Genomic DNA, 55,238 nt, shown 5'->3' on the forward strand with positions numbered 1-55,238 from the left:
GCGGGGCGTCGTTTCGTCGTCGCCCGGGGCAGTGACGCGCGAGAGTTGCGCGCCGACCGCCGCGTCGCCCGGCTTGCGTTCGGCGAGCAGGAACAGCGGGCCTTCGAGCGCGCCGAGTTCCGCGAGCGCGCGTCGCCGCGTGGCTAGCCACGTCGCGGCCGGCCGCACCCACGACGGTTCGTAGTGGATCAGGCCGAGCTCCTGCGAGATCGCGCCGTGACGGGCGAACGCGTCGGCGGCCAGCGCGCGCCGTTCGGCCGGCTGCGCGATCTGCGTCACGCGCCGCCACTGGTCGAGCAGCGCCGCGAGCGCCGTGTCGATCTGCTTGCCGATGCTGACCGGCCAGATGCGCGTGAACACGAGATACACGACCACGTTGCCGAGCAGGATGCCGATCGTGCGATCGCGCGCGAGCGTCAGGTCGAAGCCGGGGCCCGCGCCCTGGATCACGCACAGGAAGAACGCGAACGCGACCTGGAAGCCCGCGTACGCGATGCGCGGCGATCCGAACGCGACCCACGCGGACAGCCACGCGCCGACGAAGACGAGCGCCATCAGTTCGCCGATCGACGACAGCGACGGGACGACGAACACGAGCGCGGCGGTGCCGATCAGCGCGCCGACGATGCAGCCGGCGATGCGCAGCGTGAGCTTCTCGACCGTTTCGGCCGTCGAGCCGAGCGACACCATGTAGCAGGTGATGAAGCAGGTATGGATGCCCGACCAGTCGAGTTGCGAGTACAGCAGGTAGCAGAACATCGCCGCGACCGTCGTCTTCAGCGCATAGCGGATATGGTCGGGATTGGTGCGTGCGTCCGGCAGGAAGAAGCCGCCGCGCGGCGCGGGCGGTGCCGCGGGTGCGGCCGGTTGGCCGGCGGCGCGCGCGTCGGCGGTATCGGCCGGCGCGGCCGCCGTGTCGATCGCGGGCGGTTCCGCGAACCGCGTGATCGCGGCGTGTAGGTCCGTCGCGACGACGCGTGCGAGCGGCGGCAGCGCATCGGCGGCTGGCAGCGCGAGCGTCACGTCGACCGGATAGCCGCCCCGTTCGAGGATCGCGGCCATCTCGTCGAGCGTCGTTGCGATCGGCGTGGCGAACGCGTCGGGCAGCCGCGCCTGCGGTTCGCGATCCGCGAGCGCCACCGCCACGAGCAGTGCGGTGCTCGACGCGACGGCCTGCCGCAACGCGACGACATCCGCGCCCGACGACGAGCCTTCGAGCTTCGACAGCTTGAGCCACGTGAGCAATGGCTTGTCGCCTTCGCGCAGGCTGGCATCGAACCCGGCGCGCGCGTCGTCGTCGCCGCGCAGCCGCCGCGCGGCGAGCCGCAGCCGCTTCGCGAGCTGCGCGTGCGCGAGCTTGCGCGGCGACGGCGCGATCAGCAGGTTGACGATGATCGCGACGCCGACCGGGATCGCGACCATCAGCCAGGCATAGAGCAGCGCGCGCGTCGCGGCTTCGCCGACCGGCGCGAGGCCCAGCTGGTCGAGCCCGAAACCGACGATCATCGCGAGGATCGCGCCGACGGGGCGCAGCTTGCTGGCGGACGTCAGGTAGAGCAGCCCGACCGACAGCACGGCCATGCACGCGACGCGCAGCACCGAATACTCGATGCTGAAGATCGCGACGCCGATCACGAGCGCGATCACGATCGTGACGAGCAACAGCATCGCGACCGCGAGCACGGCGCTCGTCACGCGATCGGCGCGGTTCAGGAAGAACACGACGTACGCGGAAATCGCGGCTTCGGGCGTGCCGTACCCGCTCGTCACGAGCACGACGAGCGCGCAGATCAGCGCGACGCGCACGGCCATGGCCGCGCGTCCCGGAAACGGCGCGAGCAGCCGCAGGACTTCGCGCGGGCCCGGCGAGCGGACGTCAGCGGCAGGCCGAGCCATGCCGGACCTCGACGATCGCGCTCGCGCCGACACGCACGAGCTTGCCGTCGGGTTCGTCGAGCTTCACGCGCACCGGGAAGCGCTGCGCGACGTGCACCCAGTTCACCGAGCGCTGCACGATCGGCAGCGAGCGCGGCAGGTTGATGCGGTCGCTGTCCGCAATGCCGGCGCCGATGCCGACGACCTTGCCGGTCATCGGGCGGTCGCGGTCGATCATCGAATAGACGGTCGCGCAGTCGCCGACCGCGATGCGGTTCAGCGACGTCTCGCGGAAATTGCCGACCGCGAACCATTCGCTCGCGTCGATCAGCGTGAAGATCGACTGGTTCGGCGCGAGGGTTTCGCCGGGAAGCACGCTCAGGCCCGTCACGAGCCCGTCGTGCGGCGCGCGTACGACCGTATCGTCGAGCGCATGCTGCGCGCGGGCCAGCGCGGCTTCGCGCGCATGCAGCGTCGCGATCGCGTCGGCGTCGTCGCCGATCGTCTGCGCGGACGCGCGCTGCTGCTCCTGCGCCTGCGCGAGCGACACGGCCGCGTCGCGCTGGCGCACCTTCGCCTGATCGAACTGCTGCGCGCTGACGTAGCCCTGCGCGGCGAGCGGCGCGAGCCGGTTCACGTCGCGCGTCGCGAGATCGTGGTTCTGCGTCGCGCGCTTGACCTGCTCGGCGGCGACGGACGCATTCGAGCGCTCGCCGATCAGCGAACGGCGGCGCGTGTCGAGCGACGCGCGCGCGAGTTCGAGATCGGCCTGCGCCTGCGCGACGGTCAGCCGGTACGGCACGGGATCGATCACGTACAGCAGGTCGCCTTTCGCGACGCGCTGGTTTTCATGCACGGCGAGCTGCACGATGCGACCGCCGACCGGCGACGCGACGTGCACGACGTCCGCGTCGATCGACGCGTCGTCGGTGGACGGGTAGGCCGTCGTGCGGTGGTACGCGTACGCGAGCGCCGCGATGCCGAGCGCGACGATCGCGAGCGCGATCACGCGGCCTTTGACGGAGGGGCGGGCGATGCCGGCGGCCTTCATGCGAACGGCCCCGTGCCGGTGAGCCAGACGATCACGGCGACCACGAGCCCGATCGCGGTGCAGACGGCGAGCTGGTAAGGCACCGTCGCGGCCCAGCCGGTCGCGACGAACACGCGGTGCGCGACGATCGCGCCGACGATGCCGACGATCGCGCTGACGAGCCACAGCGGGAAGTACGCGCCGAACAGCACGTAGGACGGTGCGCCGCGCGATGCGCAGCCTGCGAGTGGCAGGGCGGGCGCCAGGACGGCGGCGATGCGCAGGGGCGCGCGCGGCGTTGTTTTTCTCATGGGGTGACGAGCTCGACGTTGGGGGTGGATGCCGGGCGCGGCGCAATGCGGATCGTCGCGACCGGCCGGGCCGGGACGACGATTCCAGGATACGGAGCCGATCATAAATCAGCGCGATGCGGACCGCCAGCGATCCGGCACGCGTTTGCGGCATGGGCCGAGGCCGGCGGTGGCCGCGCCGTCGGTCATGCCGGACGGTCCGGCCGCGCGTGTCGGCAGCGACGGCCGGAACGCCGCGATTTTGCCAGCCCAAGCTCGCGTAGGGTTGCTAACGGACTGTAAAGGATCGTCAGACGACATCACGCAGCGGAATTTGCGATGCCGACGCAGCGGAATCGGCGCGTAACACGCCGATTGCCCGTCGAACGCATGCGAATCCGCTCAGTCGGGCTGACCGCGCGCGTCCTCGACGAGCAGGTCGACGAGATCGCGCGCGAAGCGCGGCAGCGCATCGAGATCGGCGACGCAGATCTGCAACTGGCGCTCGGCCCAGTCGTCTTCGAGCGCGACGAGACGCAGCGCCATCGTCTTCGCATGACGGCGCGCGGTGCCTTCGGGCAGCACGCCGACGCCGACGTTCGCCTCGATCATCCGGCACGCGGTCTCGAAGTTGCTGACCTGGATGCGCCAGCGCAGCGTGCGCTGCACGTCGGCGGCCGCGCGTTTCAGGAACGCGTGGATCGCGCTCGCTTCGGGCAGGCCGATGAAGTCGTGGTCGAGCGTCGCGACGAACGGCGTCGATGCCAGGCCGGCGAGCGGATGCCCGAGCGCGGTCGCGAGCACGAGGCGGTCGCGCCGGTACGGCATCGCCTGCAGCCCGTCGGTGCGCACGTCGCCGGCGACGATGCCGATGTCGATCATGCCTTCCTGCACCGCGCGCACGATGTCGGGACTCAGCCGCTCCTGCATGTCGATCGTCACGTCCGGATGGTCGACGAGATAGTGGCGCAGCACGCCCGGCAGGAACTCGCTCATCGCCGTGGTGTTCGCGAACACGCGCACGTGGCCTTTCACGCCCGATGCATATTCCTGCAGGTCGCCGGTCAACTGCTCGAGCTGGCGCAGCACGCGGCGCGCATGCGCGAGCAGCGTCTCGCCCGGCGCGGTCAGCGTGACGCCCTGGCTCGTGCGGCTCAGCAGCTTCACGCCGACCTGTTCCTCGAGGTGCTTGATGCGCGTGCTGGCGGCCGGCACCGACAGGTGCGCGCGTTCGGCGCCGCGCGTCAGGCTGTTCGCTTCCGCGATGTGCGTGAAAAGTTTGAGGTCGACGAGATCGAAGCGCATGGATCTGGCAGCGGGAGGATGGCCGATTATCGCGCGAAGCCGCACGGCGCGGCACCGTGAGGCGCGACCCGTCGTCGCGACCGGGATCTGTGTACCATCGTGCGTAGGGCGCGACGCGCCGCACCGGGCATCGCGGCCCGTGCGACGCAGGTCGTGGAAGCGGTCGTGCAACGAAGGTGAACGTTTCATGCGAAGTTTCTTTGTCCGGTTCATTGCAATCGGCGTGCTGTTCCATCTGTATGTCGGGATGCGCATCATTCCCGATGCGTTCGCGTCGCCGCTCGCACGGACGATCGCGGCGCTCGTGCTGGCGAGTTTCGTCGTGTTGATCCCGGTCGGCATGTTCTCGCGCCGCTTCGACGAAGGCTGGGCCGCGACGCTGGTCGGCTGGGCCGGCGCGCTCGCGATGGGCTTCTTCTCGTCGCTGCTGGTGCTGACGTTCGTGCGCGACATCGTGCTGCTCGGCGTGCTCGCGTGGCGCCATCTCGGACATGACGGCGCATGGAGCGGCGCCGCGCCCGACACGGCGCTCGGCGTGCTGGCGGCCGCGGTGCTCGTGACCGCGATCGGGTTCGTCGGCGCGCGCCGCACGGCGGCGGTCAAGCGCGTGTCGATTCCGATTGCCGGGCTGCCGGCCGCGCTGGACGGGCTGACGATCGTGCAACTGTCCGACATTCACGTCGGGCCGACGATCAAGCGGCCTTATATCGAACGGATCGTGCGCGCGGTCAATGCGCTCGACGCCGACCTGGTGGCCGTGACGGGCGATGTGGTGGACGGCTCCGTCAAGCGCCTGCGCGAACACACGGCGCCGCTCGGCCAGATGCGCTCGCGGCACGGCACCTTCCTCGTGACGGGCAACCACGAGTACTACGCAGGCGCGCATGCGTGGATCGACGAATTTCGCCGTATCGGGCTGACGGTGCTGCTGAACGAACACGTGCTGATCGAGCGCGGCGGCGCGCGCGCGGTGCTGGCGGGCGTGACCGACTTCACGGCGGGGGGCTTCGATCCCGCGCATCGCAGCGACCCCGCGCAGGCGCTGGCGGGTGCGCCGCGCGACGTCGGCACGAAGATCCTGCTCGCGCACCAGCCGCGCAGCGCGGAGGCGGCGAACCGCGCGGGCTTTACCGTGCAGTTGTCGGGGCACACGCATGGCGGCCAGTTCCTGCCGTGGCCGCCGTTCGTACGGTTGCAGCAGCCGGTGATCGGCGGGCTGAACCGCTTCGGCGACATGTGGCTGTATACGAGCCGCGGCACTGGCTACTGGGGGCCGCCGAACCGCTTCGGCGTGCCGTCCGAGATCACGCTGATCCGGCTGACGCGCGGCTAGCGGAGGGCCGCGAGGCGAGACGCGTGCACCGCGGGGCGCGGCCGCGTTCTTTTCTTTCCACGTCGAATGACGGCGCATGGCGGCGCGCGGCGCCGTTGGCTAGTATGCAGGCATGCCTCGTTCGTTCCTCGCCCGTTCCTGCCGACATGTCGACGCCCGATCTTTTCGCTGATACGCCCGCGCCAGACGTGGACTGGTACCCGGACTGGCTTGCGCCGCCCGAAGCCGACCGCGCGTTGGCCACGCTGATCGACGAGGTCGCGTGGCGGCAGGACACGATCCGCACGCCGCGCGGACGCATTCCGTTGCCGCGGCTCACCGCGTGGCAGGGCGAACCGGATGCCGTGTACGTCTATTCGGGCATCCGCAACGTGCCGCAGCCATGGACGCCGGGCGTGCTTGCGCTCAAGCATGCAGTCGAGGCGACGTGCGGCGTGCGTTTCAACAGCGTGCTGCTCAATCGCTATCGCAACGGGCTGGACAGCCTCGGCTGGCACGCGGACAACGAACCCGAACTCGGCGACGCGCCGGTGATCGCGTCCGTGAGCCTCGGCGCGATGCGGATGTTCGATCTTCGCCATCGCGCGACTGGCGCCACGCACGCGTACCGCCTCGTGCATGGCAGCCTGCTCGTGATGCGCGGCCGCACGCAGGCCGAATGGCAGCACCGCGTGCCGAAGGCGCCGGGCGTGCAGGGCGAACGCATCAACCTGACGTTCCGGCGCGTGTCGATGGCGGCCGAATAGATCGCGCCCCGTTTCGGTGATCCACGAAAGGCCGATGCAAGCAATTGGCCGCGCGTGCGGCACGTTGCCGCACGAACGCAAGGCGGGGCGGCCGGACGTGGCCCTCAGGCCCGTCCCGCAAGGCTTACAGATGGATTCGATCGACCGCCCGGTTCCGATAGGTGAGTGAAACCTCTGATGGTGCGTCGCAACAATTATTGACTAGACTGTGGAATGGCAGAAACGCGTCGGCAGACCGGCGCGCCCCTTTCGACATGTCTCCGTGCGCTGCCGATGCAGCGCGCAACGGGGCAGGAGCAAAACGCGTGACCGTACTCGACCCTTCCTTCGAACCCTCGCTGCACGTCTTCGAGCAAGACGGCGGATGGCAATGGGCGCTGACGGTGAAGCGGGCGACCGGCGTCGGCGTGAAAGTCGTGGCGTTCAGCCGCGAAGGCTTTCGCGGCGAAGCCGAGGCATACGCCGCCGGCCAGCTTGCCCGCGCCGAATATGACGACGCCGTGACGGCCTGACGCCGTCGCGGCGATCCCGCGCGGGGATCGTCTTCCTCTGTGCCGTCCGTTTCCGGACGGTGCTTTCCCGACCGTTTTCCGTTTTCGTTTTTCGCTGTGCGAGGCGATCGTCTGCCGGCGTTCGTCGCGCCAAATGATCCGTGCCGTTCGATGCTCGGGCATCGCGCCGACGATGCGGCATGCGTGGCGCAAGCCTGCACGCGGACTCGCGGCATCCGAGTCAATGCGAACCACGCATGGTGCGAGCGCGTCTGGAAAATGCCGAGCCATATCGTAATAAGATATGAAGTTATCGCACCGGCGGGACGACGACGTCCCGCTTCCCTGAAAGGAGCTATCCGTGCAGTTGACCCAGTTAGGCGGGCATGTCGCCCAATCCGGCATCGCCGAACGGCAAAAACACGCGCAGGCGCTGATGTTCGGGATGGCGAACATCGACGAATACGTATCCCGCGGCGTCTGCTACGACGCCGCGGCCTATGTCCGCTATCTGCTGCGTGCCGACGCGCTGATCGCGCCCGATGCGCTGCTCGATACGGCCGGTCAATCGTGGAGGACGCGGTTCAACTTCGAAACCGGCGATCAGTGGGACGGGCGCGCGAGCATTCCGGCGGGCACCGCGGTCGGCTTCGCGCGCGGCGGCAATGTCTTTCATGCGGCGATTGCGGTCGGCGGCACCCGGATTCGCGCGATCAACGGTGGGCTGCTGGGCGCCGGATGGATGAATCCGGTCGACCTTGCGCGGGCGCTGCAGCCGGATCCGGCCGGCGGTTTTACGTACGATCGCACGACCATTCGCGTCCATCTGTCGCGCCTGTAGGCGGGGCGGCATCCCGTCTCCCGCTCCGGCCACCGTTGCCCGGGCGCGCCGCGCGGCCGCCTTCCCGCCGTTCGGCGATTTCCGCATGGCGTCGCGCCGTCCAACGCTGCTATCCTCTCGACCTTGAATGACGCGTCATGGCGGCGTGGCCGCGCATGCTGCAGCGCGGCGCCGCGCGCCGGTGCGAGCCCAGGCGCGCACTGAGGTAGCATGACCGAATATCCACGACGATCGATGACCCGTTTCGTGACCGACTTCCTTCCGTCCATGTCCACATGGTCAAGACAACGATGAGCGATGCACCCGATCCGGCGGTGCCTGGCGACGACGAGTCGTCGGGCGGCGCTTCGTCCTATCTGGTGCCGGGGCTCGAACGCGGGCTGCGGATCCTCGCCGAATTCTCCGCGCGCGAGCCGGTGCTCGGCGCGCCTGAACTGTCGAAGCGCATCGGCATTCCGCGCACGACCACGTTCCGCCTGCTGCAGACGCTCGAAGCGCTCGGTTTCCTCGAACGCGTGAACGGCGACCGCTATTTCCGGCTCGGCGTCGGCGTGCTGCGGCTCGGCTTCGAATACCTGAATTCGCTCGAACTGACCGATCTCGGCACGCCCGTGCTCGAGCGGTTGCGCGATTCGACCGGCCTGTCGACGCACCTGCTGATCCGCGACCAGCGTGACGTGGTGTTCGTCGCGAAGGCGCAGAGCAATGCGTCGATGTTCGGTTCGGTGAAGGTGCACGTTGGCACGCGCCTGCCCGCGCATGCGACCGTGCACGGTCACGTGCTGATGGGCGACCTGACGCGCGACGCGCTGCGGCAGATCTATCCGGAAAAGAAGCTAGAACAGTTCACCGAGCGCACGCCGGGCACCGTCGACGAGCTGTACGAACGCGTGCGTCATTACGCGCGGCTCGGCTATGCGGTCAGCGAGGCAGCGTTCGAGAGCGGCATTTCGGCCGTGACCGCGCCGGTGCGCGATCATTCGGGCTCGATCGTCGCGGCGATCACCGCGACGGTGCCGCGCTCGGAGATCGGCGAGGCCGGCGAGAAGGAGCGGCTCGTCGAAGCCGTGTGCGGTGCGGCGGTCGACCTGTCGCAACGGCTGAACTATCGTCCGCTCGAAAGCGACCCGACGTTCGCGCATGCGCGCCACAAGGTCGCGATGTTCTGACGCTCGCGCATCGATCCGGCCGCGGTGCGCGGCATCGCATACGACGAGAGCGGCCCGCGGGCCGCTCTCGTCGTTTTCCGGCACCGCACGCGCGGCGCGCAAACCTGCTCAGAACGAGTGATGGATGCCGGTCAGCACGATCACCTGGTTCGCGGTGCTCGACACGCCGGCCGTGAAGAACGCGGCCTTCGCACCGCCCGAACCGTGTTCATAAAGCACGTTCGCATACAGCTGCGTGCGCTTCGACAACGCGTAGATGTCGCCGAGTTCGACCTGCGTCCAGCGGCGGCCGGCCAGCGTCGTGGTCGCTGCGCCGCCCGCGATCGTGTTGAACGCGCTGCTGCGGTAGTTCACACCCGCGTCGTAGCTCTGGAACGTGTCGGAAAACCCGTTCGACTGCATCTTCACGCGCGTGTAGAGGCCGTGCACGAGGAAGTCGCCGATCTGGTACGACGCGCCCGCGCCGATGTTCTCGACCTTGTTCGCAAGGTAACCATTCGCGGTGTTCTGCCCCTGGAACGATGTGATGCCCGTCTGGCTGATCAGGATCGCGCGGTCGTGCTCGTTCGAGTAGACGGCCGACGCCTTGAACGGCCCGTTCACGTAGTTCAGCGCGACGCCGACCGATTTGCCGGTCGAGAAGTTCGTCGTGTTGCCGAGCGCGAGCGTCGCCGCGGCCGAGAAGCCCGCGAAGGTCGGTGAACGGTACTTGACCGAATTGTTGTACGGCACGTTGCCGGTCGCGGCGAGCCCGTCGATATTGCCCGGGTGGAACGCAAACCAGCTCATCGCGAGGTACGCCGTGCTGAGCGGATCGAGATAGTCGAACGTCAGCGGCGTCTGGCGGCCGAGCGTCAGCGTGCCGTAGCGCTCCGAACTCAGGCCGACGAACGCCGCGCGGTTCCAGATCGTGTTCGCGGTCGCGAACTGGCCGTTGTTCGTATAGAAGCCGTTTTCCAGCTGGAAGATCGCGGACAGCCCGCCGCCGAGATCTTCCTTGCCCTTCAGGCCCCACCGGTCGGGCTGCGTATTGCCCTGGATCATCGCCCACTTCGCGTGGCCGCCGACGTTGTTCACGTACGCGATCCCCGCGTCCATGCTGCCGTACAGCACCACGCTGCTCTGCGCCCACGCGCCCGACGCGGCGCCCATTCCGATGACTGCCGCTGCTACCGCATGCTTGACCATTTTGTCTCCTGACTCTCCAACCTGATGAATACGTGTCGTGACGGCCTGCGCGGGGACGGCCGGCCGTCGCGCATGTTCATCGCCGCATGGGCATTCGTATGTTCCATATAAGGAACAGTGTGCCTCTGATGGAATGGAGTATAGAGGCGCCGAGCGCCGGATCAAAAATAAATTTTTCGGGACGGATGGGCGCGGTGCCGACGCCCGGCAACCCGGCGAGATGTCTCGAAAAAGCCGATAAATCCCCGTCGAATAACAAAAAATTACATTCGATCAGGTAGGCGAAAGGGTGCGTCGACCTGACGGTCGGTGTTTTCCCTAGGACATGCAGCTTTTTGTTTTACTCGTGGAAAGTCGCTCCTATAATCACCATCCATAAACTGCTGTTCCTGATATGGAACAAATCGGAACAAACCGAGAGTCGATCAGAAGGAAGGGTGTGAGATGTCTGAACAATGGATTTGCGCCGGTCACGCCGGCGCGCTGTCGGAAGACACGCCGATCGAGTTCAAGCGGACCGACGGCGTGGAAATCGGGATCTACCGCGTCGGCGACGACGTGTATGCGCTCGAGAACGTGTGCCCGCATGCGTACGCGCTGCTGACGCAGGGGTTCGTCGACGAAGGCACGGTCGAATGCCCGCTGCACGAGGCCGTGTTCGACATCAAGACGGGCGAATGCCTGAAGGGTCCGGGCGGGCGCGCGCTGAAGCAGTACGCGGTGCGCCTCGCCGGCGAGGAAATCCAGATCAAGGTGGAATGACATGAAAGAAGCGACCGTCAACTTCAATCCCTTCCTGAAGCCGTGGGTGGCGCCGCAGCCGAACAACATCGCGGGCAAGGGGCAGATCGAAATCCCCGGCCAGGTCGAGAACCTGGTCTGGCAGAACCGCAAGGCCGCACCCACGCAGTACGAGAACGACCTCGGCGATGCGCTCGAACGCGTGTTCGAGAGCGGCGCGACCGAGCTGGACGATGTCGTCGCGGGCCTGAACCGCATCGGCTTCCGCGCGCCGGACGGCACCGCGTGGACCGCGGCGCGCTTTCGCGCCGAAATGGCCTCGCTGGCGGAATGAGCGCGCGCGCCGCGTGACCACCGACCCGACGACAACCGAATCCGGAGCACACTGATGACGTCCCCCGACCAACACGAAGCCCAACACGACCCGGTCCGTGACTATCTCGACCGCGGCATCAAGAACTACTGGTATCCCGTCGCACCGAGCTGGCAGGTGTCGAATGCACCGGTCGGCCTCACGCGCCTGTCCGAGCAGATCGTGCTGTGGCGCGATCACGACGGCAAGGTCCACGCACTGGAAGACCGTTGCCCGCACCGCGGCGCGCGCCTGTCGCTCGGCTGGAACCTCGGCGGCAACATCGCGTGCTGGTATCACGGCATCGAAGTCGACGGCGGCGGCACGGTCAACCGCGTGCCGGCGGTGTCGAACTGTCCGCTCGAAGGCACGAAGTGCGTGAAGTCGTATCCGGTCGAAGAGAAGGCCGGCGCGATCTTCCTGTGGTTCGGCGACGAAGCGCACGGCGAGCCGGCGCCGCTGAACCTGCCGGAAGAACTGGTCGCCGACGAGTATGGCCACTTCCTGTGCGTATCGAACTGGAAGTGCAATTACCAGTACGCGATCGACAACGTGATGGACCCGATGCACGGCGCGTATCTGCACGCGACGTCGCACTCGATGGCCGAAGGCGACAAGCAGGCCGACATGCGCGTGCGCAAGACCGAAACGGGGCTGATGTTCGAGAAGATCGGCCAGCGCGACGTGAACTTCGACTGGGTCGAGCTCGGCGAAACGGGCTGCCTGTGGATGCGTCTCGCGATTCCGTACAAGCAGAAGTTCGGCCCCGGCGGCAACTTCGGGATCATCGGCTTCGCGACGCCGGTCGACGGCGACCACTGCCAGGTCTATTTCTGGCGTACCCGCAAGGTCAGCGGCTGGCAGCGCGACGTGTGGCGCTTCATGTACCGCAACCGCCTCGAGGGTCTGCACTGGGACGTGCTCGAGCAGGATCGCTACGTCCTCGAAAGCCTCGCGCCGCATGCGCGCGATCACGAATACCTGTACCAGCACGACGTCGGCATCACGCGTGTGCGCCGGATGCTGCGCCAGCGTGCGCAGGAACACCTGTCCGCGCTCGACGCGCATCGTGCGGCGCATGCCGCCGCGGAGCCCGCGAATGGCTGAGCTCGCTCCGATCGTCGCGCTGCCCGGTCGCCGCGTGCTCGTCACAGGCGGCGCGCGCGGTCTCGGCGCCGCCTTCGTGAAGGCGCTGGTCGAAGCGGGCGCGCAGGTCGCGTTCGGCGACGTGCTCGCGCAAGAGGGCCGCGCGCTGGCCGCGCAGCTCGCGCAAGCCGGCCACACCGCGCATTTCTTCGCACTCGACCTCGCCGATCCGGCCAGCATCGACGCATTCGTCGCGCAGGGCGCGGCGGCGCTCGGCGGCCTCGACGCGCTGATCAACAACGCGGCGATCACGAACTCGGGCGGCAAGCTGTCGACGGAGCTCGACGTGTCGACGTGGGACGCCGTGATGAACGTGAACGTGCGCGGCGTATGGCTCGTCAGCAACGCGGCGCTGCCGCACCTCGCGCGGTCGGGTCGCGGCGCGATCGTGAATCTTGCGTCGGACACCGCGCTGTGGGGCGCGCCGAAGCTGCTCGCGTACGTCGCGAGCAAGGGCGCGGTGATCGCGATGACGCATGCGCAGGCGCGTGAGTTCGGCGCGCACGGCGTGACGGTCAACGCGATCGCGCCGGGGCTGACCGAAGTCGAGGCGACCGCGTACGTGCCGGCGGAACGCCATGCGTTCTACCTGCAGGGCCGTGCGCTGACACGCGCGCAGGTGCCCGACGACGTGACGGGCCCGGTGCTGTTCCTGCTGTCGGACGGCGCGCGCTTCGTGACGGGCCAATTGCTGCCGGTCAACGGCGGCTTCGTAATGAACTGAATTGCAGTTTTCACTCGGAATGAAGGAGAGGACGATGGCGGACGCCGATCTCGAACGCAAGTCGTGGGACCAGCCGGAAGGCGCAAGCTTCAACGACTGGATGGAAGGGCGCGTCGCGCGCTATGCGACGCGGCGCTACGACTGGGACGCGCTGAAGTTCCAGGCCGATTACGACCCGAAGTACCGCCGTGCGCAGATGCGCTATGTCGGCACGGGCGGCACGGGCGTCGCGAAGGACGTCAACACGGTGCCGGCCGGCAACTTCACGTTCTCGACGATGGTCATCCCGGCCGGCAACATTGGCCCGAGCCACATCCATATCGACGTCGAGGAAATCTTCTTCGTGCTGCGCGGCAAGATGAAGGTGATCTGCGAGCGCGACGGCGAGACGTGGGAAGCGATCCTCGGCGAGCGCGACCTGATCTCGGTGCCGCCCGGCGTGTATCGCACGGAAATCAACATCGGCGAGGAAGATGCGCTGATGTGCGTGATGCTCGGTTCGTCGAAGCCGATCACGCCGACGTATCCGCCCGATTCGCCGCTCGCGAAGATCAAGCGTTGAGACGGAGCGGGTGAAGCAATGAGTGTCATCGACAAACGTGAACGCGACCGCACCGCGGCGTTCGCCGCGCTGCTCGGGCAGTTTCCCGAGCAGCGTTGCGCGGCCGGCGCGGCGGGCACGATCGGTTATCGCGAGGCCGGCGCGCAGCATGCGGGCCGCGCGCTGCCCGTCGTGCTGCTGCACGGGATCGGCTCGGGCGCCGCGTCGTGGGTCCGCCAGCTCGACACGCTGGGCGCGTCGCGGCGCGTGCTCGCGTGGGATGCGCCCGGTTACGGCGTGTCGACGCCCGTGCACGGCGCGTCGCCGGCCGCCGCCGATTACGCGGCAGCGCTGAACGCGTGGCTCGAGGCACTCGGCATCGAACGCTGCGTCCTGATCGGCCATTCGCTCGGCGCGATCATCGCGGGCGGTCTCGCCCGCGTGACGCCCGCGCGGATCGCCGGCCTGCTGCTGGTGTCGCCCGCGGGCGGCTACGGCAGCGCACCGGCCGAGACCCGCGAAGCGCGCCGCGACGCGCGGCTCGCGATGCTCGCGGAACTCGGCCCGGCCGGGCTCGCCGAGCAGCGCAGCGGCAACATGCTGTCCGGTTTCGCGAACGAGGAGGCACGGGCGTGGGTGCGCTGGAACATGGCGCGCATCGTGCCGGCCGGCTATGCGCAGGCCACGCATCTGCTCGCGAACGCCGATCTCGCGGCCGATCTCGCCGGCTTCCGGGGCCGCACGGCCGTGGCCGTCGGCGCGAACGACGCGATCACGCCGCCCGCCGCGTGCGAGCGGATCGCCGCGGCCGCGCACGTCGGGCTGCAGGTGATTCCGCAGGCAGGGCACGCCGGCTATGTGGAAGCGCCGGCCGCGTATTCCGCGCTGATCGACTCGTTCTGCCGGCAGTGCGATACGCAGTGGGGGCTGGCATGAAGTCCCCCCACGCTCACCTTGGTTCGCGGGAGGCATAAATGAGCGAACCGCTGCAACAAAACGAATCCGAAAACGCGAAGGCCGAAGCCAGCTACGTGGTGCCGGGCCTCGAACGCGGGTTGCGGATTCTCGCCGAATTCTCGCCGCGCGAGCCCGTGCTCGGCGCGCCTGAACTGTCGAAGCGGCTCGGCATTCCGCGCACGACGGTGTTCCGTCTGCTGCAGACGCTCGAATCGCTCGGCTTTCTCGAACGCGCGGACAAGGATCGCAACTACAAGCTCGGCATCGCGGTGCTGCGGCTCGGCTTCGAATACCTGAGCTCGCTGGAGCTGACCGATCTCGGCCTGCCGGTGATCGAAAGCCTGCGCGATGCGACAGGCTTCACGACGCACATCGTGATCCGCGACGGCCGCGACGTGGTGTTCGTCGCGAAGGCGCAGAGCCAGTCGCCGGTGTTCAGTTCGATCCGCGTGAACGTCGGCACCCGGCTGCCCGCGCATGCAACGACACACGGCCACGTGCTGATGGGCGACCTGTCGCTGAAGGAACTGCATGCGCTGTATCCGGAAGGCGTGCTGAACCGGATGACGAGCGCGACGCCGGAAACGGTCGACGCGCTGTACGAAGTGATCCGCGAGGATGCGCTGCGCGGCTACGGCGTCAGCAATTCGTCGTTCGAGCGCGGGATCTCGGTCGTCACGGCGCCGGTGCGCAACGAGACGCAGAAGATCGTCGCTTGCATCACGGTGACGGTGCCGCGTCCGGAGATCGACGCGGCGCTGATCGCGGACGGGCTGATCGACAAGGTGCAGCGCGCGGCGGCGGAACTGTCGCGGCGGCTGAATTACCGCTCGGATGACGAGCACACGTTTCTCAAAGCTTTAGGACTCCGATGATCCAGATCGATCTGAGCGGGCAAGTGGCGGTGGTGACGGGCGGTTCGTCCGGCATCGGACTCGCGACAGCCGAACGGTTTCTGCAGGCAGGCGCGTCGGTTGCGATCTGCGGCCGCGACGACGAACGCCTTGCACGCGCCGAGGCGATGCTGCGCGGCAAGTATGCGGATGCACGACTGCTGGCCACGCGCTGCAACGTGCTCGACGAAGCCGACGTGACCGCGTTCGCGCAAGCGGTATCCGCGCGTTTCGGCCGCGCCGACATGCTGGTCAACAACGCCGGCCAGGGTCGTGTCTCGACCTTTGCCGACACGACCGACGACGCCTGGCGCGAAGAACTCGAACTGAAGTACTTCAGCATCATCCGCCCGACGCGCGCATTCCTGCCGCTGCTGCGCGATGCGGCCGCGCCGACGATCACCTGCGTGAACTCGCTGCTCGCGCTGCAGCCGGAGCCGCACATGGTCGCGACGTCGTCGGCGCGTGCCGGCGTGCTGAGTCTCGTGAAGTCGCTCGCGACCGAACTGGCGCCGCAGCGCATCCGCGTGAACTCGATCCTGATCGGCATCGTCGAGTCGGGGCAGTGGCGCCGCCGCTACGACACGCAGGCGCAGCCCGGCGAAAGCTGGGAGGACTGGACGGGCGCGCTCGCCCGCAAGAAGAACATTCCGCTGAATCGCTTCGGCAAGCCTGACGAGGCGGCCTGGGCACTTTTTTATCTCGCAACGCATCTGTCGTCCTACACGACGGGCAGCCATATCGACGTTTCTGGAGGCTTTGCACGCCATGTCTAAAAAAACCACGGTTGGCGAGCTGATTGCCGCCTTTCTCGAGCAGTGCGGCGTGAAAACCGCATTCGGTGTCATCTCGATCCACAACATGCCGATCCTCGACGCGATCAATTCGCGCGGCAACATCCGGTATGTCGGTGCGCGCGGCGAAGCGGGTGCGCTGAACATGGCCGACGGGCTGGCCCGCGTGTCGGGCGGCCTCGGCGTCGCATTCACGAGCACGGGCACGGCGGCCGGCAACGCGGCCGGCGCGATGGTCGAGGCGCTGACGGCCGGCACCGCGCTGCTGCACGTGACCGGGCAGATCGAGACACCGTATCTCGACCAGGATCTCGCGTACATCCACGAAGCGCCCGACCAATTGTCGATGCTCGACTCGATCTCGAAGGCCGCGTTCCGCGTGCGCACCGTCGAAACCGTGCTGCCGACGATCCGCGAAGCCGTGCGCATCGCGGAGACCGCGCCGACGGGCCCCGTGTCGGTCGAGATTCCGATCGACATCCAGGCGGCCGAAATCGAATGGCCGGAAGACCTCGCGCCCGCCCACGTCGCGGTGCGCGAGCACGACACCGCCCGCGTCGCGAAGCTCGCCGACGCGCTCGCGGCCAAGCGCCGCCCGCTGCTGTGGCTCGGCGGCGGGGCACGCCATGCACGCGAGGAAGTCGAACGCCTCGTGAAGCTCGGCTTCGGCGTCGTGACGAGCGTGCAGGGCCGCGGCGTGCTGCCGGAAGATCATCCGGCGACGCTCGGCGCGTTCAACGTGCATGCGTCCGTCGAGGCGTTCTACAAGACCTGCGACGCGCTCGTCGTGGTCGGCTCGCGCCTGCGCGGCAACGAAACGCTGAAGTACAAGCTCGCGCTGCCGCAGCCGCTGTTCCGCGTCGATGCCGATGCGCTCGCCGACAACCGCGGCTATCGCAACGCGCTGTTCGTGCACGGCGATTCGAAGCGCGTGCTGGCCGAACTGGCCGACCGCCTCGAAGGCCGCCTGTCGGTCGATCCGCGGTTCGCGGCCGATCTCGCGGCGGCCCGCGAGGAAGCGGTGGCCGACGTGTCGAAGGGCCTCGGGCCGTACAAGAAGCTCGTCGACACGCTGCAGGGCGTGGTGGGCCGCGACTACAACTGGGTGCGCGACGTGACGATCTCGAACAGCACGTGGGGCAACCGCCTGCTGAAGATCTTCGAGCCGCGCTCGGGCGTGCATGCGCTCGGCGGCGGCATCGGCCAGGGTATCCAGATGGGCATCGGCGCGGCGCTCGCGGGCACGGCGGCGAAGACGGTCTGCCTCGTCGGCGACGGCGGCCTGATGGTCAACGTCGGCGAGCTCGTGACGGCCGTGCAGGAAAACGCGAACGTGATGATCGTGCTGATGAACGACCAGTGCTACGGCGTGATCCGCAACATCCAGGACGCGCACTACGGCGGCCGCCGTTGCTTCGTGCAGCTGCACCAGCCGGATTTCGCGCAGTTCTGCGCGAGCTTCGGCCTCACGCACTACCGGATCACGTCGCTCGACCAGGCCGAAGCGATCGTGCGCGAAGGGATGGCGAAGGAAGGGCCGGTGATGGTCGAGGTCGACATGCTGTCGGTCGGTTCGTTCGCGTCGAACTTCGCGGGGCCGCCGGTGAAGAAGGAAGCGCCGACGGAGCGCCAGTATGCATAACGGCCAGAAGCGCGCGCACGCGCCCGTCGACGTCGCGATGATCGGCTTCGGCGCGATCGGCGCGGCCGTGTACCACGCGGTCGAGCACGATGCGTCGCTGCGCGTCGCGCACGTGATCGTGCCGGCACACCAGCGCGCGGCGGTGCAGGGCGAGCTCGGCGACGCGGTGGAGGTCGTGTCGTCGGTCGACGCGCTGGCCCGCCGCCCCGAGTTCGCGCTCGAATGCGCGGGCCACAGCGCGCTGGTCGATCACGTCGTGCCGCTGCTGAAGGCCGGCACCGACTGCGCGGTCGCATCGATCGGCGCGCTGTCCGATCTCGCGCTGCTCGACGTGCTGTCGCAGGCCGCCGACGAAGGCGGCACGACGGTGACGCTGCTGTCGGGTGCGATCGGCGGCATCGACGCGCTGGCGTCCGCGAAGCAGGGCGGCCTCGACGAAGTGCTGTACGTCGGCCGCAAGCCGCCGCTCGGCTGGCTCGGCACGCCGGCCGAGGAATTGTGCGACCTGCGCGCGATGACCGGGGAAAAGGTGATCTTCGAAGGCACTGCACGCGACGCCGCGCGGCTGTATCCGAAGAACGCGAACGTCGCGGCGACGGTCGCGCTCGCGGGCCTCGGTCTCGACGCGACGCACGTGCGCCTGATCGCCGATCCGGCGGTGGCGCGCAACGTGCATCGCATCACCGCACGCGGCGCGTTCGGCGAGATGTCGCTGGAAATGAGCGGCAAGCCGCTGCCCGACAACCCGAAGACGTCCGCGCTGACGGCGTACAGCGCGATTCGCGCGCTGCGCAACCGCGCGGCCCGCTGCGTGATCTGACCGGACCATCGAGCGTCCGCCCGCGCCACGGCGAGGGCGGACGTGCAGAGACAGATTTGTGGGACTTGTGACATGACTCCTTTCGATACGCGCCTCGTACCCGACGGCAACATCCTGATCGGCGGCGAGTGGCGGCGCGGCCGTGGCGCGCCTTACACGAGCATCTATCCGGCCGACCAGTCGGTGAACATGGAAGTGTCGACGGCGAACGCGGAAGACGCGGCCGACGCCGTCGTGGCGGCCGACGCCGCATGGCGCCGCGCCGACTGGGCCGGGCTGAAGCCGCACCTGCGCGCGCAGGTGCTGTACCGCATCGCCGACCTGATCATGCAGCGCCACGAAGCGCTCGCGAACCTGCAGCGCCGCGACAACGGCAAGCCGATCGGCGAGACGCGCGTGCTGGTGGCCAGCGCCGCGAACACGTTCCGCTATTTCGCGGCCTGCCTCGAGACGCTCGACGAAGAACTGACGCCGTCGCGCGGCGACTACCTGACGATGAGCGTGTACGAGCCGATCGGCGTGATCGCCGCGATCACGCCGTGGAATTCGCCGATCGCGTCCGACGCGCAGAAACTCGCTCCCGCGCTGGCCGGCGGCAACGCGGTGGTGCTCAAGCCGGCCGAGGTCACGCCGCTCGTATCGCTCGCGCTGGCGCGCATCTGCGAGGAAGCCGGCGTGCCGAAGGGCGTGCTGAGCGTGCTGCCGGGCAAGGGCTCGGTGATCGGCGACGTGCTCGTGCGTCATCCGCTGGTGAAGAAGGTGTCGTTTACCGGCGGCACCGAAGTGGGCCGCGGCATCGCGCGCATCGCGGCCGAGAAGCTGATGCCGGTGTCGCTCGAACTCGGCGGCAAGTCGCCGACGATCGTGTGCGACGACGCCGATCTCGATCACGCGGTCAACGGCGTGCTGTACGGCATCTTCAGCTCGTCGGGCGAAGCCTGCATCGCCGGTTCGCGGCTGTTCGTGCAGCGCGCGGTGTACGACGCATTCATGCAGCGCCTGGTGGCGGGCGCCCGCAAGCTGCGCGTGGGCGACCCGACGCGGCCCGACACGCAGATGGGCCCGCTGATCACCGCGAAGCATCGCGAGTCGGTCGAACGCTACGTCGCGCTCGGGCTGGAAGAAGGCGGCCGCCTGCTGTGCGGCGGCGAGCGGCCGGCGGGCGACGGGCGCGAGAACGGCTTCTTCTATCAGCCGACGATTCTCGAAGGCTTGCCGAACAGCGCGCGCATTTGCCAGGAGGAAATCTTCGGGCCGGTGCTGGTCGCGATGCCGTTCGACGACGAAGCATCGCTGATCGCGCAGGCGAACGACAGCGTGTTCGGCCTCGCGGCCGGCATCTGGACGCGCGACTACAAGCGCGCATGGCGCATCGCGCGGGCGCTCGAGACGGGCACCGTCTGGATCAACACGTACAAGCTGTTCTCGATCTCCACGCCGTTCTCGGGCTGGAAGGAGAGCGGGATGGGGCGCGAGAAGGGGCGTCTCGGCATCCGCGAATACATGCAGCAGAAGAGCCTCTACTGGGGCTTGAACGACGCGCCGCTGCCGTGGGCGAACTGAGCGAAGGGGAATGACGCAATGAGCATCTTGGGAATCGAGCAGATCACGTACGGTGTCGACGACCTCGCCACCTGCCGGCGCTTTTTCGCCGACTGGGGGATGAAGGAAGTCGCGCACGACGACACGCGCGCCCGCTTCGAAACGCTGAACGGCTGCACCGTGCTGGCCGTCAAGGCCGACGATCCGGCGCTGCCGCCGGCGTTCGAGGCCGGTCCGACGCTGCGTGAAGTCACGTGGGGCGTCGCGACGCAGGCCGAACTCGACGCGCTGCGCACGAAGCTTGCCGGCCAGCCCGGCTATTACGCACAGGACGATGCGGTCGGCTGCATCGATCCGAACGGGATGGCGATTCGCGTCGAAGTCACGCGCAAGCGCGCACTCGACATCGCGGGCTCGCCGTCGAACGTGTGGGGCCAGACGCTGCGCGTCGACCAGCCGAGCCCGGTCTATGCGCGCGCGGAGCCGGTCGAGGTCGGGCACGTCGTGTTCTTCACGAACTGCCTCGACGCGCAGGAAAAGTTCTATCACGAACTGCTCGGCTTCGAGACGTCGGATCGTTATCCGGGCCGCGGCGCATTCATGCGCTGCGCGCCGCACGGCGGCCATCACGACCTGTTCCTGCTCGCGCTGCCGAACGGAAAACGCGGCCTGAACCACGTCGCGTTCACCGTGCGCGACATCCACGAAGTGTTCGGCGGCGGCATGCACATCGACCGCTGCGGCTGGGAAACGCAGCTCGGCCCGGGGCGTCATCCGGTGTCATCCGCGTACTTCTGGTACTTCCAGAACCCGGCCGGCGGCCTGATCGAGTATTACGCGGACGAAGACGTGCTGACGCCCGAATGGCAGCCGCGCGAATTCGAGCCGGGCCCGACCGTGTTCGCCGAATGGGCCGTCGACGGCGGCCTCGACGGCAATACGCGCCGGCAGAAGAACGCGAAGGCGCCGGAAGGCAAGTTCATGACGGAGCGCAAATCATGAGCGAAACGAACGCGCGGGAAGCGGCCGCGCCGGGCACGGTCGTCGTGATCGGCGGCGGCCAGGCCGCCGGCTGGGTGTTGAAGACGTTGCGCGCCGAAGGATACGCAGGCCGCCTCGTGATGATCGCCGACGAGCCGCATCTGCCGTACGAGCGCCCGCCGCTGTCGAAGGCCGTGCTGGCCGGCGACGCGGATATCGAAACCGTGCGCGTCGTGTGTCCCGACGAATTCGACGCGCTGAACGTCGAAGCATGGCAGCCGGAACGTGCGGCCTCCATCGACCGTGCACGCCGCGTGGTGAAAACCGAAAGCGGCCGCGAGATCGAATACGACCGGCTCGTGATCGCGACCGGCGGTACGTCGCGTCGCTTGCCCGATGCGCTCGTCAACACGCCGAACCTGCATTACCTGCGCACGCTCGACGAAGCGGCCGCACTCGGCGAAAAGCTGCGCGCGAGCCGGCGCGTGCTCGTGATCGGCGGTGGCTGGATCGGCCTCGAAGTCGCGGCGACCGCGCGCAAGCTCGGCGTCGAAGCCGTGGTCGTCGAAGGCGCGCCGCGCCTGTGCGGCCGCTCGGTGCCGCAGATCGTGTCCGACTTCCTGCTCGACCTGCATCGTTCGAACGGCGTCGACGTGCGGACGGGCGCCGCGCTCGCGTCGCTCGACCCGCGGCCGGACGACGCGTCGAAGGTGCGCGCGACGCTCGCCGACGGTACGACGATCGACGCCGATTTCGCGGTGGCCGGCATCGGCCTCGCGCTCAACGCATCGCTCGCGAGCGACGCGGGGCTCGCGGTCGACGACGGCATCGTCGTCGACGAATACGGCGCGACGAGCGACCCGGCGATCTTCGCGTGCGGCGACGTCGCGAACCATCACAACGGCTGGCTGAAGCGGCGCGTGCGGCTCGAATCGTGGGCGAACGCGCAGAACCAGGCGATCGCGGCCGCGAAGGCCGTGCTCGGCGTGCGCGCACCGTACGCGGAGATTCCGTGGTTCTGGTCCGATCAGTACGACGTGAACCTGCAGATCCTGGGCGATCTGCAGGCCGATGCGCAGCTCGTCGTGCGCGGCGATCTCGCCGCGCGTCGTGCGACGCTGTTTTTTGTCGGCGACGGACATGTGAGAGGTGTCATCGCCGTGAACAACGCGCGTGAGCTGAAACTCGCGCGCAAGTGGATGAACCAGGGCCGGGCAGTGAATACGGAAGCCCTGGCAGACACGACCCAAGCGCTTGCCTGACCGGCCCACCGGAAAGAGATCCAGGAGACACCCCGCATGAGCACTTTCGACAACGTCGTGGCCGGCAGGGCCACGATGGAAGCTGCCGCCTCCACGCCCGGCGCGATCATCGCGCGGCTCGAGCGGCTTCCGGCCAACTCGATGCAGATCCGCGCACGCGTGCTGATCGGCACCGCGACGTTCTTCGACGGCTTCGACGTGATCACGATCGCGGCGACGCTGCCGTTGCTGATTCACAAATGGGGGCTGTCGCCGACGCAGATCGGCATGCTGATCGCGTCCGGCGCGATCGGCCAGCTGATCGGCGCGTTCCTGTTTCCCGCGCTCGCGGAAAAGCACGGCCGCGTGAAGGCGATCGCGTGGAGTTCGGCCGTGATCGGCATCACGAGTATCGCGTGCGGCTTCGCGCCGACCTTCGAGGTGTTCGTGCTGCTGCGGATCCTGCAGGGGCTCGGGCTCGGCGGCGAGTTGCCGGTCGCCGCGACGTACATCAACGAGATCACGCGCGCACATGGCCGCGGCCGCTTCGTGCTGCTGTACGAGATCGTGTTCCCGATCGGCCTGCTCGTGTCGATGGCGCTCGGCGCGTGGCTCGTGCCGCGCTTCGGCTGGGAGATCATGTACTTCGTCGGCGGGCTGCCGCTGATCCTGTCGCTCGTGCTCACGCACCTCGTGCCGGAATCGCCGCGCTGGCTCGCGTCGCGCGGGCGGCTCGCGGAAGCCGGGCGTGCGGTCGGCGTGTTCGAAGGATCGGTGCGCGGCGAGCTGCCGCCCGTCACGCAGGTGGCCGCGTTCGACGAACTGGTGCGCCAGCATCCGAAGCGCAGGATGAGCGACCTGTTCAGCGCCGCGTATCGCAAGCGCACGCTCGCGGTGGCGACGTTGTGGGCGACCTGCGGGTTCATCCAGTACGGGCTGTCGACGTGGCTGCCGACGATCTACAAGAACTTCTATCACGCACCGCTGCAGCTCGCGCTGAATCTGGCGGTGATCGGCTCGGTGATGGGCGTGCTCGGGTCGCTCGCGTCCGCGCTGCTGGTCGACAAGCTCGGCCGCAAGCCGGTGATCGTGTGGTCGTTCGTGCTGTGCGCGCTGTCGCTGGCGCTCGCCGGCATCTATCACGCGTCGTCGGTGTACGTGGTCGCGATCTTCTGCTCGCTGTCGCTCGGGCTGATGGCGTCGGGCTTCATTACCGCGTACGTCTACACGCCGGAGCAGTATCCGACGAGCATCCGCGCGTCGGGCTGCGGGCTCGGCAGCGCGTGGCTGAAGATCGCGTCGTTCGTCGCGCCGATGGTCGTGCCGCACGCGATCATCGGCGGGAATCTCGCACCGGCGTTCTACCTGATCGGCGTCGTGCCGCTGATCGCGGCGCTGACCGTGCACTTCGTCGGGATCGAGACGAAGGGGAAGGTGCTGGAGGCGCTCGAGGCGTAAGCGCATTGCGCAGCGGTGGATGAGGTGAACCGAGAGGCCCGGGCGATGCTCCCGGGCCTCTTTGTTTCGGGGGCGCCTCGCGGGGGCGTGCAGGGTGCCGAGCGTACGCGCGATTGTTGGCGCGTGGCGCGCGTGTTCTAATTCACGGTCCCGATTTCGTCAGACGATTGCCATGCCCCTGTTCGAACCCGTCACGCTGCATACCGCTCGACTCGTGCTGCGCCCGCTTCGCGAAGCAGACGCGCCGACTTTCTTCGAGATCTGGTCCGATCCGGAAGCGATGCGCTACTTCTCGTTCTCGCCGATGACGCAGATCGAGCAGGCCGAGGCGCGCGTCGCGCGCAACGTGCAGACGTCCGCGAGCGGGGAGAGCCTGGTCTGCGTGCTCGAACTGCGGGAAACCGGCGAAGCGCTCGGCGAATGCGTGCTGTTCCATGCGAACGAGCAGTGCCGGCGAGCCGAGATCGGCTTCAGCCTGCGGCGCGCGTTCTGGCGCGGCGGATACATGTGCGAAGCGGCGTCGGCGATGATCGATCATGCCTTCGGCGCGCTGCGGCTGAACCGGATCGAGGCGGATATCGATCCGCGCAACGTCGCGTCGGCCGGGTTGCTTGAACGGCTCGGTTTCGTGCGGGAAGGGCTGCTGCGCGAACGCTGGATCGTCGGCGACGAAGTGTCGGACAGTGCGCTGTACGGGTTGCTGGCGAGCGATCGCGGCCGAGGCTGATGCGGCGGCCGGTTATTTCGCGGCAGGAACGATCGCGAACGCGTCCACTTCGACCAGTACCTCCGGGCGGAACAACGATGCCACGCCGACGAGCGCGCTTGCGGGCGGGCACGCGGTGTTGACCCAGCGGTCGCGCACCTCGCGAATCTGCGGCAACAGGCTCGAATCGAAATCGCGGACATAGATCGTCAGACGCGCGACGGATTCGAAGCCGACACCCGCGGTGCGAAGCGTATCGGCGATGTTCCTGAACACCTGATCGAGCTGCGTTGCATGATCGGCGCCGACAACCGCGCCCTCGGCATCGAACGGAACATGGCCGGACAAATACAGCGGTTGACCACCTTCGACGAGTATCGCTTGCGAAATGCCGGGAATCGTGGCGCCGGGGGGATTGATGGCACGTAGCATCGGAGCATCCTCTCAGGTTGATGCGGTTGTTCGGGGCGGCCCGGATCGGCCCGCCATCTTCGATTCAGGGGCGATCGGCAGCGGTATTCACAGCTTCGCGAGCCAGCCCTCGACCTTGTCTTTTCCGCGCAGCGTCGCAACCCATCGAGCGGGCAACGCCCGTTCGCCGTACACCACGCCGGCGAGGCTGCCGGCGATCGCCGCGGTCGTATCCGTGTCGTTGCCGAGCGCGATCGCGCGCTTCACGCAATCCTCGTAGCTGTCCGTCGACAGCAGGCAATGGATCGCCGACCAGAAGCTGTCGACCACATAGCCCGATCCTTGCGGTGCGTCGAAGCGGCCGTCGAGCACGATCTTCAGTTCGATTTCATCGGCCGTGCCTTCGTGGCGCGCGAGCAGTTCGTCCTCGGCCGTGCGCACCGCGTCGGGAGCCGACTGGCCGTCGACGATGCCCAGCGCCGTCAGGCAATAGAGCGCGCAGCAAAGCTGCGAACGCACGTGGCCGTGCGTGACGACGCTCTGCTTGCGCGCGAGCCGGATCGCGTCGTCGCGCGACGCCGCGACCATCACGACGGGAAAGCAGCGCATCAGCGAGCCGTTGCCGTTGTCGCGCTCGTCGCCGGGCCCGGCTGCCGCGGGCGCGGCGCCGGCCGCCAGCGCGTGGAACGCACGCTGCGTCTGCAGGCCGACGTCGAATACGCGGCCGTCCGGCGTGAACGCGCCGCGATGAAACCAGTCCAGCAGGTTGCCGGCGAACGTGTCGAGATTCAGGGCGTGCTCGCGCAGCAGCGCGTCGAGCAGCGCGAGCGCCTGCGCACCGTCGTCGCTCCAGGTGCCGGGCGGCACGCCGTCGTGCGCGCGCGCGAAGCCCGGCGGCGGTGTCATGTCGATCGCGGCGGGAGGCGGAATCGACGCGGCGTCGTGGAATTCGTACGGCACGCCGAGCGCGTCGCCGATCAGCAGGCCAAGCAGGCCGCCGCGCAGGCGGGATCGTCGGTTCGGAATCGGTGTCATCGAAAGGAATTCGGGTTGGGGCGGCGGAAAACCATGCACAAGACCTTGAGCTGAACCCCGTCATTATGCAGTCGCCGCCAATTGGCGTACTTTCCAGACTGTTCGCCGGCCGCCTTCGCGTGGTGGCGGCCGCAGTCGTCGTAGAAACGACCCGCGACGATCACGTCAACGCTCGCCCGGCCGCCACGTCGACAGGCACTTCGCGCTCCAGTGCCTTGGCGGCGAGTTCCCCGACCCAGTCTGCATCGGCGGGACCGACGACGCCATATTGATCCGGCGGAAAAAAAGCATAGTGATGAGCCGCCGCAGCCAGGCGCTCACATTCGGCGTGAGACAGCAGGTAGGACGTCACGGTCAATGGCGCCGCGGGTCCACTCCATCTCAATCCGATGCGGATATGGGTGCGTGGCGCAAATGCTATTGCCAATTCTCGCCGCGGGATCAATCGTTTCGTCTCCGAGGGGAACGTTGGCGGCGCGCCCCGACCGTCTGCCGCAATTCGATGATCCAGCACCAGCCAATGACCGGCGGACGTTCGGGCCAGGATCCACTGCCTGACTCGGGTCATGCTGGATTTGAGCTTGCCGTCGATCCATTCCTCGACGTAGAGGGGTTCCGGATCGTAGTCGTCCGACCACACGACGATTGCCGAGCATAGCGTATGGCGCTCCAATTCGACATGCCCGTTGGACGGCATTTCACGCCAGTACCGCTGTCGGGTGCCGTACGTCGCGACGCACCAGTTCAGGCCGATCCACGCTGCGATGAAGAGCGCCGTGACCCATATGACGGTGACGGCTGTTTCGCCAACCGCACGATCCATATCGAAGGCCCGATCGACCGTTCCGCGGTATGCAAGCATACCCAGCAAATACGCGAGCATCGGGATCGCAGGCCCGACTGCGACCGGCATCATCAGAATGGCGAGCCAGCTTCGGACATGCACGCTCCCCACCGACTTGGCGCGCGCACGCTCCTCATCGCTCATCGCCGCGACTTCCCGCGCGGCGATGTCGTCGCTTGGGGTGTGGAACCGCTCATACGTATTCTGGCATTTGGGCATTCGACGGGGCGTTCGGTGAAAGAGGGCGATAAAGCAGGGATTGCCTCGAGGAACCGATTCTTGCATACGTTAGGGTCGGTTTTCATACGGACGCATGTGCGTTCGTACGGAAACGAACCGATGCGCTGCGGCTGGTGCGAAACCAGGCGGCAGGGGTCCGTATGCGGAGGCGCAGAGCCGAACGGTAGCGGATGAAACGACGCCGGGAAGACGCCGACGCGCGGGGAGTATCGCGAGCGGATGACTTGCCGGATTCACGCGGCGAACGTACGCTTGATCGATACCACGATCGACCCACAGGTTCTCGACCATGCAGGCCCATCCATTGCGTCTTTCCCCCGGCGACGATCTGCGCGGCGCCATCGAAGCCGCGTTGCATCGCCACGACTCGCACGCGGCCTTCGTGATCCAGGGCATCGGCAGCCTGAGCGTCGCGCAGTTGCGCTTCGCCGGCGTCGACCAGCCGACCGCGCTGCGCGGCGACCTCGAAATCCTGACGCTGGCCGGTTCGGTGTCGCCGGACGGCGCGCATCTGCACATGTCGGTCTCGGATGCGGACGGCCGCGTGACCGGCGGCCATGTCGCGAGTGGTTGCGTGGTGCGCACGACGGCCGAGATCCTGCTCGCGCTGCTGCCCGCGCATCGCTTCTCGCGCGAGCCCGATGCGGGCACCGGCTTCAACGAACTGGTGATCCGTCGCGAGCCGGGCGGCGACGCCGCATGAGTATCGCGAAGCGGCGCTAGAATCGCCGGTCATCGAAGCACTTCCCGTTACCGCTCATTCCGCAAGACGCACTCCATGGACGACACCGAAATCGAACAGAAAATGTGGGACATCGTCCGGACCTGGCTCGAAGGCGCGACGCCCGAGCAGTGGCACCGGTTCGCCGCACGCTCCAATTACGACGGTAACGGCCGCGCGTTGCGCTGGCTGCTGGACAACCGCAACGTCGATCGCGCGACCGCGTTGCTGATCTACTGGAATCTCGGCGCCGCGTGGTTCGTGCAGTATGCGGACGAAAACGCCGCGTCGTATCAACGGGATACGTTCCGGTTGCTGCGCGAGATCGAGCAACGTTACGCGGAAGGCTATTACGCCGATCACGGAATCTGGTTCGATCCGCACGACTTCGATGGCGCGGGGCCGAACGATTATCCGGACGTACCGGTCGTGCGGCCCGTGCCGGCACTGATGCTGCAGCCGACCGACGGCCGCGAGTACGTCGATCTCGACGAAGCGGACGGCTATGACGAAGGCCTGCCGTTCGACGTGGTCGAGCGGCTGCACGCGCTGCTCGACTGACCGCGCGGGCGCGTCCGTTCGCCGACGCATAAAAAAGCGCCGCGGCCATTCGGCCCGCGGCGCCTTTCGGTGCGCTGCGACGTCGACTTCCCGTCGCAGCCCGACTGCGTGCTTACATCTGCACGGTGTCGGCCACTTCCTTGAAGTCTTCGATCTGGTCGAAGTTCATGTACTGGTAGATCTTGTCGCCGTTGGCGGTGAGCACGCCCATGTCGGCCATGTACTCTTCCTTGGTCGGGATCTTGCCCAGACGCGAGCAGATCGCCGCCAGTTCCGCCGAGCCGAGGTACACGTTCGTGTTCTTGCCGAGGCGGTTCGGGAAGTTGCGGGTCGACGTCGACATGACCGTCGCGCCTTCGCGCACCTGTGCCTGGTTGCCCATGCACAGCGAGCAGCCCGGCATTTCGGTGCGGGCGCCGGCCGTGCCGAACACACCGTAGTGGCCTTCTTCGGTCAATTGCTTCTGGTCCATCTTGGTCGGCGGCGCGACCCACAGCTTGACCGGAATGTCGCGCTTGCCTTCGAGCAGCTTCGACGCGGCGCGGAAGTGACCGATGTTGGTCATGCACGAGCCGATGAACACTTCGTCGATCTTCGCACCGGCGACGTCGGACAGCGTCTTCACGTCGTCCGGGTCGTTCGGGCAGGCGACGATCGGCTCATGGATGTCGGCGAGGTCGATCTCGATGACGGCCGCGTATTCGGCGTCGGCATCCGGCGACAGCAGTTGCGGATCGGCCAGCCACTGTTCCATCGCCGCGATGCGGCGCTGCAGGCTGCGCGGGTCCTGGTAGCCCTGCGCGATCATCCACTTGAGCAGCGTGATGTTGCTGTTCAGGTACTCGATGATCGGTTCCTTGTTCAGGCGCACCGTGCAACCGGCAGCCGAACGCTCGGCGGATGCATCCGACAGCTCGAACGCTTGCTCGACCTTCAGGTCGGGCAGGCCTTCGATTTCGAGAATGCGGCCCGAGAAGATGTTCTTCTTGCCCTGCTTGGCGACCGTCAGCATGCCTTGCTTGATCGCGTACAGCGGAATTGCGTTGACGAGGTCACGCAGCGTGACGCCCGGCTGCATCTTGCCCTTGAAGCGGACCAGCACCGATTCCGGCATGTCCAGCGGCATCGTGCCGGTAGCGGCCGCGAACGCGACCAGGCCCGAACCTGCGGGGAAGCTGATGCCGATCGGGAAGCGCGTGTGCGAATCGCCGCCGGTGCCGACGGTGTCGGGCAGCAGCATGCGGTTCAGCCACGAGTGGATCACGCCGTCGCCCGGGCGCAGCGCGATGCCGCCGCGCGTGCTGATGAAGTTCGGCAGCGTCTGGTGCGTCTTCACGTCGACCGGCTTCGGATACGCGGCGGTGTGGCAGAACGACTGCATCACGAGATCGGCCGAGAAGCCGAGGCACGCGAGGTCCTTCAGTTCGTCGCGGGTCATCGGGCCCGTGGTGTCCTGCGAGCCGACCGAGGTCATCTTCGGTTCGCAGTACGTGCCCGGGCGCACGCCCTGGCCTTCCGGCAGACCGCACGCGCGGCCGACCATCTTCTGCGCGAGCGAGAAGCCCTTGCCGCTGTCGGCCGGCTGGTGCGGCAGGCGGAACAGCGTCGACGGCGCGAGGCCGAGCGCTTCGCGCGCCTTCGCGGTCAGGCCGCGGCCGATGATCAGCGGAATGCGGCCGCCGGCGCGCACTTCGTCGAACAGCACGTCGGACTTGACCTGGAATTCGGCGATGACCTTGCCGTCCTTCAGCGCCTTGCCTTCGTACGGGCGCAGTTCGACCACGTCGCCCATTTCCATCTGCGACACGTCGAGCTCGATCGGCAGCGCGCCGGCGTCTTCCATCGTGTTGTAGAAGATCGGGGCGATCTTGCCGCCGAGGCACACGCCGCCGAAGCGCTTGTTCGGGACGAACGGAATGTCTTCGCCGGTGAACCACAGCACCGAGTTGGTGGCCGACTTGCGCGAGGAGCCGGTGCCGACCACGTCGCCGACGTAGGCGACCAGGTGGCCCTTTTCCTTCAGCGATTCGATGAACTTGACCGGGCCGCGCTTGCCGTCTTCTTCCGGCGTGATGCCCGGGCGCGCGTTCTTCAGCATCGCGAGCGCGTGCATCGGGATGTCCGGGCGGGTGGTGGCGTCCGGCGCCGGCGACAGGTCGTCGGTGTTGGTTTCGCCCGTGACCTTGAATACGGTGATGGTCAGGCTTTCCGGCACTTCCGGACGGCTCGTGAACCATTCGGCATCGGCCCAGCTCTGCAGCACGGCCTTCGCGTGCGCGTTGCCCTTGTCGGCGAGTTCCTTCACGTCGTGGAACTGGTCGAACATCAGCAGGGTTTTCTTCAGCGCGTCGGCGGCGACCGCGGCGACGGCCTCGTCGGACAGCAGCTCGATCAGCGGCTGGATGTTGTAGCCGCCGAGCATCGTGCCGAGCAGCTCGGTCGCGTGCGCACGCGAGATCAGCGGGCAGGCGGTCTCGCCCTTGGCCACGGCGGCCAGGAAGCCGGCCTTCACGCGGGCGGCTTCGTCGACGCCGGCGGGCACGCGATGGGTGATCAGCTCGAGCAGCGTCTGCTCTTCGCCGGCGGGCGGGTTCGTCAGCAATTCGACCAGTTCGGCGGTCTGCTGAGCCGTCAGCGGCAGGGGAGGAATACCGAGCGCGGCGCGGGCGGCCACGTGAGCACGAAAGTTTTCAAGCATGGGGAGACCTGCTGATATTGCGTTTGAGGGGAAGGCCTTGCCGGCACTCCGGGGCTATTCCAGGCACTGCTTTGAGCGGGATTCTAATCTCAATGGTGTGCAACGTCAAATGTCTTATGTCTTATATAAGAGTTGGCAATGCGAAACACGGAAGGCGGGGTTGCATGGCGGGAGGCGGCCTTGTCGGGCGCGGTCGGGCGGGCGAGTGCAGGGTATCGGCTCAGGCCGCCGGTGCCGCACATATCTGCACAAGCCCGCAGGAAACGGTACACACCGGGCGCGTTCGGGCCGCTACGCTTGCCGTCACGCAGCTTGCAATCGGGTTTCGGAACTGGAGGCGGAAGTCGTCGCGCCCCTGTCGATTCGACCCGGGCGGCGGCGATTTCCTTGACTCCGGCGATCCACGACATGCGCTCCAGAGACGCGATTTTCCTGATGGCGACGCTCGTCGCGTCGCCGGCCGTTCACGCGGCCGCGCCCGGCGACGAAGCGCGCGACGCGGCGAGCCGGCCGGTCGCGCTGGTCTATCGCGGGCCTGCCGCGTGCGACGGGTGCCCCGAAACCATCGCCAGACGCCTGCGGGAATCGGACTACCGGTTCCGGGTGATCTACGTGGGGCCGGCGGAACGGCTCAAGATCACGCCCGCGGCGCTGGCCGGTGCGGCGCTCTATGTGCAGCCCGGCGGCGGGCAGGACATTCCCGGCGCGGCAGCGAGCATCGGTCGGCCTGCAATCAGGGCCGTGCGGCATTACGTGGCGAACGGCGGCCGATACCTCGGGCTTTGCATGGGCGCCTACCTGGCCGGCGCGCAGGGGTTCGGGCTGGTTGCCGGCGATATCGACTCCGAGGTCGACCGGCCGGGCTCGACGCTTCACGGCATCGCGGACACGGTGACGCCGGTCGTCTGGCGCGGGAAAAAGCGCTGGATCTATTATCAGGACGGCGCGAGGCTCCCGGTCGCGCCGATCGGCTCCGGCGGGATCGTGCTGGCGATCTACCCGAACAAGGACATCGCCGCCGCCACGTACCGCTACGGCAAAGGACGCGTCGGCCTTGCCGGCCCGCATCCGGAGGCCGATGAAAGCTGGTATCGCCAGAACGGCCTGTCGAACCCGGACGGCGTGGTGCCGGACATGGCCTACGACCTGATCGACGCGACGATGAAGCCGTAGCGAAGCGGCCGCGGGGCGTGGCCTATTTCCGCTTGGCGCGATACGCGTCGAGATTTTTCCGTGCCTGCGCGCGGATCGCGCGCTGCATGAAAGGCGTCCAGCCGAGCAGCGCGCCCTTCATCCCGAGCGCCTGACGCGCCCAGCACCACAGGTCGAAATGGTCGCGATGCTCGACGATGCGTCCGTCGCGAAACCGGAAGCGTGCGTCGATCCGGTTGACCACCCTCCGTCCGGTCGCGGCGAACCGGTAGTCCGCGCGCCATTTTGCGCGCCCGTCCTGGTCGTCCGCGGCGACTTCGCCGAACGTCAGCGAGAATTCCTGCGCCCGCGCGACCAGCATCCGCCACATGTCGCGTGCGAGCTCGCCACGCAGCTCGCCGAACGCGGGATCGCTGAACACGATGTCGTCGGCATAGCACGCGAGCATCGTGTCGATGTCGCGCTGCTGGAAGGCCGTGTAGAAGCGCTGGATCAACGCGGTGTTCGGATCGGTCATGTCGGGGCGTAACGGGGCAGGGATGGCGGACGGCAACGTCCGTATCGGGACAGTGGGGCAGGCAGCGCGAACCGGCGCCCGCGACTTCGGGCGCGGCCGGCTCGTCGCCGGATGCGGCGCGTCAGCGGGCCGCCATCGCGACGTCCTGATCGCTGCGTCCCGTCACCAGGCAGCCCGACATGAACGCCTCGCTCTGGCTACCGGCGGCGGCTTCGCCGAAGCCGCGACCGAGCGCGTCGGCCTTGACCTGCGCGGCGCCTTGCTCGCACGCGAGCGGGCTGGCGTCGCGGCCCTGCGCGTGCAGGATCGCGCGATCGCCGATGAGATAGGCTAGCAATGCAAAAACGGCGATATGTACGGCTCGTCTCATGGTTCGTCTCCTCGTCGCTCAAGCGTAACGCGGACACGTTCGACGAAGCACTTGGGGCTTCCCCCGGTAAACGTCTGCTGAAAGCGCTGGCGGAGCGGGACGATCCTGTCCCGTTTTTCGGTCGCGGTCCGACGAGCGGCCAATGCGCGGGAGTTTGACGAATGTCAGGGTGCGGGCGGGCGGCGGCGGTCGCACGGCCGTTCGAAGCGATAGCATGAATGCATGATTTGACGGCATGCGATGCGGGGTCGACGCATCGGGTCCGGCAAGCACGCAGGTGTCGAATATCGCTGTCGAAATAGTGAGGAAGCCAAAATGTTGAACGTCTCTTCCGTCCTGATCAGTCTTGCCCCGATGTGGGCCATCCTGCTGCTGGCGTCTTCCGCGGCCGCCTATTTCGTGTTCTGGCGCAAGGTCATCGATTGAGCGCCGCGCGACAGCGTGCGCACGATGCGCACGCATGACGCGCCGTTTCCGTCATTGCACCGCCGTCACCGGCACATTCGAAATCCGCACCAGCCGCGCCATCACGCTGCGCCGAAACACCGACATCAACGCGTGCAGCGGATCGCGTCGCGGCCCGGCCACGACGATCTCGTCGCACCCGGTCTCGGCCGCCGTGGCCGCGATCGTGTCGGCCACCGGCCCGACCTTCATCACGACGCTGAACTTCACGTCCGCATCGCGCAGGATCCGCTCGGCCATCGCGAGATCGTCGGTCGCGAATTGCGTCTCGATCGCGCGCAACCGCGACAGCGGGTGATAGGCCTCGAGCCGCGTCGATTCCAGCGGCGCCTGCACGTTGATCAGCACGACCTCCGATGCGCAGCGCTCGCGATACAGAAACGTCGCGTGCCGGACGGCCTGAAGCGAGCGCGGTGAATGACCGACCGGAACCAGCAGCTTGAGCATGGACGATGAACCCGGAAACGAAGTGCTTCCAGCGTAGCGTGCGGCCGCACGAAGCGATCTAAAGAGATCGGCCGGCCGCATAAAAATGTCGTTAACGCGCGCGGTCTCGTGACGCACCAATTAAAAATATAAGAAATTTAAGTTTATGCGCATAAACGGCAGCGAGCGGCGTCGCCCGTTCCGCCCGGTCGTCGCCGGCCGTTCGCGCGAGCGCGATTCAGTCGGATCCACAATGAATTGCGCCGCAAAATATCGGAGGTCGTCCGGGGCGCGTCGCGTAGAGTAGAGCGTCGGCCGCCGCCCGGCGGCGCGCCATCCGCTACCGCTTCCCAGGAGACCCCGCATGCCGCACGGCGCCCCGCAGTTTCTCGCTCCCGCTTCCATTTCCGTCGATCCGGTCGTACGCCTGTCGGCCGGCGAGCTCGCGTCGGCGATCCGCAGCAAGGCGGTGTCGTGCGTCGAGACGATGCGTGCGTATCTCGATCACATCGAGCGCGTGAACGGCGCGGTCAACGCGATCGTCGCGCTGCGCGATCGCGATGCGCTGCTGGCGGAAGCCGCGGAAAAGGACGCGGAGCTGGCGCGCGGCGAGTATCGCGGCTGGCTGCACGGGATGCCGCAGGCGCCGAAGGATCTGGCGATGACGAAGGGGCTGCGCACGACCTACGGCTCGCCGATCTTCCGCGAGAACGTACCGCAGGCCGATTCCGTCGGCGTCGCGCGGATGCGCGCGGCCGGCGCGATCTTCATCGGCAAGACCAATACGCCCGAGTTCGGGCTCGGTTCGCATACGTTCAACGAAGTCTACGGCGCGACGCGCAACCCGTACGACCTGACGAAGAGCGCGGGCGGCAGCAGCGGCGGCACGGCGGCGGCGCTCGCGTCGCGGATGCTGCCGGTGGCGGACGGCAGCGATTTCGGCGGGTCGCTGCGCAACCCGGCCGCGTTCTGCAACATCTACGGCTTTCGCCCGTCGCAGGGCCGCGTGCCGCGCTGGCCGGGCGTCGACGTGTTCATGCAACAGCTCGGCATCGAAGGGCCGATGGGTCGCACCGTCGGCGACGTCGCGCAACTGCTCGCGATCCAGGCCGGCTACGACCGCAACGATCCGCTGTCGCTCGCGGACGATCCGGCGGTGTTCGCGCAGCCGCTCGACGCGGACCTGCGCGGCAAGCGCATCGCGTGGGTCGGCGACTGGAACGGTTATCTCGCGACCGAGGCCGGCGTGCTCGCGCAGTGCGAGCACGGGCTGGCGACGCTGCGCGAGATCGGCTGCGACGTTGATGCCGCGCTGCCGGCGTTCGCACCCGACCGGATCTGGCGTCTGTGGCTCGCGCACCGGCACCTGCTGTCGGGCGGCGGGCTGCTCGCGCACTATCGCGACCCGGCGCGCCGTGCGCTGCTGAAGCCCGAGGCGATCTACGAGGTCGAAGGGCTGCTCGCGCTGCAGGGCGCGGCGGTGTTCGATGCGAGCGTCGAACGGACCGCGTGGCATCAGGCGGTGCTGAGCTTCTTCGATCGCTACGACTTCATCGCGGCGCCGACCGCGCAGGTGTTCCCGTTCGACGTCGACCAGCGCTGGCCGAAGGAGATCGCGGGCCGCGCGATGGACACCTACCACCGCTGGATGGAAACGGTCGTGCCGTGGACGCTGGCCGGCTGCCCGGTGATCAACGTGCCGGTCGGCTTCAACGACGCGGGGTTGCCGATGGGGATGCAACTGATCGGGCGTCCGCGCGCCGATCTCGCCGTGCTGCAGCTTGCGCGCGGCTACGAGCGGGCGGCCGACTGGGTGGCCCGGCGCGTGCCGGCGTGGATGGCCGCGTGATGCCGCGGCAGGCGGGCAACCGGTAGCCGGTAGCCAGTTGCCGGGGTGACGGAGCGGGCGGCGACGAGCTGCCCGTTTCGTTTTGCATCGCTCGACGCGACGTTCGCCGGCGCCCGCCGGACCCGACATCCGCCATTGATGCAGCCGGAGAACGAATCGGGATGCGCGCACGACATCGCTCGGCAAACGCGCGCGAATCTGCGTGACGGGGCCCGTCGGTCGCCGAATTGCAAGCGGCGCCGCCGCCGGATTTCGTTTCGATGTGTTTCAGTCGTTGCGGCGGCGCGCGACGCGCTTCGACAATATCGCCTCGACAATTCGGGCACGAGGAACACACATGAAGCACATTCGCGCGACGGGCCGGCATCTGGCCTCGGCAGGCATCGCGTTCGGCATCCTGGTGAGCGGCGCCGCGCACGCGCAGCTCGACCTGCAGTCGCTCGGCGCGTCGCTGCTCGGCGGTGGGCAGCAGCAGGCGGCGCCTGCGCAGGGCGGTGTCGCGCAATTGCTGCAGGCCTATGTCGGGGCGAACCAGCAGGTGCTGAACGGCCAGTCGTCGCTCGCATCGGCGATGGGTCTGACGGGGGCGGCCGGGCAGGCGCAGCAGGCCGCGAGTCAGTTGTCCGGTGCCGATGCGCTGTCGCCGGCCACGCTGTCGCAGATGGGCGGCGCGCAGCAATCGGTGTCGCAGGCGCTCGGCCAGGCGTTCGCGAGCGGCGGCGCCACGCACGGCCCGATCGACAAGCAGGCGTTCAGCAACGGGCTCGCGTCGCTCGGGCAGGGGCTCACGCAGTATTCGCAACTGCAGTCGGGGCTCGGCAATCTCGGTTCGACGAGCGCCGCGTCGTTGCTGCAGTCGGGCCTGAATCCGCAGAACATGCAGGCCGCGTCGTATATCGCGCAAAGCGCGCCGGGCCAGTTGCAGTCGCTGGCCGCGACGCTCGGCCAGGCCGTCCAGTTCGCGACGAGCCAGGGCATTTCGGTGCCGTCGGTCGCGTCGTCCGCGCTGAAGCTGCTGCCGTAACGTCAACGTGGCGCGGATGTGCGCGCGATGCGCGGCCCGCATCGCGCGCGTCGACCACGAACAATCGCCCCGCACAACATGGGGATTGCGCGCGATGCTATCGTGGCGGGTCCCTTTTATCGGTGCCGGTTCATGACTGACTCGTTCGACCTCTCGCGCTATTTCTCCCGCATCGGCTACGACGGCCCGGCCGCGCCGACGCTGGACGTGCTGCGCCGGCTGCATCTGCTGCACCCGCAGGCGATTCCGTTCGAAAACCTCAATCCGCTGACCGGCGCGCGCGTCGCGCTCGACCTGCCCGCGATCGTCGACAAGGTGGTCGAACGCCGCCGCGGCGGCTACTGCTTCGAACTCAACAAGCTGTTCTACACCGCGCTCACGACGATCGGTTTTCGCGTCACGCCGCTGATCGCGCGCGTGCGCTGGATGCGGCCGCCCGAGATCGTCACCGCGCAGACGCACATGTTGCTGCGCATCGACCTCGACGGGGCCGCGTGGCTCGCGGACATCGGCTTCGGCAGCGCGACGCTGACCGCGCCGCTGCGCTTCGTGCCGGGCGAGCGGCAACTGACGCCGCACGGCGCGTTTCGCGTGATCGACGCGCCGGTCGACGGCGAATTCGACATGCAGTTCGAAATCACCGACGGCTGGCAGACGACCTACCGCTTCTCGCTGAAGCCGGCCGAATGGATCGATTACGACGCCGCGAACTGGTTCACGTCGACCTATCCCGAATCGATCTTCGTGAACGACCTGATCGCGTGCCGCGTGCTGCCGGACGGCCGCGCGGCGCTGCTCAACACCGCGCTGACGTTGCGCGACGCGGCGGGGGCCGGGCGCACGGTCACGTTCGACAATGCTGCCGACTGGGCCGCCTGCCTGCGCGACACGATCGGCATCAATACGGCGGGGTTCGATCTCGACGCGCTGTTCGCGCGACTCGCGGCGCGCCCCGCGCGGTAACGCGAACCCCCGACATCCGACATCCGACGGCGGCCCGCACGCGGGCCGCGACCATCCCGCGATCACCGTCAGTTGACTTTTGCTAGATTGCTAGCATACTAGTATCCATGACCGAGGAAGAAGTGAAGCAATTCAACGTGTACTTGCCGCTCGGCCTGATCCGGCAGGTCAAGCATCGCGCCATCGAAACGGAGCAATCGCTGTCCGCGCTGGTGGCCGACGCGTTGCGCGCGTACCTGGCCGCGCCGCCGTCCGGCGCGGAACCGTCCAACAAGGAGGAGTGACATGTCATCCGAGCGGATCGAAGCCGTGTATCTGACCACCCACAACTGGGGCAAGTCGGCGAAGTTCTTTCAGGCGCTGGGCTTCAGGCTGGAATTCGAAACCGACCACAATTCGGGCCAGTTGCGCAGCGGCGACGGTCCATTCTTGTTCATCGCCGAAGTGCCGCCGAGCGAAACGCCCGACATGCAGGTCGTGCTCAAGGTGGCCGACGAGCAGGCGGTGCAGCCGCAGCCGATCGTCGAGGTCGTCACGCCGTTCGAGGACACGCACTGGGGCACGCGCGACATGACGGTGCGCGATCCGGACGGCCGGGTGTGGCGCCTGCAGGCGCCGGGCAAGCAGGGCGCGTGAGGTCGACATGACGGCTATCCGCGAAGACGACGCGCCCGACAGCACGGCCGCGCGCGTCGCGCTGTGGCGCGCGCTGCACGTCGAACTCGACGCGCCGCCGCATGTGCTCACGGACGAAATCGGGTTGCAATTGCTCGCGCCGGCACCCGGCTGGCAGCAGCGCGGCGACATGGATCCGCAGTTCACGCGGCCGTTTCGCGCGTCGATCGTCGCGCGGGCGCGCTTCATCGAGGATCTCGTGGCCGAGCAGGCCGCGCGCGGCGTGCGCCAGTACGTGATCCTCGGCGCGGGGCTCGACAGCTTCGTGCAGCGTCGGCCGGACATGGCGTCGCGCGTGACCGTGTTCGAAGTCGACCAGCCGGCGCCGCAGCGCTGGAAGCAGCGCCGCCTGGTCGAGCTCGGCTTCGGCGTGCCCGACTGGCTGCGCTTCGTGCCGGTGGATTTCGAGGCGAAGCAGTCGTGGCGCGACGCGCTCGTCGGTGCGGGCTTCGATGCCGGCAAGCCGGCGGTCGTCGTATCCACCGGCGTCAGCATGTACCTGACGCGCGAAGCGAATGCGGCCGCGCTGCGCGAAGTCGCGTCGCTCGCGCCGGGCTCGACGTTCGCGATGACGTTCCTGCTGCCGCTGGAGAACGCGGATCCGGACGTGCGCCCGGGGATGGAAATGGCCGCGAAGGGCGCGCGGGCGAGCGGCACGCCGTTCATCAGCTTCTTCATGCCGGACCAGATCCAGGCGCTCGCACGGGAGTCCGGCTTCGCGAAGGCCGAACACGTGTCGGCCGCCGAGCTGACGCGCCGTTACTTCGCCGAGCGCACCGACGGTCTGCGGCCGCCGAACCGCGCGGAAGAGCTGCTGGTCGCGACGGTCTGACCCGTCGCGTCCGTCACACTCGTCACGCGCGTTCGAGCACGGCCATCTCCCGCACGACCACGAGCAGCACCGCGAGGCTCGCGCCGCCGGACGCGCGCAGATCCGCGAGCAGGTGTTCGTAGCGCACCAGCGCGGCTTCGCGGCGCGCGCGCCACGCGCCGACGATCGTCTCCGGCGTGGTCGAATCCGGCGACTCCGCGAGCGCGCTCGTCGCGAGCGTGCGCTTGAGCCGCGCGACTTCCGCGAGTGCGGCGGCGCGCGCGAGCATGTCCCAGTGCGTCGGCGTCGGCAGGTTCGCCGCGCGTTCGCCGATCCACCCGTAATTGAGCAGCGTGCCGAGCGAGAAATAGACACCGGCGACGAGTTCGAGGCTGCGGTTGCAGGTCGCCGCCACTTCGGCGATGTCGAGCAGCGCGGCCGAGATGTCGCCGCTCGCGACGCGTACCGCGAGCGCGCTGTCGACGCCGGCGTCGACCAGCACGCGCTGCCGCTCGGACAACGCATCGAGATCGTCGGCCGGCAGCAGCGACGGCAGTTGCGGGGCGAGCCGCGCCGCCGCGTCGCGACAGCGCGCGATCAGCTCGGCGACGCCGCCGTCGGCCACCGCGCCCGACTGCAGATGCCGCAGGAACCACAGCGCCGCGCGCTCCAGCAGCCGCGCGACGTCGACGAACATGCGCGCCTGCACGTCGTCGGCGACGCGGTTGTCGAGCGCGTCGATGTCGCGCCATACCGCATCGAGATCGAACACGTCGCGCGCCATGATGCACGCGCGGACGATGTCGCCCGGCTTCGCGTCGGTTTCCTCCATCAGCCGGTGCACGAATGCGCAGCCGACACGGTTCACGAGCGCGTTGGTCAGATGCGTCGCGAGAATCTCGCGGCGCAGCGGATGGCGGCGCATCGGCTCGCTGAAGCGCTGTTGCAGCGGCTTCGGGAAGTAGTCGACGAGCATCGCGGCCACCAGCGGATCCTCGGGCACGTCGGATTCGAGCAGCGCATCGTAGAGCCACATCTTGCTGTACGCGAGCAGCACCGCGCGCTCCGGCGACGTGAGGCCGAACTTCGCGGCCTGCCGCTCGGCGACTTCGTCGTCGGTCGGCAGGAATTCGATCACGCGGTTCAGGCGGCCCGCGCGTTCGAGCCAGCGCATCAGGCGCGCCTCGGCGTCGAGCAGCTCGACCGCATAGCGGCCCGCGATCGACAGCGCCTGCGTCTGGTAGTAGTTGTCGCGTAGCACCAGCAGTCCGACTTCGTCGGTCATCTCGGCGAGCAGCGCGTTGCGCTGCTTCTCGGTCATCTCGCCGTCGGACACGACGAGCCCGAGCAGGATCTTGATGTTGACTTCGTGATCCGAACAATCGACGCCGGCCGAGTTGTCGATCGCATCGGTGTTGATGCGGCCGCCGCGCTGCGCGAACTCGATGCGGCCGAACTGCGTGCAGCCGAGATTGCCGCCTTCGCCGACGACCTTGCAGCGCAGGTCCGCGCCGTTCACGCGCACCGCGTCGTTCGCGCGGTCGCCGACCTGCGCGTGGGTTTCGCGCGCCGCCTTCACGTAGGTGCCGATGCCGCCGTTGTACAGCAGGTCGACCGGCGCCTGCAGGATCGCGCGGATCAATTCGGTCGGCGGCAGCGCGTGCGCGTCGATGCCGAGCGCGGCCTGTACCGCCGGCGACAGCGGGATCGTCTTCGCGGTGCGCGGATACACGCCGCCGCCCGCCGAAATCACCGACGTATCGTAGTCGGCCCAGCTCGAGCGCTCGAGCGCGAACATGCGCTGGCGCTCCGCGAAGCTCGTCGCCGGGTCGGGGTTCGGGTCGAGGAAAATGTGCCGGTGATCGAACGCGGCGACGAGCCGGATATGCGGCGACAGCAGCATCCCGTTGCCGAACACGTCGCCCGACATGTCGCCGACGCCGACCACGGTGAAGTCGGTCGTCTGCGTGTCGATGCCCATCTCGCGGAAGTGCCGTTTCACCGATTCCCACGCGCCGCGCGCGGTAATCGCCATCTTCTTGTGGTCGTAGCCGACCGAGCCGCCGGACGCGAACGCGTCGTCGAGCCAGAAGCCGTATTCGTGCGAGATCGCGTTCGCGTAGTCGGAGAAGGTGGCCGTGCCCTTGTCGGCGGCGACGACGAGATACGGGTCGTCGGGGTCGTGGCGCACCACGTCGGGCGGCGGCACGATCGTGTTGCCGGCGAGGTTGTCGGTCAGGTCGAGCAGCCCGCGCAGGAACGTCTGGTAGCACGCGATGCCTTCGCGCATCCATGCCTCGCGATCGCTCTGCGGCGGCGGGTTCTTCACGACGAAGCCGCCTTTCGAGCCGACCGGCACGATCACGACGTTCTTCACCATCTGCGCCTTCATCAGCCCGAGCACCTCGGTGCGGAAATCCTCGCGGCGATCCGACCAGCGCAGGCCGCCGCGCGCGACGCGCCCGCCGCGCAGGTGCACGCCCTCGACGCGCGGCGAATACACCCAGATCTCGAACATCGGCTTCGGTTCCGGCAGGCCGGGCACCTTCGCCGGGTTGAACTTGAACGACAGGTACGGCTTCGATTCGCCGTTCGCGTCGGCGAGGAAGTAGTTCGTGCGTTCGGTCGCGTTGATCACGCCGAGGAACTGGCGCAGGATGCGGTCCTCGTCGAGGTTCGGCACCTGGTCGAGCGCGCCTTCGATCGCCTTCAGCAGCCGTTCGGCCTGCACGTCGCGCGTGTCGCCGATCCGCGGGTCGAAGCGCAGCACGAACAGCTCGACGAGTTGCCGCGCGATCGCCGGGTTGCCGGTCAGCGCGCGCTCGATATACGCGTCGCTGAAGGTCGAGCCGACCTGCCGCAGATATTTCGCATACGCGCGCAGGATCGTCACTTCGCGGGCGCTCAGGTGCGCGCGCAGCACGAGGCGGTTGAAGTCGTCGTTCTCGATCCGGCCGCTCCAGATCCGGTCGAACGCATCCTCGAACAGGCCTTTCACGCGCTCGATGTCGAACTCGGTATCGTCGGCGAGCTCGAGGCCGAAATCGTGTACCCATGCATGCGCGGCATCCTGCGTCTGGATCCGGTATGGCCGCTCCTCGTCGACGCGCACGCCGAGGTGTTCGAGCATCGGCAGGCTGCGCGACAGCGCGATCGGGTCGCCCGCGCGATACACCTTGAAGCGGAACGCGCGCGGCTCGGCCTCGATCGGCCGGTACAGGTTCATCGCGAGCTGGCCCGAGTCCTTCACGCGCTCGATCAGCTCGATGTCGCGCACGGCCGTGCGCGCAGGATAGTCGTCGCGATAGCCGGCCGGGAACGACTCGGCATAGCGCTGCAGCAGGCGGTTGCCTTGCTCTTCGCCGAATGCGTCGAGCAGCGCGTCGGCGAGATCGTCCTGCCAGCGGCGCGTGACCTGCACGAGCCGCGTTTCGAGTTCGCGCGTGTCGACGTCGGGCATCGTGCCCGGTTCGGCATGCACGACGAAATGAATCCGCGCGATCGCCGATTCCGACAGCAGCGGCGTGAATTCGACGTTCACGCCGTTGTACGCGTCGACCAGCAGCTTCGCGATGCGGCGGCGCAGGTCGGTGTTGTACTTGTCGCGCGGCACGAACACGAGGCACGACACGAAGCGGTCGAACCGGTCGCGGCGCACGAACAGGCGCGTGCGCTGGTGTTCCTGCAGGCGCAGGATGCCGAGCGCGATGTCGTAGAGCTGGTCTTCGTCGGCCTGGAACAGTTCGTCGCGCGGATAAGTTTCGAGCACCGTCACGAGCGATTTGCCGAGATGTCCCTTCGGCAGGAAGCCCGCGCGCCGCAGGATGTTCGCGCACTTGCGGCGCACGATCGGGATCTCGGCCGTCGACACCATGTACGCGGTCGACGTGTAGAGCCCGATGAAGCGGCGCTCGCCGACGACCTTGCCGTCGGCGCCGACGAGTTTCACGCCGACGTAGTCGAGATAGCCGGGCCGGTGCACCGTCGCGCGCGAATTCGCCTTGGTCAGGAAGATCGGCCACGCGCCGGTGATGATGTCGGCGGCGGCCTGCGGCAGCGGCGTCACGTCGGGCGCGCCGGACGTGCGCAGCGCTTCGCGCAGGATGCCGAAGCCCGAGCCCTCGATGCCGCGCAGCCCGAAGCCCGTGCCGTCCGATACGAGCGCGTAGTCGCGCTGGCCGAGGAACGTGAAGTGATCGGCGGCCATCCATTCGAGGAACGCGCGCGCCTCGATGTCCTCCGCGGTCGATTCGCGCGCCTTCATCTCCTTGATGGTCGCGCGCGCGATGTCGACGATCTTCGGCCAGTCCTCGACCGACGCGCGCACGTCGCCGAGCACGCGCGCGATGTCCTCGCGCAGCGTGTCGAGCAACGCGGCGTCGCCGCAGCGGTCGACTTCGAAATGGATGAACGACGCGAGTTGCGACTGGCCGTCGCCGGACGTCGCGCCGCCCGCGTCGACCCGCTCGATGCCGCCGCCGGCGCCGCGCCAGATGCGGAACACCGGATGCAGCGCCGAATGCAGCGCGAGCCCGAGACGGTTGACGGCCATCGTCACCGAGTCGACGAGGAACGGCATGTCGTCGTTGACGATCTCGATCACCGTGTGGTCGGAATGCCAGCCGTGCTGTTCGAGGATCGGGTTGTACACGCGCAGGCGTTCGCTGCCGGGCACGAATTTCTGCGCGGTCTGCCAGTGCGCCATCGCGGCGCCGTACAGGTCGGCGATGCTGCGGTTCTGCAGATCGTCGGCATCGACGAAATCGTAGTAATGACGCAGGAAGGGTTCGACGGTCCGGAACGTGGCTTCGGGCAGCCGAGCGCGCGCGAATTCGACGACGTCGGAGAGCAGGTGTGCGACGACTTCCTCGTTCTTCGCTTCCATGGCGGTCTCCTCGTCGGGTGGCCATTGGCGGCTGCGTCTGTCCGGCATTATGCGCCGATTGCGTGACAAAGCGATGTGCGGGCGCACAACGGCGGCGGGCGGTAGAGCGGGCCTGCGGCGCCCGTCGCGGACGCCGCGGTGCAGGGTTCAGCGCAGGGCGGGCGACGCCGGCGCGACGCCGCCTTCGGCGCTCAGCGCTCGTCGCTCCACAGCTTGCCGGCCGTCGCCCAGTTCTCCTTCTTCACGTCGGTCAGGATGATGTCGACCGAGCCTGGCGCGCAGCCGAGCGTCTCGCACGTGACGCGCGTGATCGCTTCGACGAAGGCGCGCTTCTGGTCGACGGTGCGGCCTTCGAACAGCTGGATATTGAAAGTCGGCATGGCAAATGCTCCGGTTGAGGTTGAACGATTGACGATGAACGATTCGGTCGGGTGCGGATGCGGCGTCAGTCGCGATACGACGGATCGATCCGGTCGAGGCGGCGCAGCAGCGCCGGCCATTCCAGTTCACCTTCGATCGCGCCGCCGTCGCGCAGTTGTTCGGCGGTGCGCGCGGCGACGGCCGGTTCCGGCAGCACGAGCGGCCCGCCGCCGGCCTGCGCGCGAACCTGGATGTCGCACGCCTTGATCAGCGTATCCATCAGCACGTACGCTTCGGCGACGGTGCGGCCGACCGTCAGCGTGCCGTGATTGCGCAGCAGCATCGCGGATTTCGCGCCGAGGCTCGCGGTCAGCCGCGCGCCTTCGGCCGGCGAGAACGCGAGCGCTTCGTAGTCGTGGTACGCGAGGTCGCCATGAAAACGCAACGCGTGCTGCGATGCGGGCAGCAGCCCGTCGCGCTGGATCGATACGGCGATGCCGGCCGTATTGTGCAGGTGCATCACGCAGACGGCGTCGGCGCGCGCCGCGTGCACGGCCGCATGCAGCGCGAAGCCGGTCACGTTGACCGTGTGCTCGCTGTCGCCGATCCGGTGGCCGGCGAGGTCGATCTTCACGAGGTTCGACGCGCGAACCTCGTCGAACGTGAGGCCGAACGGGTTGATCAGGAAGTGGCCGGGTTCGCCCGGAACGGTCGCGGACAGATGCGTGTAGATCAGGTCGTCCCAGCCGTTCAGCGCGACGAGCCGGTACGCGGCGGCGAGGTCGACCCGCAGCTTGCGTTCGGCGTCCGAGATCGGGCCGCCGGGCTTCACGGCATCAGGACGGTGTGCGAATGACGACATCGGGTTCTCCGAGGGTAAAGCGGCGCGCGACAGCGACGGTCACCCATGACGCGAGCGCGAACGGGGCCGTGAACGCGGGGGTGCCCGTGCGCATCGCGAGCCACTGGATCAGCGCGGCGAGCGCGGCCGCCGCGAGCGCCGCACGCGGGCCGCGCGGCATCAGCGCGAGCGCGGCGAGGGCGCCGTTGAAGCCGAGCAGGCCGTCGGCGAACAGCGCGCCGCTTGCGCCCAGCGCGGCCAGCAGCACGGTTGACACGACCGCGCCGCCGAGCGCGAACGCGGCCGCGCGGCGCGATGCGACGGCGAGGCCGGCGACGATCAGCGCGCCGGCCCACGCGCCTTGCGCGAAGGTGGTCTGGGCGACGCCCGACAGCAGCGCGTCGGCGGCGGACGCGAGCGTCAGCACCGGGCCGGCGGCCGCGGGGTCCGCATGCTGCACTGCGACAAGCGGCAGCCACAGCGCGGTGACGGCCAGGCACGGGCCCGAATACGGGCACTGGCGCCAGCGGGCGAGCGGCACCCGCATCGCGCGTTGCACGAGCGCCGCGCCGATCGCGACCAGCGGCGCCAGCGCGACGGCGGCGAGCGGATGGGGCGCGAACAGCACGGCGATCAGCGCGGCCAGCGCGCCGTTGAAGCCGTGCAGGCCCTGTTCGACGTCGCGGCGGTCGGCGCCCGTCAGCACGGCCGTCATGCTGGCGGCGGCCGAGCCGACCAGCGCGGCGCACGCGAGCCGCAGGTCGGTCAGCGCCAGCGCGGCGAGCAGCAGCGCGCCGGTGAGCGCATGCGCCTGCAGCACGATCTGCCCGATGCCGCGCAGCAGGATGCGCAGGTCGATCGACGGCGGGACGGGGCGGGCGGTAGGCATGATGGCGGCGGAACAGGACGAGCCGCGAGCATAGGACACAATCCCATGCACCGGAATAGGGAATTCTGGATAGTCAGGATTTGTGCGACGATGCCCCGCAATGGGGAAACCGGGAGGTGGAACGATGCGCGAGGTGCGGTGGGCGTCGCTCGAAGGCGACGGGGTCGAACATCTGACGTTCGACCGCAGCGGCGGCGCGATCGTCGTCGAAAGCGCGGTGGTCGGCCAGCGGTACGGTCGCGCATACGGGCTCGCGTATCGCGTCGAGTGCGATGCGCAATGGCGCGTGACTTATGCGGTGCTCAAGGTGATGGGCGGCGGCACGCTGGCGTTGCGCGGCGACGGCGCCGGCCACTGGCGCGACGGCGCGGGCCGCCCGTTGCCGGCGCTCGACGGTTGCATCGACATCGACATCGCCGCGACGCCGTTCACCAATTCGCTGCCGATCGGCCGCCTCGGGCTTGCGCGCGGCGAGCGGCGGCCGATCGACGTCGCGTACATCTCGACGCCGGACCTGACGGTCGCGCCGGTCAAGCAGGCTTACGCGTGCATCGAACCGGGTCGGCGCTATCGCTACGAAGGGATCTTCCGGAATTTCACGGCCGAGATGGACATCGACGACGACGGGCTCGTCGTCGATTACGAGACGCTGTTCAGACGCCTGCCGGCGCCGCCGACGGCGCGCTGAACCGCGGCGTTCGTCGCCGCCGGCCGCTCCTGCGCGGACGCGAAGCGATCGATCCGCGACGCGATCAGGTCCGGATGGCGCAGTACGATCCAGTGCGTGCCGTCGATTTCCTCGCGCACGTGGTCGCCGAGCCAGCGATCGAGGTCGACCGACATCTCGGGCGTCACGTAGCGGTCGCGCACCGGCACCAGGATCTGCACCGGCGCCTGCGCATACCGCTCACGCGGCTGGCGGGCCCGCGCGATGAAGTTCGCGCGGTACATCTGCATCCCGTTCAGCGCGTTCTTCAGTTGCACGGGATCGCGCTCGGCGCGCACGCGTTCGGTGAGCTGGAGCCAGCGCGGCCACAGCGCGGCGCCGCCGAGCCGCCATACCAGCGATGGCACGAGCGGCAGATGGAAGAACCCGATGTACCACGACTTCAGGCTCTGCTTGAGCCGCAGCTTCGCGCGGAACACGTGATCGAGGCACGGGCCCGAGATCGACGTGTACGACGCGATGCGGCCGCGGAACGCGGGGTCGGTCACGGCCTCCCAGCACTGGATCGAGCCCCAGTCGTGGCCGACGAGGTGGAACGGCCGACCGCCGCAGGTCGCGTCGGCCACCGCCTTCAGGTCGCCGGCGAGCCGTTCGAGCGTATAGTCGGCCCGGCGGCGCGGCGCATCGGATGCACCGGCGCCGCGCACGTCGTACGCGATCACGCGGTAGCGCTTCGCGAGCCGCGCGCGGACCGGCGCCCACACGGCCGCCGAGTCGGGATAGCCGTGCACGAGGATCAGCGGCGGCGCGCGCCGCGACCCGCTTACGTAGACGGCGAGTTTCACGTCGCCGGACTGGACGGTCAGCATCTCGTGAGCGCGCGCCATGGCGTCATGCCTGCGGCACCGGGTGCAGCGGCACGCGGCGCGGGGCGGCTTGCGCCGCGTAGCGCGCGTTGGTCGCGTCGATGTTGTCGAGCAGCGTGTCGAGCTCCTGCAGGTACTGATGGTTGTCGTGATCCCACGGGTGGAAACCCGGGCGGAAGTAGTCGAGCCATTCGCGCGCGATGCTCGGAAACACGCCGTGCTTCGGGCTGTACAGATACTTCACGAGGCGCCACATGCCGCCGAACTTGCCGTGTTCGCGACGGTGCGCGCGCATCAGGCGTACGTGGAAGTCGAACACGATGGCCCAGAAGAACACCGTCGTCGTCAGCATCGTGCCGGTGCGCAGCAGGTAGCTGCCGAGGCCCGGCTTCATCACGGTGCGCCACACGTCGTAGGACACCGCCTTGTGCTCGGTTTCCTCCATCGCGTGCCACATCCACATCTGCTGGTAGCCCTCGACCGAGCCGTCGATCCGGTGCTCGTGGCCCGACAGCAACTGGTTCGCGAGGATCGCCGTGTAGTGCTCGAGCGCGATCGTGATCGCCAGCTGCATCGAGTGCGGCAGCACCTTCTTGAACCAGCCGAGGATGGTCCACAGGCGCTTGTCGAGCTTGTGCGCGGGCAGCCCGGACGATTGCAGCAGATCGTTGTATTCGATGTGCTCGCGCGTGTGCATCGCTTCCTGGCCGATGAAGCCGAGCACCTGCTTCTTCAGCTCGGGATCGTCGATCCGGTCGCGGTAGTTGCGCACCGAATCCATGAAGAAGCGTTCGCCGGCCGGGAACAGCAGCGACAGCGCGTTCATGAAGTGCGTAACCGGCACGCCCTGCACGTGCCAGTCCTTCGCGCGTTCGGGCGGCAGCGCGAAACGGATGTCGCGCCGCACGGGCATCATGTTCGGGGTCGTCATGATTGTTCACCTCCCTGATTGCCTGCATTGTTGTAGGTCGCGTGCAGCGGGGCGGGCGCCGGCGCCGGCGCGCCGCGCGCGGCACGGCGGGCTTTCGCCGCCTCGCGGCGCGTCGCGAGCACGACGAGCGCCTGGTACGCGGCCGGCAGCACGCGCGCCATCCAGTCCGCGCCCTTCGCGTCGCGGCCGATCAGCACGCGGCGCTTGTTCTTGCGCACGCCGGCGAGGATCGTGCGCGCGGCGTCGTCGGCGGTCGTGATGAAGAACTTCTCGAAGCTGTCCTTGCCTTGCTGTTCGCTCTCGACGATGAAGCCGACCATGTTCTTCGCGACGCGGCTCGACTGCGCGATGTTCGTGCGGATGCCGCCCGGATGCACGCAGGTGGCCGACACGCCGCACTTCATCATGTCGAGTTCCTGGCGCAGCGATTCGGTGAAGCCGCGTACCGCGAACTTGGTCGCGTTGTAGCCGCTCATGCCCGGCTGCGCGAAGATCCCGAAGATGCTCGACGTGTTGATCACGTGGCCGTCGCCGGATGCCTTCAGGTGCGGCAGGAACGCCTTCGTGCCGTGCACGACGCCCCAGAAGTTGATGTTCACGATCCACTCGAGATCGCTGTATTCCATCCCTTCGATCGTGCTCGACAGCGCGACGCCCGCATTGTTGAAGATCAGGTTGACCTTGCCGTGCTCCTTCGCGGTGTCGTCGGCCCATGCGAACATCGCGTCGCGATCGCCGACGTCGAGCACGCGCGTCGACACGCGCACGTTCGGCGCGATCGCGCGGACGATCCGTTCGGTTTCCGCGAGGCCGACGCCGTTCTTGTCGGCGAGCGACACGTGGCAGCCGGCCTGCGCGAGCTGGATCGCGAGCGCGCGGCCCATGCCCGAGCCGGCTCCCGTGATCGCGGCCACCTTGTTGGCGAAATCTCTCATGTCGTTGGCTCCTTGTCTGGCTCAGGCCGCTTCGGCGGACGTGGAAGCGGAAGCGGCCGGCGCGGCGGCGGGCCGCGCGGTCGTGTCGTGTTGCGGCGCGCGATACGCGTGGTAATCGGCGATCGAGAAACGCGCGGTCGCCTGGCGGAAGCGCCACGTGAAGCCTGGCCACAGCGTCGTGTTCTTGCCGGTGCGCGGATCGAGATACCAGCTCTTGCAGCCGCCCGTCGACCAGATTGCCTTCTTCAGCTTGCCCTGCAGGTCGCTGTTGAACTGCGCCTCGACGAGCGGGCGCACCTCGATCGCGTCCGCGCGCTCGCGGCGCATCGCCTGCAGCGCGCCGAGGATGTATTCGATCTGCGACTCGATCATGAACACCATCGAGTTGTGGCCGAGGCCGGTGTTCGGGCCGACGATCATGAAGAAGTTCGGATAGCCGGGCAGCGTCGAGCCGAGGTACGCGTGCGCGCCGTCGCGCCACGCGTCGACGATGTCGAGGCCGCCGCGGCCGATGATCGCGCCGCGCGGGTACGGATCGGCGACCTGGAAGCCGGTGCCGTAGATCAGGCAGTCGACTTCATGACGCTTGCCGTCGGTCGTCACGACCGCGTCGGCTTCGATATGGTCGATGCCGGTCGTGATCACGTCGACGTTCTTGCGCGACAGCGCCGGGTAATAGTCGTTCGAGATCAGCACGCGCTTGCAGCCGAGCGTGTAGTTCGGCGTGACGGTCTTGCGCAACTCCGGATCGGGAATCTGCTTGCGGATGTGCCGCAGCGCGAGCTTCTGCACGTTCTTCATCAGCGACGGATGGATCGCGAAGCCGAGCACGCGCGATTCGAGCATCCAGTAGATGCCGCTACGCACGACCTTCTGCGTGAACGGCAGCGTGCGGAACAGCCATTTCTCGAAGCCGGTCAGGTTGCGGTCGGGCTTCGGCATGATCCACGGCGGCGTGCGCTGGAACAGCGCGAGTGCTTTCACGCGCGGCGCGATCTGCGGGACGAACTGGATCGCGCTCGCGCCGGTGCCGATCACCGCGACACGCTTGCCTTCGAGCGGGTAGTCGTGATCCCACTGCTGCGAATGGAACGCGCGGCCCTGGAAGGTTTCGACGCCGGGAATCGCCGGCAGCGCGGCGCGCGACAGGCCGCCCATGCCCGACACCAGCACGCGCGCGGACAGCCGCTTGCCGTTCGCGAACGTGAGGCGCCAGCGTTGCGCGGCTTCGTCGTATTCGGCGCGCTGCAACTCGTGATTCAGCCGCAGGTGCGGGCCGACGCCGAAGCGCTGCACGCAGTCTTCGAGATACGCGCGGATTTCCGGCTGCGGCGCGAACATGCGCGTCCAGCGCGGGTTCGGCGCGAACGAGAACGAATAGACGTGCGATTGCACGTCGCATGCACACCCGGGGTAATGATTGTCGCGCCACGTGCCGCCGACCGAGGCGGCCTTCTCGAGGACGACGAAGTCGGTCACGCCCGTCTGTTTCAGGCGGATCGCCATCCCGAGACCGGCGAAGCCGGTGCCGATGATGGCGATGTCGATGGTTTCGTCCAGGCCGTCATGGCCGGGTGGACCGAAAGGCAACGTGCGAGCATTCATCCGGGTGTCTCCGATTTGGCTCATTTTTGAATGTTACATTGTTTGATGTAACGATAGTGGGTGAACCCGGAAACCGCAAGAGGCTAGAAGCGGCGCTCTAAGGGCCGGAAGCCAGGCGGGAAAAGGCTGAGCGGGGTTTGGAACGGTCGGGTTTCCGCAATGCGGGATGAGCGGAAAAGGCCGTCGGCAGGGCGAGACAGCGAGGAAACGGGACCGCCGGCGCGCGACGGTCCGTTTGAAACGGTATCAGGGACGGATCGATCGGGCGGCCGTCTCATGGAAAACCCCGGCCACGATCGTGACCTGCGCGAGCGCATAGAGGCCCCAGATCAGATAGTCGATGCCCGGAAAGCCGCCGAGGAACCGGCCGACGCCGATCAGCGTATCGGAGCCGACGAAGATCAGGCTGCCGACCGCGACCAGCGGGCCGCGCGTGCGGGCGGCGAGCGCAAAGCTCGCCATCGCGCACAGCACGAGCATGTAGATGGCGACCGGCGCCAGCAACTCGCCGAGGTGCGGGAAGAATGCCGCGTAGAACGCCGGCGCGGCGATCCACAGCCCGACGAGCGCGACGATGCGCCAGCCGTGCGGCCGCGCGCGCCACCGGAAGAAGATCGCGCAGTAGCACACGTGCGTGAGCAGGAATGCGCCGAGGCCGAGGACGAACGACAACGGCCAGTCGGGCAGCGCGAGCAGCACGTCGCCGAGCACGGCGGTCGCGAGCGCCGCGCACAGCCACGCGCGTTCGCGCGGCGCGCCGCAGGTGCTGCCTGCCGCGAGCAGCAGGATGCCCATCGCGGCTTTCGCGGCGGCCTGGCCCGGATAGGGCGCGACGGCGAGCGACAGTCCGTACAGCAGCGCCGCGGCGATGGCGAGCGGCCAGAGCCGGCGGTAGGGGGCGGGAAGCGTGGCGATCAAGGCGGGTGTCTCCGGTTTGTTGTTGTCTGCGGTGGACGGCGCGCCGTCGAGGGCGCGGCTGTCGGCCATTATCCGGAAGAACGGGCGCGCGAAAACCGGCGAATCCTTCTAGGAAACGACCGCGACGGGCGGCGGTGCCGCCGCCGGATTTTTCCGCGCGTTGCCCCGGCTGAACCGGGGCAACGGCGTCGATTCGGCTTGCTATGATCGCCGCGGTATTGCCGTTGTCGCTGTCGATGTCCCGCCTGGCCGCGCGACCGGATGCGCGAGCCGGTGCGTGCCGATGAATCCATGCCGTGCCCGGCCCGCGCCCTCAGAGGGCGCGGGCCGGCACCCCACGAAAACAAGTCCGACCATGACCGAACTTCTCCACGGCGACGGCGCGATCCGTCGCACGACGCCGTACGGTTCCTCGATCGAAAACACCTATGCGGGCGTGCTGTCGTTCATGCGCCGCAATTACTCGCGCGTGCTCGACGGCATCGACGTCGCGATCTCCGGCGTGCCGCTCGATCTCGCGACGACCTATCGTTCCGGTGCACGGCTCGGGCCGGCCGCGATTCGCGCGGCAAGCGTGCAGCTCGCGGAGCTCAATCCGTATCCGTGGGGCTTCAACCCGTTCGACGACCTCGCGGCCGTCGACTACGGCGACTGCTGGTTCGACGCGCACAACCCGTTGTCGATCAAGCCGGCGATCGTCGAGCATGCGCGCGATCCTGCGTTCGGGCGCGAAGATGCTGACGCTCGGCGGCGATCACTACATCACGTATCCGCTGCTGGTCGCGCACGCGGAGCGCTACGGCCAGCCGCTGTCGCTGATCCATTTCGACGCGCACTGCGATACGTGGGCCGACGACGATCCGGACAGCCTCAATCACGGGACGATGTTCTACAAGGCGGTGAAGGAAGGGCTGATCGATCCCGCGACGTCGGTGCAGGTCGGCATCCGCACGTGGAACGACGACTTTCTCGGGATCGAGCGGCTCGACGCCGCGTGGGTGCATGACCAGGGTGCGCGGGCAGCGGTCGAGCGGATCGTCGCGATCGTCGGTGCGCGGCCTGCGTACCTGACGTTCGATATCGACTGCCTCGATCCGGCGTTCGCGCCGGGAACGGGGACGCCGGTTGCCGGCGGGCTCTCGTCCGCGCAGGCGCTGGCGATCGTGCGGGGGCTCGGGGCGGTGAATCTGGTCGGGGCGGATGTGGTGGAGGTGGCGCCGGCGTACGATCACGCGGACATCACGGCGATCGCGGCCGCGCATGTGGCTTGCGATCTGCTGTGTCTGTGGCGGCAGAAGAAGGTGGCGGCGCGGTGACGCAGGCGAGCGGGCATGTGATGCGGAAGGCCGGCGGGCAGGTTGCCCGCCGTTTTTTTATGACCGTTTGCGCGGATCTCGCGAGTAGCGCGGCGTTCAACCGCGCGTATCGACCCAGTGGCGCGCCCAGCGTGCCGAATGCGCGAGCGCCTGTGCCTCGCTCGCGAAGTAATCGAGCGAATAGAACTGGTAGCGGCCTTCGCCGTGCGTGCTATCGGCGCGTTCGAGCAGCAGGTTGGAGGAAAAACTCCCGTCGGGCAGGCGATGCGCCGAGGGTTGGACGGCATAGCCGTTGTATTGCTGAATTCGTTGGTTGTCCATTTTAATTTTAATGATGTTCGAGTGCGCGCGTGCCGTGCGAAATACGCACGGTTACGCTGATTCAAAGCCATTGCGAGCCGAATCAGACGCAGTCGGAAAGCGAAAATAAGGCGTTGCGGCCAGAGGGGGGATGAAGTGCAACGAGACGTGTAGCGCGTGGCGAACTGCTGACTGAACAGATGCAGCTAAAAAGCCGGTCGCGCCAACTTGGGGAGACGAAGCTCCGTGGGGATGTCGCTGCGACCCGGCGTCCGTCGTGGGAGGCCGGGCCCTTCAAACTTTACAGCGGCTTGATGTTCGCCGCTTGCAGACCCTTCGGTCCTTGCTTCGTTTCGAAGCTCACTTTCTGGTTTTCAGCCAGCGTCTTGAAGCCGTCGGCACGAATTTCCGAGAAGTGAGCGAACAGATCGTCGCCGCCGTTGTCCGGCGTGATGAAGCCAAAGCCTTTGCTGTCGTTGAACCACTTGACGATACCGGTATCCATGAAGATTCCTTGAGAAAAAAATAGAGAAATTTGCTCTGTGGAAGAGCGCGCGAAGCGTCAAGGAGGGAGAGGACAACGAATACCGCTGAGGAGGAGCGAGCAATTGATGAACAGCAATCGGACTTCTTGGACTTCGGTGCCTACACTAACCGTCGCTGGGGCTCGCGTCAACCGTTATCTTGTAACTGTTTCACAGCGTAGCCTGCGATGACGGACGCAGCGCGGTGGCGCCGTCTGGCTGGAATGCGCGCGGGCGCGGCTGCTGGCCATTTGCCGGCCCATGCTGGCGGCTATCGTCACCTGCCATGGACGTCGGCCTTTCCTCCAGCCGGACACGCGCGCGTTGTCGCGAAAAGCCCACGCATGCATGACGGCGAAGGCCTTATGCGGTGTCGCCGTCGCCCTGCGTATCGCTCGTACCGGACTGCCGCGCGGCTTCGTCGCTGAGTTTCTTGTCGAGAATCGTCGCGACGCGGCCGCCCAGATACGCGCTCGCCGCATTCTCGAGCGCGCGGTTCGTCTCGCCTTCGACGAACACGGCCGCGAGCGGGCGCAGCCGCCAGATCGCGTCGACGAGCGCCGGCACGTCGGTGGCGGGCGGCAGCGTGCCTTCGTCATAGCGGTCGAGCCGCTTCACGACGAGATCGACGAG

54 protein-coding genes and 1 pseudogene (1 of these 55 running past the window's edge) are annotated in these 55,238 nt (G+C 67.9%); 31 read left to right on the plus strand and 24 right to left on the minus strand.

From position 1 onward, the window contains the following. The 4 genes from H0X91_RS24755 to H0X91_RS24770 form a co-directional block, all read right to left on the minus strand. Positions 1 to 1,896: FUSC family protein (locus tag H0X91_RS24755; protein ID WP_196433425.1), on the minus strand; the 1,896-nt coding region annotated here is incomplete at its 3' end. Beyond that, a complete protein-coding gene (gene mdtN, locus H0X91_RS24760; RefSeq protein WP_006489885.1) occupies positions 1,877 to 2,926 on the minus strand; it encodes a multidrug transporter subunit MdtN in 1,050 nt (349 codons plus the stop codon). The genes mdtN and H0X91_RS24755, both read right to left, overlap by 20 nt. Next, complete coding sequence (locus H0X91_RS24765; RefSeq protein WP_060268182.1) at positions 2,923 to 3,216, minus strand: hypothetical protein; 294 nt, start codon at positions 3,214 to 3,216, stop codon at positions 2,923 to 2,925. Before H0X91_RS24765 ends, mdtN begins: the two co-directional genes overlap by 4 nt. 381 nt (positions 3,217 to 3,597) lie before the next feature. Next, positions 3,598 to 4,500 carry a LysR substrate-binding domain-containing protein gene (locus H0X91_RS24770; protein WP_006489897.1) on the minus strand — a complete coding sequence of 301 codons (903 nt, stop codon included), beginning with the start codon at positions 4,498 to 4,500 and terminating at the stop codon, positions 3,598 to 3,600. 187 nt (positions 4,501 to 4,687) lie between these two features. Between H0X91_RS24770 and H0X91_RS24775 the strand changes: the two genes are divergently transcribed. The 5 genes from H0X91_RS24775 (at position 4,688) to H0X91_RS24795 (ending at position 9,080) form a co-directional block, all read left to right on the plus strand. After that, the gene (locus tag H0X91_RS24775) at positions 4,688 to 5,833 is read left to right on the plus strand and encodes a metallophosphoesterase (protein WP_006489901.1); all 1,146 of its coding nucleotides are present in this window, start codon (positions 4,688 to 4,690) and stop codon (positions 5,831 to 5,833) included. Between the two features lie 146 nt (positions 5,834 to 5,979). Next, the gene (locus H0X91_RS24780; RefSeq protein WP_048987973.1) at positions 5,980 to 6,579 is read left to right on the plus strand and encodes an alpha-ketoglutarate-dependent dioxygenase AlkB family protein; all 600 of its coding nucleotides are present in this window, start codon (positions 5,980 to 5,982) and stop codon (positions 6,577 to 6,579) included. 305 nt (positions 6,580 to 6,884) lie between these two features. Next, positions 6,885 to 7,091 (plus strand): hypothetical protein, encoded by a 207-nt coding sequence (locus H0X91_RS24785; RefSeq protein WP_006489891.1) that lies wholly within the window; start codon positions 6,885 to 6,887, stop codon positions 7,089 to 7,091. Positions 7,092 to 7,431: 340 nt separating this feature from the next. Then, positions 7,432 to 7,911 (plus strand): type 6 secretion system effector deamidase TecA, encoded by a 480-nt coding sequence (tecA, locus tag H0X91_RS24790; RefSeq protein WP_006489887.1) that lies wholly within the window; start codon positions 7,432 to 7,434, stop codon positions 7,909 to 7,911. A gap of 275 nt (positions 7,912 to 8,186) precedes the next feature. Further along, positions 8,187 to 9,080, plus strand: a complete 894-nt coding sequence (locus tag H0X91_RS24795) for an IclR family transcriptional regulator (RefSeq protein WP_062910411.1) — start codon at positions 8,187 to 8,189, stop codon at positions 9,078 to 9,080. Between the two features lie 108 nt (positions 9,081 to 9,188). Here the strand turns inward: H0X91_RS24795 and H0X91_RS24800 are convergent, their stop codons facing one another. Next, positions 9,189 to 10,268 (minus strand): porin, encoded by a 1,080-nt coding sequence (locus H0X91_RS24800; RefSeq protein ID WP_006489902.1) that lies wholly within the window; start codon positions 10,266 to 10,268, stop codon positions 9,189 to 9,191. A 444-nt stretch (positions 10,269 to 10,712) separates the two neighbouring features. On the opposite strand from H0X91_RS24800, the gene H0X91_RS24805 reads away from it, so the two are divergent. The 15 genes from H0X91_RS24805 (at position 10,713) to H0X91_RS24875 (ending at position 24,827) form a co-directional block, all read left to right on the plus strand. Continuing rightward, the gene (locus tag H0X91_RS24805; protein ID WP_006489883.1) at positions 10,713 to 11,030 is read left to right on the plus strand and encodes a non-heme iron oxygenase ferredoxin subunit; all 318 of its coding nucleotides are present in this window, start codon (positions 10,713 to 10,715) and stop codon (positions 11,028 to 11,030) included. A 1-nt stretch (position 11,031) separates the two neighbouring features. Next, positions 11,032 to 11,343 carry a recombinase-like helix-turn-helix domain-containing protein gene (locus H0X91_RS24810; protein WP_058903254.1) on the plus strand — a complete coding sequence of 104 codons (312 nt, stop codon included), beginning with the start codon at positions 11,032 to 11,034 and terminating at the stop codon, positions 11,341 to 11,343. Positions 11,344 to 11,397: 54 nt separating this feature from the next. Continuing rightward, the gene (locus H0X91_RS24815; protein WP_062884813.1) at positions 11,398 to 12,468 is read left to right on the plus strand and encodes an aromatic ring-hydroxylating dioxygenase subunit alpha; all 1,071 of its coding nucleotides are present in this window, start codon (positions 11,398 to 11,400) and stop codon (positions 12,466 to 12,468) included. After that, positions 12,461 to 13,231, plus strand: coding sequence for an SDR family oxidoreductase (locus H0X91_RS24820; RefSeq protein ID WP_006489881.1), 771 nt, complete (start codon positions 12,461 to 12,463; stop codon positions 13,229 to 13,231). The genes H0X91_RS24815 and H0X91_RS24820 overlap by 8 nt, the downstream gene beginning before the upstream one ends. A gap of 34 nt (positions 13,232 to 13,265) precedes the next feature. After that, complete coding sequence (locus H0X91_RS24825; protein ID WP_006489904.1) at positions 13,266 to 13,793, plus strand: cupin domain-containing protein; 528 nt, start codon at positions 13,266 to 13,268, stop codon at positions 13,791 to 13,793. A gap of 18 nt (positions 13,794 to 13,811) precedes the next feature. Next, entirely contained in the window at positions 13,812 to 14,708 is an 897-nt protein-coding gene (locus H0X91_RS24830) for an alpha/beta fold hydrolase (RefSeq protein WP_062910412.1), read from the plus strand. Positions 14,709 to 14,746: 38 nt separating this feature from the next. Continuing rightward, positions 14,747 to 15,604 (plus strand): IclR family transcriptional regulator, encoded by an 858-nt coding sequence (locus H0X91_RS24835; protein ID WP_006496928.1) that lies wholly within the window; start codon positions 14,747 to 14,749, stop codon positions 15,602 to 15,604. Then, on the plus strand, positions 15,601 to 16,398 hold the full coding sequence (locus H0X91_RS24840; RefSeq protein ID WP_006496929.1) for an SDR family oxidoreductase: 798 nt from the start codon (positions 15,601 to 15,603) through the stop codon (positions 16,396 to 16,398). The genes H0X91_RS24835 and H0X91_RS24840 overlap by 4 nt, the downstream gene beginning before the upstream one ends. Further along, entirely contained in the window at positions 16,391 to 18,058 is a 1,668-nt protein-coding gene (locus H0X91_RS24845; protein WP_062910413.1) for a thiamine pyrophosphate-binding protein, read from the plus strand. Before H0X91_RS24840 ends, H0X91_RS24845 begins: the two co-directional genes overlap by 8 nt. Then, a complete protein-coding gene (locus H0X91_RS24850) occupies positions 18,051 to 18,878 on the plus strand; it encodes an aspartate dehydrogenase (RefSeq protein ID WP_034202181.1) in 828 nt (275 codons plus the stop codon). Before H0X91_RS24845 ends, H0X91_RS24850 begins: the two co-directional genes overlap by 8 nt. 72 nt (positions 18,879 to 18,950) lie before the next feature. Further along, the gene (locus H0X91_RS24855; protein ID WP_006487205.1) at positions 18,951 to 20,441 is read left to right on the plus strand and encodes an aldehyde dehydrogenase; all 1,491 of its coding nucleotides are present in this window, start codon (positions 18,951 to 18,953) and stop codon (positions 20,439 to 20,441) included. 18 nt (positions 20,442 to 20,459) lie between these two features. Beyond that, a complete protein-coding gene (locus tag H0X91_RS24860) occupies positions 20,460 to 21,422 on the plus strand; it encodes a VOC family protein (RefSeq protein WP_006487197.1) in 963 nt (320 codons plus the stop codon). Further along, positions 21,419 to 22,663 carry an NAD(P)/FAD-dependent oxidoreductase gene (locus tag H0X91_RS24865; protein ID WP_062910415.1) on the plus strand — a complete coding sequence of 415 codons (1,245 nt, stop codon included), beginning with the start codon at positions 21,419 to 21,421 and terminating at the stop codon, positions 22,661 to 22,663. Before H0X91_RS24860 ends, H0X91_RS24865 begins: the two co-directional genes overlap by 4 nt. A gap of 36 nt (positions 22,664 to 22,699) precedes the next feature. Beyond that, positions 22,700 to 24,100, plus strand: coding sequence for an MFS transporter (locus H0X91_RS24870; protein ID WP_006487206.1), 1,401 nt, complete (start codon positions 22,700 to 22,702; stop codon positions 24,098 to 24,100). A 172-nt stretch (positions 24,101 to 24,272) separates the two neighbouring features. Continuing rightward, positions 24,273 to 24,827 (plus strand): GNAT family N-acetyltransferase, encoded by a 555-nt coding sequence (locus H0X91_RS24875; protein ID WP_006487190.1) that lies wholly within the window; start codon positions 24,273 to 24,275, stop codon positions 24,825 to 24,827. Between the two features lie 12 nt (positions 24,828 to 24,839). Here H0X91_RS24875 and H0X91_RS24880 read toward each other — a convergent pair whose 3' ends face one another. From H0X91_RS24880 to H0X91_RS24890, 3 genes are all read right to left on the minus strand, one after another. Then, complete coding sequence (locus tag H0X91_RS24880; RefSeq protein WP_034202185.1) at positions 24,840 to 25,238, minus strand: RidA family protein; 399 nt, start codon at positions 25,236 to 25,238, stop codon at positions 24,840 to 24,842. Positions 25,239 to 25,325: 87 nt separating this feature from the next. Continuing rightward, positions 25,326 to 26,252, minus strand: coding sequence for an ADP-ribosylglycohydrolase family protein (locus tag H0X91_RS24885; RefSeq protein WP_077175845.1), 927 nt, complete (start codon positions 26,250 to 26,252; stop codon positions 25,326 to 25,328). Positions 26,253 to 26,412: 160 nt separating this feature from the next. Then, positions 26,413 to 27,315, minus strand: coding sequence for a hypothetical protein (locus H0X91_RS24890; protein ID WP_062910416.1), 903 nt, complete (start codon positions 27,313 to 27,315; stop codon positions 26,413 to 26,415). A gap of 310 nt (positions 27,316 to 27,625) precedes the next feature. On the opposite strand from H0X91_RS24890, the gene H0X91_RS24895 reads away from it, so the two are divergent. Together H0X91_RS24895 and H0X91_RS24900 are read left to right on the plus strand one after the other, a co-directional pair. Then, positions 27,626 to 28,039, plus strand: a complete 414-nt coding sequence (locus tag H0X91_RS24895; RefSeq protein ID WP_006496937.1) for a PPC domain-containing DNA-binding protein — start codon at positions 27,626 to 27,628, stop codon at positions 28,037 to 28,039. A 75-nt stretch (positions 28,040 to 28,114) separates the two neighbouring features. Then, positions 28,115 to 28,618 (plus strand): DUF4274 domain-containing protein, encoded by a 504-nt coding sequence (locus H0X91_RS24900; protein WP_006496938.1) that lies wholly within the window; start codon positions 28,115 to 28,117, stop codon positions 28,616 to 28,618. Between the two features lie 112 nt (positions 28,619 to 28,730). Here H0X91_RS24900 and acnB read toward each other — a convergent pair whose 3' ends face one another. Further along, positions 28,731 to 31,316, minus strand: a complete 2,586-nt coding sequence (acnB, locus tag H0X91_RS24905; RefSeq protein ID WP_034202186.1) for a bifunctional aconitate hydratase 2/2-methylisocitrate dehydratase — start codon at positions 31,314 to 31,316, stop codon at positions 28,731 to 28,733. A gap of 387 nt (positions 31,317 to 31,703) precedes the next feature. Here acnB and H0X91_RS24910 point away from each other — a divergent pair, with 387 nt between their 5' ends. After that, positions 31,704 to 32,489 (plus strand): BPL-N domain-containing protein, encoded by a 786-nt coding sequence (locus tag H0X91_RS24910; RefSeq protein ID WP_230205707.1) that lies wholly within the window; start codon positions 31,704 to 31,706, stop codon positions 32,487 to 32,489. Between the two features lie 22 nt (positions 32,490 to 32,511). On the opposite strand, the gene H0X91_RS24915 is transcribed toward H0X91_RS24910, so the two are convergent. From H0X91_RS24915 to H0X91_RS24925, 3 genes are all read right to left on the minus strand, one after another. Continuing rightward, positions 32,512 to 32,985: a nuclear transport factor 2 family protein gene (locus tag H0X91_RS24915; protein WP_058903248.1), complete on the minus strand. Its 474-nt coding sequence runs from the start codon at positions 32,983 to 32,985 to the stop codon at positions 32,512 to 32,514. A gap of 121 nt (positions 32,986 to 33,106) precedes the next feature. Then, on the minus strand, positions 33,107 to 33,355 hold the full coding sequence (locus tag H0X91_RS24920; protein ID WP_006487226.1) for a hypothetical protein: 249 nt from the start codon (positions 33,353 to 33,355) through the stop codon (positions 33,107 to 33,109). A gap of 477 nt (positions 33,356 to 33,832) precedes the next feature. After that, positions 33,833 to 34,267, minus strand: coding sequence for a universal stress protein (locus H0X91_RS24925; protein WP_012493398.1), 435 nt, complete (start codon positions 34,265 to 34,267; stop codon positions 33,833 to 33,835). Between the two features lie 343 nt (positions 34,268 to 34,610). Here H0X91_RS24925 and H0X91_RS24930 point away from each other — a divergent pair, with 343 nt between their 5' ends. The 6 genes from H0X91_RS24930 (at position 34,611) to H0X91_RS24955 (ending at position 39,589) form a co-directional block, all read left to right on the plus strand. Next, positions 34,611 to 36,095, plus strand: a complete 1,485-nt coding sequence (locus H0X91_RS24930; RefSeq protein ID WP_058903247.1) for an amidase — start codon at positions 34,611 to 34,613, stop codon at positions 36,093 to 36,095. A gap of 337 nt (positions 36,096 to 36,432) precedes the next feature. Beyond that, positions 36,433 to 37,119 (plus strand): hypothetical protein, encoded by a 687-nt coding sequence (locus H0X91_RS24935; RefSeq protein WP_012493397.1) that lies wholly within the window; start codon positions 36,433 to 36,435, stop codon positions 37,117 to 37,119. Positions 37,120 to 37,251: 132 nt separating this feature from the next. Further along, on the plus strand, positions 37,252 to 38,082 hold the full coding sequence (locus H0X91_RS24940; protein ID WP_058903602.1) for an arylamine N-acetyltransferase family protein: 831 nt from the start codon (positions 37,252 to 37,254) through the stop codon (positions 38,080 to 38,082). 107 nt (positions 38,083 to 38,189) lie between these two features. Then, positions 38,190 to 38,366 carry a ribbon-helix-helix protein, CopG family gene (locus H0X91_RS24945; protein ID WP_058903246.1) on the plus strand — a complete coding sequence of 59 codons (177 nt, stop codon included), beginning with the start codon at positions 38,190 to 38,192 and terminating at the stop codon, positions 38,364 to 38,366. A gap of 1 nt (position 38,367) precedes the next feature. Then, positions 38,368 to 38,718 (plus strand): VOC family protein, encoded by a 351-nt coding sequence (locus tag H0X91_RS24950; protein WP_058903245.1) that lies wholly within the window; start codon positions 38,368 to 38,370, stop codon positions 38,716 to 38,718. Positions 38,719 to 38,725: 7 nt separating this feature from the next. Then, positions 38,726 to 39,589: a class I SAM-dependent methyltransferase gene (locus H0X91_RS24955; protein WP_058903244.1), complete on the plus strand. Its 864-nt coding sequence runs from the start codon at positions 38,726 to 38,728 to the stop codon at positions 39,587 to 39,589. A gap of 22 nt (positions 39,590 to 39,611) precedes the next feature. Here H0X91_RS24955 and H0X91_RS24960 read toward each other — a convergent pair whose 3' ends face one another. The 4 genes from H0X91_RS24960 to H0X91_RS24975 form a co-directional block, all read right to left on the minus strand. After that, positions 39,612 to 44,453: an NAD-glutamate dehydrogenase gene (locus H0X91_RS24960; protein WP_062910417.1), complete on the minus strand. Its 4,842-nt coding sequence runs from the start codon at positions 44,451 to 44,453 to the stop codon at positions 39,612 to 39,614. Positions 44,454 to 44,644: 191 nt separating this feature from the next. Then, a complete protein-coding gene (locus H0X91_RS35265; protein ID WP_258171101.1) occupies positions 44,645 to 44,953 on the minus strand; it encodes a 4-oxalocrotonate tautomerase in 309 nt (102 codons plus the stop codon). Beyond that, positions 44,899 to 45,675, minus strand: a complete 777-nt coding sequence (locus H0X91_RS24970) for a class II aldolase/adducin family protein (RefSeq protein ID WP_006496946.1) — start codon at positions 45,673 to 45,675, stop codon at positions 44,899 to 44,901. Before H0X91_RS24970 ends, H0X91_RS35265 begins: the two co-directional genes overlap by 55 nt. Continuing rightward, positions 45,650 to 46,543 carry an urea transporter gene (locus H0X91_RS24975; protein WP_058903241.1) on the minus strand — a complete coding sequence of 298 codons (894 nt, stop codon included), beginning with the start codon at positions 46,541 to 46,543 and terminating at the stop codon, positions 45,650 to 45,652. The genes H0X91_RS24970 and H0X91_RS24975 overlap by 26 nt, the downstream gene beginning before the upstream one ends. Before the next feature lie 124 nt (positions 46,544 to 46,667). Here H0X91_RS24975 and H0X91_RS24980 point away from each other — a divergent pair, with 124 nt between their 5' ends. Next, positions 46,668 to 47,231: a putative glycolipid-binding domain-containing protein gene (locus tag H0X91_RS24980; protein WP_006496948.1), complete on the plus strand. Its 564-nt coding sequence runs from the start codon at positions 46,668 to 46,670 to the stop codon at positions 47,229 to 47,231. On the opposite strand, the gene H0X91_RS24985 is transcribed toward H0X91_RS24980, so the two are convergent. The 5 genes from H0X91_RS24985 to H0X91_RS25005 all read right to left on the minus strand — a co-directional run bounded on the left by H0X91_RS24985 (position 47,183) and on the right by H0X91_RS25005 (position 52,465). Beyond that, positions 47,183 to 48,097 carry an alpha/beta fold hydrolase gene (locus tag H0X91_RS24985; RefSeq protein WP_006496949.1) on the minus strand — a complete coding sequence of 305 codons (915 nt, stop codon included), beginning with the start codon at positions 48,095 to 48,097 and terminating at the stop codon, positions 47,183 to 47,185. The genes H0X91_RS24980 and H0X91_RS24985 overlap by 49 nt on opposite strands. A 4-nt stretch (positions 48,098 to 48,101) precedes the next feature. Continuing rightward, positions 48,102 to 49,007, minus strand: coding sequence for a metal-dependent hydrolase (locus tag H0X91_RS24990; RefSeq protein WP_060268201.1), 906 nt, complete (start codon positions 49,005 to 49,007; stop codon positions 48,102 to 48,104). Further along, positions 49,004 to 49,942, minus strand: a complete 939-nt coding sequence (locus tag H0X91_RS24995; RefSeq protein WP_006496951.1) for an SDR family NAD(P)-dependent oxidoreductase — start codon at positions 49,940 to 49,942, stop codon at positions 49,004 to 49,006. The genes H0X91_RS24990 and H0X91_RS24995 overlap by 4 nt, the downstream gene beginning before the upstream one ends. A 21-nt stretch (positions 49,943 to 49,963) precedes the next feature. Continuing rightward, the gene (locus H0X91_RS25000) at positions 49,964 to 51,547 is read right to left on the minus strand and encodes a flavin-containing monooxygenase (RefSeq protein WP_034202193.1); all 1,584 of its coding nucleotides are present in this window, start codon (positions 51,545 to 51,547) and stop codon (positions 49,964 to 49,966) included. A 246-nt stretch (positions 51,548 to 51,793) separates the two neighbouring features. Beyond that, a complete protein-coding gene (locus H0X91_RS25005) occupies positions 51,794 to 52,465 on the minus strand; it encodes a lysoplasmalogenase (protein WP_196433426.1) in 672 nt (223 codons plus the stop codon). Between the two features lie 355 nt (positions 52,466 to 52,820). Here H0X91_RS25005 and speB point away from each other — a divergent pair. Further along, positions 52,821 to 53,781 (plus strand): annotated as a pseudogene (gene speB / locus H0X91_RS25010) (agmatinase). 96 nt (positions 53,782 to 53,877) lie between these two features. Here the strand turns inward: speB and H0X91_RS25015 are convergent. The 3 genes from H0X91_RS25015 to H0X91_RS25025 all read right to left on the minus strand — a co-directional run. Further along, entirely contained in the window at positions 53,878 to 54,102 is a 225-nt protein-coding gene (locus H0X91_RS25015; protein ID WP_006485967.1) for a hypothetical protein, read from the minus strand. Between the two features lie 280 nt (positions 54,103 to 54,382). Next, complete coding sequence (locus tag H0X91_RS25020) at positions 54,383 to 54,586, minus strand: cold-shock protein (protein ID WP_006485974.1); 204 nt, start codon at positions 54,584 to 54,586, stop codon at positions 54,383 to 54,385. 382 nt (positions 54,587 to 54,968) lie between these two features. Next, positions 54,969 to 55,238: the final stretch of a MerR family transcriptional regulator gene (locus tag H0X91_RS25025; RefSeq protein ID WP_006485961.1), read on the minus strand. It continues 570 nt past the right edge of the window; 270 of the gene's 840 nt are visible here — the last part of the coding sequence; its start codon lies beyond the right edge, outside the window; it ends in the stop codon at positions 54,969 to 54,971.

Source organism: Burkholderia sp. 9777_1386 (assembly GCF_015712265.1).
Lineage (GTDB): Bacteria > Pseudomonadota > Gammaproteobacteria > Burkholderiales > Burkholderiaceae > Burkholderia > Burkholderia cenocepacia.

What these genes read in the sequence shown, in the direction of transcription:
- H0X91_RS24890 (WP_062910416.1), bottom strand. Translation starts at nt 27,315, where the DNA reads ATGCCCAAATGCCAGAATACGTATGAGCGGTTCCACACCCCAAGCGAC.
- H0X91_RS24820 (WP_006489881.1), top strand. Translation starts at nt 12,461, where the DNA reads ATGGCTGAGCTCGCTCCGATCGTCGCGCTGCCCGGTCGCCGCGTGCTC.
- H0X91_RS24835 (WP_006496928.1), top strand. Translation starts at nt 14,747, where the DNA reads ATGAGCGAACCGCTGCAACAAAACGAATCCGAAAACGCGAAGGCCGAA.
- H0X91_RS24955 (WP_058903244.1), top strand. Translation starts at nt 38,726, where the DNA reads ATGACGGCTATCCGCGAAGACGACGCGCCCGACAGCACGGCCGCGCGC.
- H0X91_RS24920 (WP_006487226.1), bottom strand. Translation starts at nt 33,355, where the DNA reads ATGAGACGAGCCGTACATATCGCCGTTTTTGCATTGCTAGCCTATCTC.
- H0X91_RS24855 (WP_006487205.1), top strand. Translation starts at nt 18,951, where the DNA reads ATGACTCCTTTCGATACGCGCCTCGTACCCGACGGCAACATCCTGATC.
- H0X91_RS25000 (WP_034202193.1), bottom strand. Translation starts at nt 51,547, where the DNA reads ATGAATGCTCGCACGTTGCCTTTCGGTCCACCCGGCCATGACGGCCTG.
- H0X91_RS24770 (WP_006489897.1), bottom strand. Translation starts at nt 4,500, where the DNA reads ATGCGCTTCGATCTCGTCGACCTCAAACTTTTCACGCACATCGCGGAA.
- H0X91_RS24985 (WP_006496949.1), bottom strand. Translation starts at nt 48,097, where the DNA reads ATGGCGCGCGCTCACGAGATGCTGACCGTCCAGTCCGGCGACGTGAAA.
- H0X91_RS24885 (WP_077175845.1), bottom strand. Translation starts at nt 26,252, where the DNA reads ATGACACCGATTCCGAACCGACGATCCCGCCTGCGCGGCGGCCTGCTT.
- H0X91_RS24960 (WP_062910417.1), bottom strand. Translation starts at nt 44,453, where the DNA reads ATGGAAGCGAAGAACGAGGAAGTCGTCGCACACCTGCTCTCCGACGTC.
- H0X91_RS24975 (WP_058903241.1), bottom strand. Translation starts at nt 46,543, where the DNA reads ATGCCTACCGCCCGCCCCGTCCCGCCGTCGATCGACCTGCGCATCCTG.
- H0X91_RS24915 (WP_058903248.1), bottom strand. Translation starts at nt 32,985, where the DNA reads ATGACCGATCCGAACACCGCGTTGATCCAGCGCTTCTACACGGCCTTC.
- H0X91_RS24780 (WP_048987973.1), top strand. Translation starts at nt 5,980, where the DNA reads ATGTCGACGCCCGATCTTTTCGCTGATACGCCCGCGCCAGACGTGGAC.
- H0X91_RS24970 (WP_006496946.1), bottom strand. Translation starts at nt 45,675, where the DNA reads ATGTCGTCATTCGCACACCGTCCTGATGCCGTGAAGCCCGGCGGCCCG.
- H0X91_RS24900 (WP_006496938.1), top strand. Translation starts at nt 28,115, where the DNA reads ATGGACGACACCGAAATCGAACAGAAAATGTGGGACATCGTCCGGACC.
- H0X91_RS24830 (WP_062910412.1), top strand. Translation starts at nt 13,812, where the DNA reads ATGAGTGTCATCGACAAACGTGAACGCGACCGCACCGCGGCGTTCGCC.
- H0X91_RS24800 (WP_006489902.1), bottom strand. Translation starts at nt 10,268, where the DNA reads ATGGTCAAGCATGCGGTAGCAGCGGCAGTCATCGGAATGGGCGCCGCG.
- H0X91_RS24870 (WP_006487206.1), top strand. Translation starts at nt 22,700, where the DNA reads ATGAGCACTTTCGACAACGTCGTGGCCGGCAGGGCCACGATGGAAGCT.
- H0X91_RS24825 (WP_006489904.1), top strand. Translation starts at nt 13,266, where the DNA reads ATGGCGGACGCCGATCTCGAACGCAAGTCGTGGGACCAGCCGGAAGGC.
- H0X91_RS24990 (WP_060268201.1), bottom strand. Translation starts at nt 49,007, where the DNA reads ATGACGACCCCGAACATGATGCCCGTGCGGCGCGACATCCGTTTCGCG.
- H0X91_RS24850 (WP_034202181.1), top strand. Translation starts at nt 18,051, where the DNA reads ATGCATAACGGCCAGAAGCGCGCGCACGCGCCCGTCGACGTCGCGATG.
- mdtN (WP_006489885.1), bottom strand. Translation starts at nt 2,926, where the DNA reads ATGAAGGCCGCCGGCATCGCCCGCCCCTCCGTCAAAGGCCGCGTGATC.
- H0X91_RS24995 (WP_006496951.1), bottom strand. Translation starts at nt 49,942, where the DNA reads ATGAGAGATTTCGCCAACAAGGTGGCCGCGATCACGGGAGCCGGCTCG.
- H0X91_RS24925 (WP_012493398.1), bottom strand. Translation starts at nt 34,267, where the DNA reads ATGCTCAAGCTGCTGGTTCCGGTCGGTCATTCACCGCGCTCGCTTCAG.
- H0X91_RS24935 (WP_012493397.1), top strand. Translation starts at nt 36,433, where the DNA reads ATGAAGCACATTCGCGCGACGGGCCGGCATCTGGCCTCGGCAGGCATC.
- H0X91_RS24845 (WP_062910413.1), top strand. Translation starts at nt 16,391, where the DNA reads ATGTCTAAAAAAACCACGGTTGGCGAGCTGATTGCCGCCTTTCTCGAG.
- H0X91_RS24880 (WP_034202185.1), bottom strand. Translation starts at nt 25,238, where the DNA reads ATGCTACGTGCCATCAATCCCCCCGGCGCCACGATTCCCGGCATTTCG.
- H0X91_RS24950 (WP_058903245.1), top strand. Translation starts at nt 38,368, where the DNA reads ATGTCATCCGAGCGGATCGAAGCCGTGTATCTGACCACCCACAACTGG.
- H0X91_RS24980 (WP_006496948.1), top strand. Translation starts at nt 46,668, where the DNA reads ATGCGCGAGGTGCGGTGGGCGTCGCTCGAAGGCGACGGGGTCGAACAT.
- H0X91_RS24860 (WP_006487197.1), top strand. Translation starts at nt 20,460, where the DNA reads ATGAGCATCTTGGGAATCGAGCAGATCACGTACGGTGTCGACGACCTC.
- H0X91_RS24795 (WP_062910411.1), top strand. Translation starts at nt 8,187, where the DNA reads ATGGTCAAGACAACGATGAGCGATGCACCCGATCCGGCGGTGCCTGGC.
- H0X91_RS24815 (WP_062884813.1), top strand. Translation starts at nt 11,398, where the DNA reads ATGACGTCCCCCGACCAACACGAAGCCCAACACGACCCGGTCCGTGAC.
- acnB (WP_034202186.1), bottom strand. Translation starts at nt 31,316, where the DNA reads ATGCTTGAAAACTTTCGTGCTCACGTGGCCGCCCGCGCCGCGCTCGGT.
- H0X91_RS24940 (WP_058903602.1), top strand. Translation starts at nt 37,252, where the DNA reads ATGACTGACTCGTTCGACCTCTCGCGCTATTTCTCCCGCATCGGCTAC.
- H0X91_RS24895 (WP_006496937.1), top strand. Translation starts at nt 27,626, where the DNA reads ATGCAGGCCCATCCATTGCGTCTTTCCCCCGGCGACGATCTGCGCGGC.
- H0X91_RS24840 (WP_006496929.1), top strand. Translation starts at nt 15,601, where the DNA reads ATGATCCAGATCGATCTGAGCGGGCAAGTGGCGGTGGTGACGGGCGGT.
- H0X91_RS25020 (WP_006485974.1), bottom strand. Translation starts at nt 54,586, where the DNA reads ATGGATACCGGTATCGTCAAGTGGTTCAACGACAGCAAAGGCTTTGGC.
- H0X91_RS24775 (WP_006489901.1), top strand. Translation starts at nt 4,688, where the DNA reads ATGCGAAGTTTCTTTGTCCGGTTCATTGCAATCGGCGTGCTGTTCCAT.
- H0X91_RS24945 (WP_058903246.1), top strand. Translation starts at nt 38,190, where the DNA reads ATGACCGAGGAAGAAGTGAAGCAATTCAACGTGTACTTGCCGCTCGGC.
- H0X91_RS24765 (WP_060268182.1), bottom strand. Translation starts at nt 3,216, where the DNA reads ATGAGAAAAACAACGCCGCGCGCGCCCCTGCGCATCGCCGCCGTCCTG.
- H0X91_RS35265 (WP_258171101.1), bottom strand. Translation starts at nt 44,953, where the DNA reads ATGGCCGGCGCTGCTGCGCCGCCTCGACCGGATCGATCCGTCGTATCG.
- H0X91_RS24930 (WP_058903247.1), top strand. Translation starts at nt 34,611, where the DNA reads ATGCCGCACGGCGCCCCGCAGTTTCTCGCTCCCGCTTCCATTTCCGTC.
- H0X91_RS24810 (WP_058903254.1), top strand. Translation starts at nt 11,032, where the DNA reads ATGAAAGAAGCGACCGTCAACTTCAATCCCTTCCTGAAGCCGTGGGTG.
- H0X91_RS24865 (WP_062910415.1), top strand. Translation starts at nt 21,419, where the DNA reads ATGAGCGAAACGAACGCGCGGGAAGCGGCCGCGCCGGGCACGGTCGTC.
- H0X91_RS25015 (WP_006485967.1), bottom strand. Translation starts at nt 54,102, where the DNA reads ATGGACAACCAACGAATTCAGCAATACAACGGCTATGCCGTCCAACCC.
- H0X91_RS24805 (WP_006489883.1), top strand. Translation starts at nt 10,713, where the DNA reads ATGTCTGAACAATGGATTTGCGCCGGTCACGCCGGCGCGCTGTCGGAA.
- H0X91_RS24875 (WP_006487190.1), top strand. Translation starts at nt 24,273, where the DNA reads ATGCCCCTGTTCGAACCCGTCACGCTGCATACCGCTCGACTCGTGCTG.